Annotated in this window: 52 protein-coding genes and 1 riboswitch (1 of these 53 running past the window's edge); of the genes, 31 read left to right on the forward strand and 21 right to left on the reverse strand. The window is 71.0% G+C overall.

Annotated features, from left to right (window positions below; genetic code table 11):
• Window positions 1–310: 310 nt before the first annotated feature.
• Together ACIA8R_RS50740 and mgrA are read left to right on the forward strand one after the other, a co-directional pair.
• Complete coding sequence (locus ACIA8R_RS50740; protein ID WP_397045232.1) at window positions 311–2401, forward strand: S9 family peptidase; 2091 nt, start codon at window positions 311–313, stop codon at window positions 2399–2401.
• Window positions 2398–3396: an L-glyceraldehyde 3-phosphate reductase gene (mgrA, locus tag ACIA8R_RS50745; protein ID WP_357708100.1), complete on the forward strand. Its 999-nt coding sequence runs from the start codon at window positions 2398–2400 to the stop codon at window positions 3394–3396. The genes ACIA8R_RS50740 and mgrA overlap by 4 nt, the downstream gene beginning before the upstream one ends.
• Before the next feature lie 41 nt (window positions 3397–3437).
• Here the strand turns inward: mgrA and ACIA8R_RS50750 are convergent, their stop codons facing one another.
• Entirely contained in the window at window positions 3438–5813 is a 2376-nt protein-coding gene (locus tag ACIA8R_RS50750; RefSeq protein ID WP_357708098.1) for a lysylphosphatidylglycerol synthase transmembrane domain-containing protein, read from the reverse strand.
• A 459-nt stretch (window positions 5814–6272) separates the two neighbouring features.
• On the opposite strand from ACIA8R_RS50750, the gene ACIA8R_RS50755 reads away from it, so the two are divergent.
• Window positions 6273–8285 (forward strand): molybdopterin-dependent oxidoreductase, encoded by a 2013-nt coding sequence (locus tag ACIA8R_RS50755; RefSeq protein WP_397045234.1) that lies wholly within the window; start codon window positions 6273–6275, stop codon window positions 8283–8285.
• On the opposite strand, the gene ACIA8R_RS50760 is transcribed toward ACIA8R_RS50755, so the two are convergent.
• Complete coding sequence (locus ACIA8R_RS50760) at window positions 8263–9015, reverse strand: hypothetical protein (protein WP_357708094.1); 753 nt, start codon at window positions 9013–9015, stop codon at window positions 8263–8265. The genes ACIA8R_RS50755 and ACIA8R_RS50760 overlap by 23 nt on opposite strands.
• Before the next feature lie 93 nt (window positions 9016–9108).
• On the opposite strand from ACIA8R_RS50760, the gene ACIA8R_RS50765 reads away from it, so the two are divergent.
• Window positions 9109–9651, forward strand: coding sequence for a PadR family transcriptional regulator (locus ACIA8R_RS50765; RefSeq protein WP_397045236.1), 543 nt, complete (start codon window positions 9109–9111; stop codon window positions 9649–9651).
• A gap of 16 nt (window positions 9652–9667) precedes the next feature.
• Here ACIA8R_RS50765 and ACIA8R_RS50770 read toward each other — a convergent pair whose 3' ends face one another.
• Window positions 9668–10594, reverse strand: a complete 927-nt coding sequence (locus tag ACIA8R_RS50770; protein ID WP_397045239.1) for a GNAT family N-acetyltransferase — start codon at window positions 10592–10594, stop codon at window positions 9668–9670.
• 75 nt (window positions 10595–10669) lie between these two features.
• Between ACIA8R_RS50770 and ACIA8R_RS50775 the strand changes: the two genes are divergently transcribed.
• Complete coding sequence (locus ACIA8R_RS50775; protein WP_357708089.1) at window positions 10670–11119, forward strand: hypothetical protein; 450 nt, start codon at window positions 10670–10672, stop codon at window positions 11117–11119.
• Here ACIA8R_RS50775 and ACIA8R_RS50780 read toward each other — a convergent pair.
• The 4 genes from ACIA8R_RS50780 to ACIA8R_RS50795 form a co-directional block, all read right to left on the reverse strand.
• Complete coding sequence (locus tag ACIA8R_RS50780) at window positions 11085–12008, reverse strand: zinc-binding dehydrogenase (protein ID WP_364101163.1); 924 nt, start codon at window positions 12006–12008, stop codon at window positions 11085–11087. The genes ACIA8R_RS50775 and ACIA8R_RS50780 overlap by 35 nt on opposite strands.
• 24 nt (window positions 12009–12032) lie before the next feature.
• Complete coding sequence (locus ACIA8R_RS50785) at window positions 12033–12416, reverse strand: VOC family protein (RefSeq protein WP_357708087.1); 384 nt, start codon at window positions 12414–12416, stop codon at window positions 12033–12035.
• A gap of 4 nt (window positions 12417–12420) precedes the next feature.
• The gene (locus tag ACIA8R_RS50790) at window positions 12421–12741 is read right to left on the reverse strand and encodes a multidrug efflux SMR transporter (protein ID WP_364101167.1); all 321 of its coding nucleotides are present in this window, start codon (window positions 12739–12741) and stop codon (window positions 12421–12423) included.
• Between the two features lie 33 nt (window positions 12742–12774).
• Window positions 12775–12833, reverse strand: a riboswitch (guanidine-III (ykkC-III) riboswitch).
• A 25-nt stretch (window positions 12834–12858) separates the two neighbouring features.
• A complete protein-coding gene (locus tag ACIA8R_RS50795) occupies window positions 12859–13656 on the reverse strand; it encodes a class I SAM-dependent methyltransferase (RefSeq protein WP_397045242.1) in 798 nt (265 codons plus the stop codon).
• 103 nt (window positions 13657–13759) lie between these two features.
• Between ACIA8R_RS50795 and ACIA8R_RS50800 the strand changes: the two genes are divergently transcribed.
• The 3 genes from ACIA8R_RS50800 (at window position 13760) to ACIA8R_RS50810 (ending at window position 16866) form a co-directional block, all read left to right on the forward strand.
• Entirely contained in the window at window positions 13760–15565 is a 1806-nt protein-coding gene (locus ACIA8R_RS50800; protein ID WP_397045244.1) for an acyl-CoA dehydrogenase, read from the forward strand.
• A 66-nt stretch (window positions 15566–15631) separates the two neighbouring features.
• Window positions 15632–16570 carry an MBL fold metallo-hydrolase gene (locus ACIA8R_RS50805; RefSeq protein WP_397045246.1) on the forward strand — a complete coding sequence of 313 codons (939 nt, stop codon included), beginning with the start codon at window positions 15632–15634 and terminating at the stop codon, window positions 16568–16570.
• A 71-nt stretch (window positions 16571–16641) separates the two neighbouring features.
• Window positions 16642–16866 (forward strand): hypothetical protein, encoded by a 225-nt coding sequence (locus ACIA8R_RS50810; protein ID WP_364101178.1) that lies wholly within the window; start codon window positions 16642–16644, stop codon window positions 16864–16866.
• Here the strand turns inward: ACIA8R_RS50810 and ACIA8R_RS50815 are convergent.
• A complete protein-coding gene (locus tag ACIA8R_RS50815) occupies window positions 16863–17156 on the reverse strand; it encodes a Dabb family protein (protein ID WP_357708081.1) in 294 nt (97 codons plus the stop codon). The genes ACIA8R_RS50810 and ACIA8R_RS50815 overlap by 4 nt on opposite strands.
• A 73-nt stretch (window positions 17157–17229) precedes the next feature.
• Between ACIA8R_RS50815 and ACIA8R_RS50820 the strand changes: the two genes are divergently transcribed.
• The 4 genes from ACIA8R_RS50820 to ACIA8R_RS50835 are packed head-to-tail and all read left to right on the forward strand — an operon-like array spanning window position 17230 to window position 20934.
• The gene (locus ACIA8R_RS50820; RefSeq protein WP_397045355.1) at window positions 17230–17967 is read left to right on the forward strand and encodes an NUDIX domain-containing protein; all 738 of its coding nucleotides are present in this window, start codon (window positions 17230–17232) and stop codon (window positions 17965–17967) included.
• Window positions 17964–18818: a molecular chaperone DnaJ gene (locus ACIA8R_RS50825; protein WP_397045248.1), complete on the forward strand. Its 855-nt coding sequence runs from the start codon at window positions 17964–17966 to the stop codon at window positions 18816–18818. The genes ACIA8R_RS50820 and ACIA8R_RS50825 overlap by 4 nt, the downstream gene beginning before the upstream one ends.
• Window positions 18819–18829: 11 nt before the next feature.
• A complete protein-coding gene (locus ACIA8R_RS50830; protein WP_397045250.1) occupies window positions 18830–19765 on the forward strand; it encodes a hypothetical protein in 936 nt (311 codons plus the stop codon).
• Window positions 19762–20934, forward strand: coding sequence for an adenylosuccinate synthetase (locus ACIA8R_RS50835; protein ID WP_397045252.1), 1173 nt, complete (start codon window positions 19762–19764; stop codon window positions 20932–20934). Before ACIA8R_RS50830 ends, ACIA8R_RS50835 begins: the two co-directional genes overlap by 4 nt.
• Before the next feature lie 41 nt (window positions 20935–20975).
• Here the strand turns inward: ACIA8R_RS50835 and ACIA8R_RS50840 are convergent, their stop codons facing one another.
• From ACIA8R_RS50840 to pdhA, 3 genes are read right to left on the reverse strand one after another with little or no spacing between them, the layout of a single operon-like run.
• Window positions 20976–22421 (reverse strand): dihydrolipoamide acetyltransferase family protein, encoded by a 1446-nt coding sequence (locus tag ACIA8R_RS50840; protein ID WP_364101193.1) that lies wholly within the window; start codon window positions 22419–22421, stop codon window positions 20976–20978.
• A gap of 17 nt (window positions 22422–22438) precedes the next feature.
• On the reverse strand, window positions 22439–23419 hold the full coding sequence (locus ACIA8R_RS50845) for an alpha-ketoacid dehydrogenase subunit beta (RefSeq protein WP_357708074.1): 981 nt from the start codon (window positions 23417–23419) through the stop codon (window positions 22439–22441).
• On the reverse strand, window positions 23416–24507 hold the full coding sequence (gene pdhA, locus ACIA8R_RS50850; RefSeq protein ID WP_364101196.1) for a pyruvate dehydrogenase (acetyl-transferring) E1 component subunit alpha: 1092 nt from the start codon (window positions 24505–24507) through the stop codon (window positions 23416–23418). Before pdhA ends, ACIA8R_RS50845 begins: the two co-directional genes overlap by 4 nt.
• 228 nt (window positions 24508–24735) lie before the next feature.
• On the opposite strand from pdhA, the gene purS reads away from it, so the two are divergent.
• The 4 genes from purS (at window position 24736) to purL (ending at window position 28664) form a co-directional block, all read left to right on the forward strand.
• On the forward strand, window positions 24736–24981 hold the full coding sequence (gene purS / locus ACIA8R_RS50855; RefSeq protein WP_357708072.1) for a phosphoribosylformylglycinamidine synthase subunit PurS: 246 nt from the start codon (window positions 24736–24738) through the stop codon (window positions 24979–24981).
• A gap of 221 nt (window positions 24982–25202) precedes the next feature.
• Complete coding sequence (locus ACIA8R_RS50860; protein ID WP_352320494.1) at window positions 25203–25592, forward strand: ATP-binding protein; 390 nt, start codon at window positions 25203–25205, stop codon at window positions 25590–25592.
• A gap of 139 nt (window positions 25593–25731) precedes the next feature.
• Window positions 25732–26415 (forward strand): phosphoribosylformylglycinamidine synthase subunit PurQ, encoded by a 684-nt coding sequence (purQ, locus tag ACIA8R_RS50865; RefSeq protein WP_357708071.1) that lies wholly within the window; start codon window positions 25732–25734, stop codon window positions 26413–26415.
• Window positions 26412–28664, forward strand: coding sequence for a phosphoribosylformylglycinamidine synthase subunit PurL (gene purL, locus ACIA8R_RS50870; protein WP_357708069.1), 2253 nt, complete (start codon window positions 26412–26414; stop codon window positions 28662–28664). The genes purQ and purL overlap by 4 nt, the downstream gene beginning before the upstream one ends.
• Before the next feature lie 56 nt (window positions 28665–28720).
• Here purL and ACIA8R_RS50875 read toward each other — a convergent pair whose 3' ends face one another.
• On the reverse strand, window positions 28721–29578 hold the full coding sequence (locus ACIA8R_RS50875) for a hypothetical protein (RefSeq protein WP_397045256.1): 858 nt from the start codon (window positions 29576–29578) through the stop codon (window positions 28721–28723).
• Window positions 29579–29774: 196 nt separating this feature from the next.
• Between ACIA8R_RS50875 and ACIA8R_RS50880 the strand changes: the two genes are divergently transcribed.
• From ACIA8R_RS50880 to ACIA8R_RS50890, 3 genes are read left to right on the forward strand one after another with little or no spacing between them, the layout of a single operon-like run.
• The gene (locus tag ACIA8R_RS50880; RefSeq protein ID WP_397045258.1) at window positions 29775–31787 is read left to right on the forward strand and encodes an adenylate/guanylate cyclase domain-containing protein; all 2013 of its coding nucleotides are present in this window, start codon (window positions 29775–29777) and stop codon (window positions 31785–31787) included.
• A gap of 32 nt (window positions 31788–31819) precedes the next feature.
• Window positions 31820–32482, forward strand: a complete 663-nt coding sequence (locus ACIA8R_RS50885; RefSeq protein ID WP_397045259.1) for a Crp/Fnr family transcriptional regulator — start codon at window positions 31820–31822, stop codon at window positions 32480–32482.
• A 45-nt stretch (window positions 32483–32527) separates the two neighbouring features.
• Window positions 32528–33997 carry an MFS transporter gene (locus ACIA8R_RS50890; protein WP_397045260.1) on the forward strand — a complete coding sequence of 490 codons (1470 nt, stop codon included), beginning with the start codon at window positions 32528–32530 and terminating at the stop codon, window positions 33995–33997.
• Here ACIA8R_RS50890 and ACIA8R_RS50895 read toward each other — a convergent pair.
• The gene (locus tag ACIA8R_RS50895; RefSeq protein WP_357708063.1) at window positions 33958–34704 is read right to left on the reverse strand and encodes a methylenetetrahydrofolate reductase; all 747 of its coding nucleotides are present in this window, start codon (window positions 34702–34704) and stop codon (window positions 33958–33960) included. The genes ACIA8R_RS50890 and ACIA8R_RS50895 overlap by 40 nt on opposite strands.
• Window positions 34705–34714: 10 nt before the next feature.
• Window positions 34715–35368: a TetR family transcriptional regulator gene (locus tag ACIA8R_RS50900; RefSeq protein WP_364101299.1), complete on the reverse strand. Its 654-nt coding sequence runs from the start codon at window positions 35366–35368 to the stop codon at window positions 34715–34717.
• 72 nt (window positions 35369–35440) lie between these two features.
• On the opposite strand from ACIA8R_RS50900, the gene ACIA8R_RS50905 reads away from it, so the two are divergent.
• Complete coding sequence (locus tag ACIA8R_RS50905; RefSeq protein ID WP_397045262.1) at window positions 35441–36862, forward strand: MFS transporter; 1422 nt, start codon at window positions 35441–35443, stop codon at window positions 36860–36862.
• On the opposite strand, the gene ACIA8R_RS50910 is transcribed toward ACIA8R_RS50905, so the two are convergent.
• Both ACIA8R_RS50910 and ACIA8R_RS50915 read right to left on the reverse strand, forming a co-directional pair.
• Entirely contained in the window at window positions 36823–38703 is a 1881-nt protein-coding gene (locus tag ACIA8R_RS50910; RefSeq protein WP_357708061.1) for an ABC transporter ATP-binding protein, read from the reverse strand. The genes ACIA8R_RS50905 and ACIA8R_RS50910 overlap by 40 nt on opposite strands.
• 34 nt (window positions 38704–38737) lie before the next feature.
• On the reverse strand, window positions 38738–40816 hold the full coding sequence (locus ACIA8R_RS50915; RefSeq protein WP_397045264.1) for a PhoX family protein: 2079 nt from the start codon (window positions 40814–40816) through the stop codon (window positions 38738–38740).
• A 129-nt stretch (window positions 40817–40945) separates the two neighbouring features.
• On the opposite strand from ACIA8R_RS50915, the gene ACIA8R_RS50920 reads away from it, so the two are divergent.
• Window positions 40946–41368, forward strand: coding sequence for a sterol carrier family protein (locus ACIA8R_RS50920; protein WP_364101302.1), 423 nt, complete (start codon window positions 40946–40948; stop codon window positions 41366–41368).
• Here ACIA8R_RS50920 and ACIA8R_RS50925 read toward each other — a convergent pair.
• Window positions 41365–42795 carry a hypothetical protein gene (locus ACIA8R_RS50925; RefSeq protein WP_397045266.1) on the reverse strand — a complete coding sequence of 477 codons (1431 nt, stop codon included), beginning with the start codon at window positions 42793–42795 and terminating at the stop codon, window positions 41365–41367. The genes ACIA8R_RS50920 and ACIA8R_RS50925 overlap by 4 nt on opposite strands.
• Before the next feature lie 142 nt (window positions 42796–42937).
• Between ACIA8R_RS50925 and ACIA8R_RS50930 the strand changes: the two genes are divergently transcribed.
• From ACIA8R_RS50930 to purM, 4 genes are all read left to right on the forward strand, one after another.
• The gene (locus ACIA8R_RS50930) at window positions 42938–43345 is read left to right on the forward strand and encodes a MarR family winged helix-turn-helix transcriptional regulator (RefSeq protein WP_397045268.1); all 408 of its coding nucleotides are present in this window, start codon (window positions 42938–42940) and stop codon (window positions 43343–43345) included.
• Between the two features lie 92 nt (window positions 43346–43437).
• The gene (locus ACIA8R_RS50935) at window positions 43438–44184 is read left to right on the forward strand and encodes an SDR family oxidoreductase (RefSeq protein WP_364101219.1); all 747 of its coding nucleotides are present in this window, start codon (window positions 43438–43440) and stop codon (window positions 44182–44184) included.
• A gap of 51 nt (window positions 44185–44235) precedes the next feature.
• A complete protein-coding gene (gene purF, locus ACIA8R_RS50940) occupies window positions 44236–45672 on the forward strand; it encodes an amidophosphoribosyltransferase (protein WP_357708055.1) in 1437 nt (478 codons plus the stop codon).
• Complete coding sequence (purM, locus tag ACIA8R_RS50945; protein ID WP_397045271.1) at window positions 45669–46694, forward strand: phosphoribosylformylglycinamidine cyclo-ligase; 1026 nt, start codon at window positions 45669–45671, stop codon at window positions 46692–46694. Before purF ends, purM begins: the two co-directional genes overlap by 4 nt.
• 47 nt (window positions 46695–46741) lie before the next feature.
• Here the strand turns inward: purM and ACIA8R_RS50950 are convergent, their stop codons facing one another.
• From ACIA8R_RS50950 to ACIA8R_RS50960, 3 genes are all read right to left on the reverse strand, one after another.
• Window positions 46742–47287: a CGNR zinc finger domain-containing protein gene (locus tag ACIA8R_RS50950; protein ID WP_397045273.1), complete on the reverse strand. Its 546-nt coding sequence runs from the start codon at window positions 47285–47287 to the stop codon at window positions 46742–46744.
• Window positions 47288–47656: 369 nt separating this feature from the next.
• Window positions 47657–47884 (reverse strand): DUF3073 domain-containing protein, encoded by a 228-nt coding sequence (locus ACIA8R_RS50955; protein WP_357708052.1) that lies wholly within the window; start codon window positions 47882–47884, stop codon window positions 47657–47659.
• A gap of 151 nt (window positions 47885–48035) precedes the next feature.
• On the reverse strand, window positions 48036–49115 hold the full coding sequence (locus ACIA8R_RS50960; protein WP_364101230.1) for a Glu/Leu/Phe/Val dehydrogenase dimerization domain-containing protein: 1080 nt from the start codon (window positions 49113–49115) through the stop codon (window positions 48036–48038).
• 106 nt (window positions 49116–49221) lie between these two features.
• Between ACIA8R_RS50960 and ACIA8R_RS50965 the strand changes: the two genes are divergently transcribed.
• A complete protein-coding gene (locus ACIA8R_RS50965) occupies window positions 49222–50085 on the forward strand; it encodes a hypothetical protein (protein WP_357708050.1) in 864 nt (287 codons plus the stop codon).
• Between the two features lie 322 nt (window positions 50086–50407).
• A complete protein-coding gene (gene bldC, locus ACIA8R_RS50970) occupies window positions 50408–50611 on the forward strand; it encodes a developmental transcriptional regulator BldC (protein WP_013133571.1) in 204 nt (67 codons plus the stop codon).
• Window positions 50612–50732: 121 nt separating this feature from the next.
• Here bldC and ACIA8R_RS50975 read toward each other — a convergent pair whose 3' ends face one another.
• On the reverse strand, window positions 50733–51320 hold the full coding sequence (locus ACIA8R_RS50975; protein WP_357708049.1) for a TetR/AcrR family transcriptional regulator: 588 nt from the start codon (window positions 51318–51320) through the stop codon (window positions 50733–50735).
• A gap of 281 nt (window positions 51321–51601) precedes the next feature.
• Between ACIA8R_RS50975 and ACIA8R_RS50980 the strand changes: the two genes are divergently transcribed.
• From ACIA8R_RS50980 to ACIA8R_RS50995, 4 genes are all read left to right on the forward strand, one after another.
• Window positions 51602–52594: a LacI family DNA-binding transcriptional regulator gene (locus ACIA8R_RS50980; RefSeq protein WP_364101235.1), complete on the forward strand. Its 993-nt coding sequence runs from the start codon at window positions 51602–51604 to the stop codon at window positions 52592–52594.
• A gap of 208 nt (window positions 52595–52802) precedes the next feature.
• Window positions 52803–53051: a hypothetical protein gene (locus ACIA8R_RS50985; RefSeq protein WP_357708046.1), complete on the forward strand. Its 249-nt coding sequence runs from the start codon at window positions 52803–52805 to the stop codon at window positions 53049–53051.
• Between the two features lie 131 nt (window positions 53052–53182).
• A complete protein-coding gene (locus tag ACIA8R_RS50990) occupies window positions 53183–54028 on the forward strand; it encodes an N-acetylmuramoyl-L-alanine amidase (protein WP_397045277.1) in 846 nt (281 codons plus the stop codon).
• A protein-coding gene (locus tag ACIA8R_RS50995) for a beta-N-acetylhexosaminidase (RefSeq protein WP_397045279.1) crosses the window boundary here: on the forward strand, window positions 54025–55358 show its 5' portion. The gene runs 259 nt beyond the window's last position; only the first 1334 of its 1593 coding nucleotides appear in the window; its start codon is at window positions 54025–54027; its stop codon lies off the right edge, out of view. Before ACIA8R_RS50990 ends, ACIA8R_RS50995 begins: the two co-directional genes overlap by 4 nt.

The raw sequence follows: 55358 nt of genomic DNA on the forward strand, positions 1-55358 counted from the left end.
AGCCGTTCAAGTCTCTGTCAAATTGACCGGACTTGCTCGACCTGCGGTAATTAAGTCGCGCCCCGCTTCCGGGACAACCCCTCTAACTTACCAGCCTGTCGCTCGGTTAGCGAACCGATCTTCAAACCCGCGAGCCAGAAGGGATTGCCTTCGTGGGACGTCGCAACGCACCAAAGTCACCGGAGTGAAGGGAGTGGGTTGCGCCGCACCTCGTCGGCTCCTAAAGATTAGCAGCGCTCCTGAGCGCTCGGGACGCGTTCGTCATGTCTCCCGGCCACAGAACGATCACGGCCGAACATAGACTCCCCCCGTGAGCAGCAACACGCCGCCAGTGGCGAAGAAGGTACCGACTGAGCGCAACCATCACGGCGACACGTTCATCGACGAGTACGCCTGGCTAAGCAACAAGGACGACCCGGACACAACGGCGTACTTGGAGGCAGAGAACGACTTTCTCAAAGAGCACACCGCGCATCTCGCCGAGCTCCAGGAGCAGGTCTTCCAGGAGATCAAGGGACGCACGCAGGAGACCGACCTGTCGGTGCCGAGCCGCAAGGGGGCGTGGTGGTACTTCACGCGTACCGAGGAAGGCAAGCAGTACGCGGTGTCCTGCCGGGTGCCGGCCGACAGTGACGCGCCGCCGCAGATCACCCCGGGCGAGCGCCTTGAGCGCGAGCAGGTCGTGCTCGACGGCAACGAGCTGGCGGGCGACAGCGCGTTCTTCTCCGTCGGCACCAGCGCCGTCACGCCCGACGGGACGATGCTGGCCTACTCGACCGACTACAAGGGCGACGAGCGCTTCACGCTGCGGTTCAGGAACCTTGAGACGGGCGAGGTGCTGCCGGACGAGATCGAGGACATCTTCTATGGCGGCGCGTGGTCGGCCGACGGCTCGGCGTTCTTCTACACGCGGGTGGACGACGCCTGGCGTCCCTACCAGGTGTACCGCCACACCCTCGGCACGGAAGAGGACGTCCTGGTCTACGAGGAGACCGACGAGCGCTACTGGGTGGGCATCGGGCTGACCCGCAGCGAGCGGTACCTCGTGCTGGGCGCGGGTAGCAAGATCACGAGTGAGGTGCGCATCCTCGACGCCTCCGACCCCACCGGCGAGTTCCAGGTCGTCAGGCCCAGGAAGACCGGCGTGGAGTACGGCGTCGAGCACGCGGGCGACTTCTTCTACGTCCTGCACAACGAGAACGCCGAGAACTTCGAGCTGGCCACGGCCCCGATCGACGAGCCCGCCACCTGGACCCCGCTGATCGGGCACCGCGAGGACACCCGGCTGCTGGAGATCGACGCGTTCTCCGACCACGCCGTGGTGCACTTCCGCCGCGACGGGCTGACCGGCCTGCGGGTGCTGCCCTACAGCGCAGCCGGCGCCGGCTGGCGCGAGCGGATCGAGGCGGCCGAGCGCAACGCGTACGAGATCGACTTCCCCGAGCCCCTGTACGACGTCGGCCCGGCGGGCAACCCCGAGTTCACGACGACGCGGCTCAGGCTGGCGTACACGAGCATGGTGACGCCGCCGAGCGTCTACGACTACGAGCTGGACTCGCACGAGCTGATCCTGCTCAAGCAGCGTCCGGTGCTCGGCGGCTACGACGCGGGCGACTACGAGCAGTTCCGGGAGTGGGCGACGGCCGAGGACGGCACCCGCGTGCCGATCTCGATCGTCAAGCGCAAGGACACCACGACGCCGGCCCCGACGCTGCTCTACGGCTACGGCAGCTACGAGACCTCGATCGACCCGGGCTTCTCGGTCCCCCGGCTGTCGCTGCTCGACCGCGGGTTCGTCTTCGCCATCGCGCACGTCAGGGGCGGTGGCGAGATGGGCCGTCACTGGTACGAGGACGGCAAGCTGACCAGGAAGCGGAACACGTTCTCCGACTTCGTGGCCGTGGCGCGGCACCTGAAGGAGAGCGGCTGGAGCGGGCGGGTCGTCGCGCGCGGCGGTTCGGCGGGCGGGCTGCTGATGGGCGCGGTGACGAACCTGGCTCCCGAGCAGTTCGCGGGGGTGGTGGCCGAGGTGCCGTTCGTGGACGCGCTCAACACGATCCTCGACCCGTCGTTGCCGCTGACGGTGATCGAGTGGGACGAGTGGGGCGATCCGCTGCACAACCCGGACGTCTATGCGTACATGAAGAGCTATTCGCCGTACGAGAACGTGGACGGGAGGGCGTACCCGCCGATTCTGGCGATCACCAGCCTGAACGACACGCGGGTGCTGTACCACGAGCCGGCCAAGTGGATCGCGCGGCTGCGCGCGACCGCGTCCGGCGGGCCGTTCCTGCTCAAGACTGAGATGGGCGCGGGGCACGGCGGGCGCAGCGGGCGGTACGACGCCTGGCGCGAGGAGGCGTTCGCGCTGTCCTGGATCATCGAGAGGGGAACGGCGTGAGCTACCGGGCCGACGAGCGGCGTTACGAGCGCCAGCCGTACAACCGCAGCGGGCGCAGCGGGCTGAGGCTGCCGGCGGTGTCGCTGGGGTTGTGGCACAACTTCGGCGACAACCGTCCGATCGAGAACTCGCGGGCGGTGCTGCGGCGCGCGTTCGACCTCGGGGTGACGCATTTCGACCTGGCCAACAACTACGGCGTGCCGTACGGGTCGGCGGAGCGGAACTTCGGGCGGATCCTCCGGGAGGACTTCGCGGCGTACCGGGACGAGCTGGTCATCTCCACCAAGGCCGGGTACGACATGTGGCCGGGGCCGTACGGGGAGTGGGGGTCGCGCAAGTACGTGCTGGCCAGCCTCGACCAGTCGCTGACCCGCATGGGCCTGGAGTACGTGGACGTGTTCTACAGCCACCGTCCCGACCCGGAGACGCCGCTGGAGGAGACGATGGGTGCGCTGGACCGGGCGGTGCGCTCGGGCAAGGCGCTCTATGCGGGCATCTCCAACTACTCGGCCGAGCAGACCGCGCAGGCCGCGCGGATCATGCGCGAGCTGGGCACGCCGCTGCTCATCCACCAGCCGTCGTACTCGATGATCAACCGCTGGATCGAGGACGACGGGCTGCTCGACGTGCTGGAGGAGGCGGGCATGGGCTGCATCGTGTACTCGCCGCTGGCACAGGGGCTGCTCACCGACCGCTACCTGGAGGGCGTGCCCGAGGGGTCGCGGGCGGCGACGAGCCGGTTCCTGAGCGCCGACCAGATCGACCGGGACCTGGCACGCGACCTCAACGAGATCGCCAGGGGCCGCGGGCAGACGCTGGCCCAGATGGCGCTGTCGTGGACGCTGCGGGACCCGCGGGTGACCAGCGTGCTGATCGGCGCGAGCAGCGTCGGGCAGCTTGAGGACAACGTGGCGTGCGTGGACGGCCCGGTGTTCACCGAGGACGAGCTGGCGGCGATCGACAAGATCACCGCAACGGTCGCGTCGGGACGCTGATCAGCCGTGGCGCGTGGGGCCCTGTGCCGCCCGAGGGCGGTTCACAGGGCCTCGTGCCGCTGGAGGTAGGTGAAGGCGGCCCAGCCGGGCAGCACCGGCAGCCAGAACGTGAGCAGCCGGTGCAGCAGCACGGCCGAGGCGGCCAGGTCCCATTCGAGGCCGGCCGCGACCAGGCCGAGGGTGAGCGCGTACTCGACGGCGCCGAGGCCGCCCGGCGTGGGGGCGGCCGAGCCGATGGCGTTGGCCGTGAGGTAGACGACGGCGACGGCGGTGAAGCTCAGCTGGCCGCCGAAGGCCGCGACGCAGGCGTCGAGACAGGCCACGAACGCGATCGTGATCATGAGTGTGCCGAAGGCGGCCTCGATCATCTTGGCCGGCGACTGGAGCACGTCGAGCAGGCGGGGCAGCACGTTCGAGAACAGCCTGCGCATCCGCACGGTCACCATCCGGCGCAGCGGCGGCACGCCGAGCACCACCGCGACCAGCAGCGCGATGGCGAGCATCGCCACGACCAGGCCGCGCGAGGGGGTGAACGAGGTGGCCGCGTCGGAGCCGGTGATGTAGGCGAACAGCAGCAGCAGGGCGATGTGGAAGACCAGCATGATGAGCTGCGAGGCGCCCACGCTGGCCACCGCGAGCGCCGGCGCGATGCCGCGCTTCTGCAGGTAGCGGGTGTTGATCGCGACGCCGCCGACCGCGGCGGGCGCGACCAGCTTGACGAACGACGACGCGAACTGCACCAGGACGGTACGCCAGAGCGGCAGGCGTTCGGGCACGAAACCGCGCAGCATGAGGGCGGCGGCGACGAAGCTGGTGAACGAGGCGATCAGCGCCAGGCCGGACCAGGCCCAGTTGGCGGTGGTCGCCACCTTGTAGAGGTCGACCTTGCTGAGCTGGGACAGCACGACGTAGGCGGCGACCGTGCTGGCGATGATCGTGATCAGGGTGCGCGGCCGGAAGCGCTCCAGGCGCACCTCTTCGACCTTGCCCTGGGGCTTGAGCGCCACGATGTGGTCGCGCAGGCCCGTGAGCACGTTCTTGGCCTTGGACAGGGCCGAGCGGGTCTCCCTGGTCAGGGCGATGCGCTGGAGCAGCGGCATGGCCGCGGCCAGGGCGTCGGGGCCCATCACGGCGGCGGCGGCCCGGACCGAGCGCTCGGCGCCGACGCGCAGCGCCAGATAGGTGAGGAGCTGGGCGATGTCGAGCCGGAGCAGCAGGTCGCCGGCGGCGATCTCGCCGCTGCGGGCGTCGGTCAGCACGACCCGGCCCGCGCGGTCGAGGTGGATGCTGTCGCCGGTGAGCCGCCGGTGCGCGAGCCGCTGGATCTGCAGCAGTTCGACCTGCTCCCAGATCTGGGCGAGCAGGGCGTCGTCGATCTCGGCGTCGGGCACCTCGTCGAGCGGGCGGGTCTCGATGTGCTCGTAGGCGAGCAGGGCGGCCTCGGTGCCGATCTCGCTGGTGCCGAGCAGGCGCGGCGTGCTGGCGCCGGCGGCCTGGGCCGCGTACGCCATCAGCGCCTCGCGTTCCAGTTCGGCCCGCAGCGAGCGGATGGCCCTGCGCCTGGTCTCGGAGTTGAGCCTGATGCGCCGCCACAGCCGGTACGGCAGCCCGGCCACCTGGCGGTCGCGGTCGAGGACGGTGACGTCGAGGCTGGTGCCGTCCTTGAGGCCGATGGCGTAGCGGCGGCTGCCCTGGTGGTCGTCCTCGATGCGGCGGGCGGAGACGGGTGAGAACGACAGCTTGCGCAGCGCGGCGACCACGGCGCTGCCGGGCGGGCGGGTGTTGGGGCTGCCGACGCCGTAGAGGGTGGCGTAGCCGATGGCCATGCCGACCAGGACGGTCACGATGGCGCTGGGCAGGGTGATCTGCCTGCCGGAGAAGTAGGTGAGGATGTAGAGGGCGATCGAGGTCCACATGAGCATGCGCCACGTGGGGCGGCGGGCGATGCGGACCGCGGTGGTGTAGGCGATGACCGAGGTGAGCAGCGTGTTCAGCGGCTCGATCTCGCGGTCGCCGGTGAGCAGGATGCGCAGGTCGGTCAGGCTGCTCGCCTCGATCCACTGCCCGAGCAGGAACGACCCGGCCATGCCGATGATGGCCGCGATCAGCCCTTCGGCGACGCGCAGGCCGTCGCGGTGGAAGACCCGCTCCACGGCGAACGCGGCGGGCACGATCAGCACGGCCGCGCTGCCGATGAAGGCGGCGACCCGGCTGAGCAGCGGCACCATCTCGGCGCCCACTTTGACGTCCTGCTCCAGGCCGTTGAGCGTCTGCTTGGCGACGAGGGCGAGCAGGATCACCGCCGCGAGCACCGCCAGCGTCGCGAAGAAGCGCAGCAGGTCGGACGGCCGCCGCAACCGCTGGGGAAGGAGCGGCTCGACTACGTAGACGCCGCCGTCGGCGCGTGGCTCGGCCACGGCTGGATCCCCCTCCGCGAGGTCCTCCGTGTCATCATCTCGTTCCCTGATTTCGGCCACCGACAGTGATTCTGCACCTTCCCGGCCGGACCGTACGATCTCTGTTCTCCAGTGTCCTCGTTCCTGGTCCCGGCGAGCGCACCGGGTGAGGATTCGACCAGCATTGACCTGCCCGCGGGTGGAGGCCGTGAAGCCCTGGGACGTTCATGGCATGTTCACTCTCGCGATGCCGCCGTCGGCCCCCGTGGCCCCCGACGCCTGGGCGGCCCGGTCGTGACGTGTCGGCCGAGTACGTCGTGTCCAGGCTGCGCGAGGCAGGGTACACGGTGGAACTCCAACCCTTCACCTTTGCGTTCTTTCCCGAGGTCGGATCGGCGGTGTCGCGGGGGCGGGCCGTTCACCGGCGCGTCGGCGCGGGCGGTCGCCCGTCACGCCCGGCCCTCGACGTAGGCTGTCCGCATGTCGGGTGATTTGAGGGTTTTGGGGGCATGTCCGCTTGACTGCCCGGACACCTGCTCGTGGGTCGTCACCGTCCGGGACGGGCAGGCGGTCAAGATGCGCGGCAACCCCGACCATCCCTACACCCGCGGCGCGCTGTGCGTGAAGGTCAACCGGTACCTGGAGCACACGCAGGCGGACGACCGCATCCTGTACCCGATGCGGCGTACCGGGCCGAAGGGTTCGGGGCAGTTCGAGCGGATCACCTGGGACGAGGCGCTCGACGAGATCTCGACGCGGCTGCGCGCCATCGTGGACGAGCACGGCGGCGAGGCGATCTGGCCCTATCTGGGCACCGGCTCGCTGGGCTACCTCCAGGGGTGCGAGGGCGTGGCCGGGCGCCGGTTCTGGAACGTGCTGGGGGCGTCCAAGCACTGGCTGAACATCTGCTCGGCGGCCGGGAGCAGCGGGCTGATGAAGGCCAACGGCACCGCGGGCGGCATGGACCCGGAGAACTTCGCCCAGGCCAGACTGATCCTGCTCTGGGGCACCAACACGCTGACCAGCGGCCACCACCTGTGGAAGTTCATCCAGGACGCCCGGGCTGACGGCGCGTACGTGGTCGCCATCGACCCCATCCGCACCAGGACCGCCGACCAGGCCGACCAGCACCTGGCGATCAGGCCGGGCACGGACGCCGCGCTCGCGCTCGGGCTGCTCAACGTCGTGCTCGCGGAGAACGCCCAGGACGAGGAGTTCCTGGCCGAGCACACCGAGGGCTGGGAGGACTTCCGCAAGGAGATCCTGGAGCACCCGGTGGAGCGGGTGGCGGAGATCACCGGCATCCCCGCCGAGGACGTCCACAGCCTGGGGATGCGCCTGGCCCACACCCGGCCGACCGCGATCCGCGCCACCATGGGCATCCAGCGGCACGCGGGCGGCGGCGCCGCGATGCGGACGATCGCCGCGATCCCCGGCGTGACCGGCGACTGGCGGCATCCGGGCGGCGGCGTGGCGTACTCGACGACCGGTCACGTGCGGGTGAACGTCGACACCCGGAACGACCTGCTGGCCAAGCCCGTGCGCACGCTGGTCATGACCAAGCTGGGCTCCCAGCTCGACGACGTCAAATGCCTGTGGGTGTACGCCGCCAACCCGCTCGGCTCGACCCCCGACGCCAACACGATCAGGCGGCAGCTCGCCCGCGAGGACCTGTTCACGGTCGTCATGGAGCAGTTCCCGACCGACACCGTGGACTACGCCGACATCGTGCTGCCGGCGACCATGCAGACCGAGCACATGGACCTGCACGCCGGTTACGGCCACATGTACCTGCTGTGGAACGAGCCCGCCGTGCCGCCGCCCGGCGAGTGCCTGTCCACGACCGAGACCTTCCGCCGGCTGGCCGCGCACATGGGGCTGACCGAGCCGTCCCTGTACGACTCCGACCTGGAGCTGGCCGAGTCGCTGCTGGCGAGCGGGCATCCGTCGCTCGAAGGCGTGACGCTGAACCGGCTGCGCAAGGAGGGGTGGGTGCGGATGAACTACCCCAAGCCGTTCGCGCCGTTCGCCGAGGGCTTCCCGACGCCTTCCGGGCGGCTGCGCTTCCCGCCCTCGGGGAAGGCGTACGTGCCGCCGCACACGGCGGGCGCCGAGCGGTCGGCGTACCCGCTGACGCTGGTCACGCCGGCCTCGCACACGTTCCTCAACACGATCTTCGCCAACAACCCGGAGCTGCGGCGGCGGGCCAAGGAGCCGGCGGTGCTGGTGAACCCGGCCGACGCTGCGGCCCGCGGGCTGACGTCCGGGCAGCGCGTACGGGTGCACAACGACGGCGGCGAGTTCCTGGCCGACGTGGAGATCAGCGACCGGGTCGCGCCCGGCGTGGTGGCGACCCCCAAGGGCCGGTGGCCGAAGCTCAGCCCGGGCGGCGCGAACGCGAACGCGGTCGTGGCCGAGCGGGACGCCGACATGGGCAAGGGGCCCGCCTTCCACGACAACCTGGTCGAGGTCAGCCCTTGTGCCGGTCCATGAACGCCACGACCGTGTCGAGCACCTTGGTGGCGTGAGGGCTGCCGAACAGGGCCGAGGCGTGCAGCGACTCGCCGGGGATGACCATCACCTGGTTGTCCGGGGCCTTGGTCGCGGCGGCCTCGGCCGCGCGCATCGACTCGGCGCCGCCGTAGGAGTCGTGCTCGGAGCCGATCTGCAGCAGCGGCACGGTGAGCGCGGCGGCGTCGCCCTGGTCGATCTCGCCTGACAGGGCGACGACGCCGGCCACCTTCACGCCCGCCTTCCCGGCCAGCCTCTCGGCCGCCGGGACCGAGGCTGTGGCGCCGATCGAGCCGCCGACCAGGAACAGCCGTTCGACGCCCTTCTCCTTGGCCAGGCGCCTGCCCATGGCGACCGCGCCGTCCTCGGGCAGGAGGCCGGCGTCCCTGGCGTAGAGCAGGACGCGGTAGCCGGCGGCGACCAGGCGGTCGGACAGCGGGCGCCAGGAGCACACGGTGCCGCGGCGCTCGTAGCTGATCACCACGCCCACCGGGCCGTCGCCGGTGATCACGCCGGGCAGGCCGCGGACGTGGGTGAAGATCTTGCCGTCCTGCTCGGTGAAGCAGCCCGAGACGTTGGGGCCGGTGGGCGGCGGGCTCGGGGTGGGGGTCGGGTCAGGGGAAGGGGCCTCGGCGGCCGTGGTGCGGACGGCGGTCGCGCCGGTGCCGACCGTGCCCCCGCAGCCGGTCAACCCCAGTGTGAGGAGTGCCATCCATCCGATGATCTTCCGCATGGCCGCCGCGCCCTTCTTCTGACTATGTCTGAACTGACATAGTGCCGCAAGCACCATATCCTTGGACCCACCATGACCTCAACGCTCGGATACGCGATCCTGGCCGTGCTGGCGCGCGGCGACCGCACCGGATACGACCTGGCGGCGGCCATGCGGCGGCCGGTCGGCTACTTCTGGACGGCCGGGCACAGCCAGATCCACGCCGAGCTGCAGAAACTCCGGGCGGCCGAGCTGGTCGGGTTCGAGAGCGCGCACGGGCCGGGGCCGCAGGCCAAGAAGGTCTACCACCTGACCGCCGAGGGGCTGGCGGCGTTGCGGGCATGGGTCACCGAGCCGCCGCGCGAGCGGCCGGAGCGCGACGAGCTGGTGCTGAAGACGTACGCGGCGTGGCTGGCCGAGCCGGAGCTGCTGCGGCGGCTGTTCGCCGAGCAGCTCGCCGCCCATGAGGAGCGGCTGGCCGACTACGAGCGGCAGGAGGCGTCGTTCGGCGGGCAGCCGGCCTTCGGCGACCCGGGGTTCGGCGGCTACGCGACGCTGCGCTGCGGGCTGAGCTACGAGCGGCACCGGGCCGACTGGTGCCGCTGGATGCTGACCCAGCTCGGCGGCGGCCTTTAGCCGGAGGCCGTTCCGCTCAGCTCAGGGTGAGTTTGTAGCCCTCGTGGGAGGCGGTGAAGCCGAGGGTGTCGTAGAAGCGGTGGGCGTCGGCGCGCGACTTGTCGGAGGTGAGCTGGACGACGGTGCACCCCCTGGCCCGCGCCCGGTCGATCGCCCACTGGATCATCTTCCCGCCCAGCCCCTGGCCGCGCGTCGTGGCCGCCACCCGGACGGCCTCGATCTGGCACCGCTCCGCGCCCAGCCTCGACAGCCCGGCCAGGTACGTGAGCTGCATCGTGCCCACCACCTCGCCCTCCTGCTCGGCCACGATCAGCTCGTCGTACGGGTTGGCCTCGATGCGGTCGAAGGCCATCAGGTAGCGGGTGTCGTCGGGCTCCCCCTCGCGGGCGGCGCCGAGCGGGTCGTCGGCCAGCATCCGCACGATGGCCGGGACGTCCTCCTTGCGCGCCTGGCGGAACAGCAGGGACAACACGTAGTGGGACTCCATGAGGGACGGGTTGGAGGGCAGGGCCATGACCTTGCCGCTGCGGGTGAAGCCCTTGGCCGCGTAGAGCGCGCGGGCGGCGTGGTTGGCGTCGACGGCCCACAGCTGCACCTGCTCGGCCCCGGACGAACGCGCCCACCCGACGGACCGGTCCACCAGCCGGGAGGCGAGGCCGCGTCCCCTGGCCTCGGGGGCGACCCACATGGACAGCAGGTGGGCGCCGGACTCCTCCAGGAGCATGCACACCAGGCCCACATCACCCAGGCCGTCGCCCTCGGCCACCCACCAGCGCGAGTGCGGGTTCTTCAGCCGTTCGGTCCATTCGTCCGCGGAGAACCCGGCCTCCCGCGCGTACGAGGAGCCGAACGCGTCCGGTGACTCCTGGAGCGCCCGCAGCCGGACCTCCTTCAGCCGCTCCCCCTCGTCCGGCCCCAACTGCACAATGGCGATTTCCGTCATATGGGAATCATGTCAGGGACAGGTCAGGGTCGGTCCCCGATGCCTCCAGGGGGGTCGCGGCGGCACCATGAGGACATGAACGAAATCAGTAGACGCGATGAGGTCTCACTGTCCGCGGCGGCCCTGCGGGGCGCCCCTTGGAAGACCGCCGCCATCGGCGGCGTCGTGGTCTCGGCCGCCAGCTTCGGGATGGGCGCGCTCACCGGCACCGGCGACCTGGTCTGGGCCCTGGGGCTCGGCATCAGCCTCTTCGCCCTGATCGCCGCGATCGGCTCGGTCGCCAAGCCGAACGAGGGCGACCGCGTCACCCGCCAGGCCCGGCTCTGGTCGCTGCGGCACCCGTGGAAGTTCGCGCTCCTGCCCGCCGCGATCACGGCGGTGCTCGACTACCCGGTGCAGCTCGTGCTCGACGGCGAGGGCGTGTTCGGCTCGGCCGTGCAGGCGATGTGGCACGGCGCGCTGGTCTACCTGATCGCCGCGATCCTGACCGTCACGATGAAGGGACGAGCACAATCTTCCCGGTGACCCGCCGCTCCAGCAGGTCGTCCATGGCCCGGCCCGCTTCCGCCAGCGGCCTGACCTCCGGCGCCTCCGGAACGATGCCCGGCATCGCCAGCAGACCTTCGAGCAGGGCCCGGTTGTCCGCCGGGTGGCCCAGCGACCACGCACCCCAGTCGACCCCCACCACCGCCCGGTCACGCAGCAGCACCTGGTTGGCGGGCAGCCTCGCGATGCCGCCGGAGGCGAATCCGACGACCAGGAGCCGCCCGCCCTCGCGCAGCCCGCGAAGGGCCTGTTCGGACAGCTCGCCGCCGACCGGGTCGACCGCCACGTCCACGCCCCACGCCCTGGCCGCGTCCTTCAGACCGTCGTAGCCGGTCACGTCGTCGGCTCCCGCCCGCCGGGCGCGCTCCCTCTTGTCACCGGTGGACGCCGCCGCCAGCACGACGGCCCCGAGCGCCTTGGCGACCCGGACCACGGCCAGCCCCACACCGCCGCCCGCGCCGAGCACGAGCACCCGCTCGCCGGGGAGCAGCCGACCGCGCTCCCTGAGCGCGTACATGGCGGTGCAGTGACTCTGCGGGAACGCCGCCGCCGCGAGCACGTCGAAACCCTCGGGCAGCGGTACGGCCTGCGTCCGGTGCACCAGCACCCGTGTGGCGAACCCGCCCAGCCCGGTGATCGCCACGACCCTGCGTCCGTCCGGCAGCCGCCCGGCCACCTCGTAGCCGGGGGTGAAGGGCAACGGCGGCCTGATCTGGTAGCCGCCGCGCACCATCAGCCCGTCCACGAAGTTGACGCCGGCCGCCTCGACCTCGACGACCACCTGGTCGGGACCGGGGATCGGATCGGGCAGCTCGACCAGTTCGACCGGCTTGCCGTATTCGGTGCAGACGACGGCCCTCACGCTCATGGGGCCAGCTTCACCGACAGAACATCATTCCGGCAAGGCCCTCTCGGCCTCGCTCCTGCACACGCAGAACTCGTTCCCCTCGGGGTCGAGCATCGTCACCCAGCCCGAACCGTCGGGCCTGCGCTGGTCCTGGAAGAGGGTCGCGCCGAGGCCGAGCAGCCGCTCGACCTCCTCGTCGCGCGTCCTTCCGTCTGCGTTGTTGACGTCGAAGTGCACGCGGTTCTTGGCGGTCTTGGCCTCGGGCACGCGGATGAACAGCAGGAACGGGTCCTGGGGCGTACGCAGCATGACCTCGTCGGCCCCCGGCTTGTCACCCTCGCCCAACGGCCACCCGGTGGCCTGGCTCCACCAGTTCGCGATCTCATAGGGATCGGCGGCGTCGACGGTGATGGCATGGATCTCAATCATCGCACTAGTGTCCACCAGCCAGATTGAGCCCCACGACACCGGCCAGGATGAGCGCGATCGAGGTCAGGCGCAGCGGCGACACGTCGTCGCCCATGGCGACCATGCCGAGGATCGCGGTGCCGACGGCCCCGATGCCGGTCCACACGGCGTACGCGGTGCCGACCTCCAGGGACTTGAGCGCGTAGGCGAGCAGCCCGAAGCTGAGGGCGGCCGTGGCCAGGAAGGACACGGTCCACCACAGGTTGCTGAGGCCGTTGCTGAGCTTGAGCGACAGTGCCATGGCCACCTCGAACAGGCCGGCCAGCACGATGAGGATCCACGCCATGATCAGTTCTCCTGGGGACGAGACGTACAGGTACGTGCGTCGTCTTGGCGTTCCGGGTACGGCGCGTCTCGTCCGGGAGCAGTCAGCTCAAGTGTTCCAACGACCCAGAGAAGCGGATCATTCCCACCAGACGGTGACCCAGCGGTCGCGTGGCACCGGCCACATCCCCAGCTCGACCGCCGTCTCGGCCACCTCCTCCACCCTGGACGGGTCGAGGCACACCCGGCGGCAGGCGCTCTCGGCCAGCTCCTCGACCGTCGTGAAACGTTCCAGGGGCGCCTCCCGCTCCTCCACGCGCACGGCGAAGCCCAGCGCCGCCGCCAGGGCCACGCAGTCCTCGGCGATGGGACGGACCGGGCGGTCGACGCCGTGGAAGTGCTGCCAGAGCGGCGTCATCCAGCTCATGGGATGGCGATGCGACAGTTCGAGCACCACCCGGCCACGGGTGTGGCGGTCGAGCGCCCGCAGGAACTCCGCCAGGTCGGGCACGTTGTAGACCACGTGCGCGGCGACGGACACGTCGGCCACCGGCACCTGGCCGGCCACGTCGGGCCAGCGTCCCTCGACGGTGGTGGCCGGCACGCCCAGGTCCATCGCCCTGACCTTCAGGTGCTCCAGCATGGGCGCGGAGGTGTCCACCGCGTAGAGGTGGCCGATGCGCTCGCGCAGCGGCAACGACGCGGCGCCGGGGCCCGAGCCGACGTCGAGGAGCGTGCCCTTGTCGGGCAGCGCCTCGGCGAGGCGGGTCATGGTCGGGCCGTCGTCGGGCTCGGCCAGCGCCCGGTCGGTGCGCGTGGCGAACCGGGCCGGTGAATGGCTCCACGGATCGGCCGGAGCCTTGGCCAGGATCTCCTCGGGGATGGCCCAGGATTCCAGTCGCTCCCGCCACCTGGTGGCGAGTTCTTCGGCGTCCATGGAGTCGAGCATGCCATGCATGGCCGGGGTTACTCGCGGGTAGCATTGCAGGTAAGGTTACTGGCCAGTACATGAAGACCTCGGTTCAAGGAGATCTGCACCCATGGGCCACTACAAGAGCAATGTGCGTGACCTGGAATTCAACCTCTTCGAGGTGTTCGGTCGACGCGAGATCCTCGGCACCGGGCCCTTCGGCGAAGTGGACGAGGACGTCGCGCGGAGCATCCTGGACGAGGTCAACAGGCTGGCGACCGGCGTGCTCGCCGACTCCTTCGAGGAGGGCGACCGCACCCCGCCGGTGTTCGACCCCGCGACGAGCACGGTGACCGTCCCGGCGGGCGTCAAGAAGTCGTTCAAGGCGCTCGTGGAGGGCGGCTGGGCGCACCTCGACCTGCCCGCCGAGCTGGGCGGCCCCGGCATCCCGCGCAGCCTCGCCTGGGCGACCGCCGAGATGGTGCTCGGCTCCAACCCGGCCCTGTACATGTACGCCGCCGGCCCCAACTTCGCCTACACCCTGTGGAAGCTGGGCACGCCGGAGCAGAAGCGCTTCGCCGAGCTGGCCATCGAGCACAACTGGGGCGCCACCATGGTGCTCACCGAGCCGGACGCGGGCTCGGACGTCGGCGCCGGCCGGGCCAAGGCCGTCCAGCAGCCCGACGGCACCTGGCACATCGAGGGCGTCAAGCGCTTCATCACCAGCGCCGAGCACGACATGGCCGACAACATCTTCCACCTGGTCCTGGCCCGTCCCGAGGGCCACGGTCCCGGCACCAAGGGCCTGTCGATGTTCCTGGTGCCCAAGTTCCACGTGGACCTGGAGACCGGCGAGCTGGGCGAGCGCAACGGCGCCTACGTCACCAATGTCGAGAAGAAGATGGGCCTGAAGGTCTCCACGACCTGCGAGCTCACCTTCGGCGACAAGCACCCGGCGATCGGCTGGCTGGTCGGCGACGTGCACGAGGGCATCAAGCAGATGTTCATGGTGATCGAGCACGCCCGCATGATGGTCGGCACCAAGGCCATCGCCACGCTCTCCACCGGCTACCTGAACGCCCTCGACTACGCCAAGTCCCGCTACCAGGGCGCGGACCTGACCAAGATGGCCGACAAGTCCGCCCCCCGGGTGACCATCACCCACCACCCGGACGTGCGCCGCGAGCTGATGCTGCAGAAGGCGTACGCCGAGGGCATGCGCGCCCTGGTCCTCTACACGGCCACCTTCCAGGACGCCCTCCTCATCGACCCGGCGGACCGGCACGCGGAGGCCATGAACGACCTGCTGCTGCCCCTGGTCAAGGGCGTCGGCTCCGAGCGCTCGTACGAGCTGCTGGCCCGCTCGCTGCAGACCCTCGGCGGCTCGGGCTACCTGCAGGACTACCCGATCGAGCAGTACATCCGCGACGCCAAGATCGACTCCCTGTACGAGGGCACCACCGCGATCCAGGGCCTCGACCTGTTCTTCAGGAAGATCCTGCGCAACCAGGGCGCCGCGGTCGGCGCGCTGCTCGCCGAGATCAACGAGTTCGCCGCCTCCGAGGCGGGCAACGGCCGGCTCAAGGAGGAGCGCAAGCTGCTCGCCGAGGCCGCCGCCGAGGTCAAGGCCATGGGCGACACCATGGCCGGCTGGGCGCTCGGCTCGCTGGAGAAGCCGGAGGAGGTCTACAAGGTCGGCCTGAACAGCACCCGGTTCCTGCTCTCGCTGGGCGACCTGGTGATCGGCTGGCTGCTGCTGCGCCAGGCCGAGGTGGCCCTGGCCCGGCTGGCCGAGGGCGAGGACCCGTTCTACCAGGGCAAGGTGGCCGCGGCGACGTTCTTCGCCGGGACCGTGCTGCCCAGGCTGACGACCGAGCGGCGCATCCTGGCCGCCACCGGCCAGGAGCTCATGGAACTTCCCGAAGAGGCCTTCTGAGCCTCGGAACCTGACGGCGACGCCCGCTTCCCCTCCGGGAGCGGGCGTCGCTGTTAGGTTCCGGGCATGAGCTCGTCATCTCATGACCATCCCCTGCCCCCGCCGCGCGTCGAAGAGGTCTCCGAGGGCGTCTACGCCTACGTGCAGCCCGACGGGAGCTGGTGGATCAACAACACCGGATTCCTGGCCGGGCGGCGCGGCGTGATCTGCGTCGACGCCTGCTCGACCGAGCGCCGCACCCGCGACCTGCGCGAGGCCGTCGGCAAGGTCAGCGGCAGGCCGATCACCACGCTGGTCAACACCCACCACCACGGCGACCACACCTTCGGCAACTGGCTGTTCCCCGAGGCCACGATCGTCGGGCACGAGGGCGTACGGGCCCAGATCCTGGCCGACGGCGTCCCGGCGTACCGGGGGGCCTGGTCGGCGGAAGTGGTGTGGGGGGCGATGGAGGTCGCGCCGCCGTTCCTGACGTACACCGAGGGGGTCACCCTCTACTCCGACGACCTGCGGTGCGAGGTGCGGCACGTCGGGCCGGCCGCGCACACGACCAGCGACTCGATCGTCTGGATCCCGGAGCGGCGGGTGCTGTTCTCCGGCGACCTGGTCTTCAACGGCGGCACGCCGTTCGTCCTGATGGGCTCGGTGGCCGGGACGATCGCCGGGCTGGACACGCTCAGAGGGCTGGACGCCGAGACGATCGTCCCCGGGCACGGCGAGGTGTGCGGGCCGGAGGTCTACGACCAGGTCGAGGGCTACCTGCGGTTCGTGCAGGAGGCCGCCCGGCACGGCCGTGAGGCGGGCCTGACGCCGCTGGAGGCCGCGCGGGAGACCGACCTCGGCGAGTGGGGCGGGCTGCTCGACCCCGAGCGCATCGTGGGCAACCTCCACCGGGCCTACGCCGAGCTGGACGGACGCCCGCCGGGCGCGCCGATCGACGTCGGCGCGGCCGTGCAGGACATGATCGCCTACAACGGCGGGCGGCCATTGTCCTGTCTCGCCTGACCCGGCGAGGGTGTGATCACCGATACCCGGGTATGACCGTGGGCGTACTTCGCCTTTGCCTGGAGGTCGTCATGGGTGTCGGGGTCAGCATCTTCTTCCTCACGCTCGGCGCCATCCTGAAGTTCGCCATCGAGCCGGACGTGTTCGGCCAGAGCGTGCACATGGACATCATCGGCGTCATCTTCATGATCGTCGGGGGCGTCGGCGTCGTGCTCAGCATCGTGCTCGCGCCCCGGCGCGGGCGCACCTCCGACGACCGGCTGATGCACCGCGAGAACCACCCGCCGGAGCTCTAGAGGCTGAGCTGCACGGCGGCGCGCGTCGCCAGGATCGGCTTGATGTACTGCGCGATCACGGCCTGGTGGCGGGGATGGTCGCGGTAGATCACGAAGTCGTCCACGCTGTCGAGGTCGGCGACCACGGCGAACTCGTGGTTGCCCTCGGTGATGCCGGCGTCGGGCCCCACCGTGTACGCCCGTAGCTGCGGGATCTCGCCCGGCAGCTTGCGCAGCTCGGTCGCGACCGCGGCCTTCTGCTCGTCGGTGGCGTCGTCGGCCCAGGTGAACAGCACAATGTGACGGATCATGCGCCAACCCTATCGACACCCACCCTTCTCGAGCGTTATTCTCATATCGAGATTGACTCAGCTTGAGAAGGACATGGGCATGGACGAGTTCCTGGCCGGCTACAACCCCCGGCTGTACGCGCCGGTCGCGGTCACCGTCGACGTGGTGGCGCTGACCATCCGCGACCGGCGGCTGCACGTCCTGATCGTCGAGCGCGGCGTGGAGCCGTACGCGGGCCGTTGGGCGCTGCCCGGCGGCTTCGTCAGGCCGGACGAGGACCTGCCCGAGGCGGCGGTGCGCGAGCTGGCCGAGGAGACCGGCGTGTCCACCAGGCCGGCGCACATCGAGCAGCTCGCCAGCTACGGCGGCCCCGGCCGCGACCCCCGCATGCGGGTGGTGTCGATCTCCTACCTCGCCTTCGCCCCCGACCTGCCCGACCCCGAGGCCGGCACGGACGCGGCCGCCGCCGTGTGGCACCCGGTCGACGACGTGCCGCCGCTCGCCTTCGACCACGCCCGCATCCTGGCCGACGGCGTCGAGCGGGCCCGGTCGAAGCTGGAGTACACGCCGCTGGCCACGGCCTTCGCCGGCCCCGAGTTCACCGTCTCCGAGCTGCGGCTGATCTACGAGACCGTGTGGGGCACGCCGCTGCACGCGGGCAACTTCCACCGCAAGATCCTGTCCGTCCCCGGGTTCGTCGAGAGCACCGGCCAGACCACCGAGACCGGCGGCCCCAGGGGCGGGCCGCGCGCCAAGCTCTACCGCGCGGGCGACGCCCGGCTGCTCCACCCCGCGCTGCTGCGGCCCGCACGGGAGGAGGAGGTGCGATGAACACGGCGGAGGCGGCGGCGATCGTCGCCGCGGCGCGATCGGCCCAGGAGCTGTTCACGGGCGGCTCTCCGGCCCGCGTCTACCGGCGGCTGGCCAGGGCGTTGCACCCCGACCTCGCGCCGGGCGGCGAGGAGGCGTTCAAGCGGCTGGTCGCGCTCTGGGAGACCTACCACCGGGGGCAGCGGGTCGGCGACTTCCTGGTCGGGCCGCCGCTGCACAAGGGCGGCACCGCCGTGCTCTACCCGGCCGGGCGCGGCGCCGGGCGCGACTCGCTGCTCAAGGTGGCCCGCGACCCGGCCGCCGGCCGGCTGCTGGTCCGCGAGGCCGCCGCGCTGCGGAAGCTCGCCTCGGACGGCGACCCGCGCCTCCTGCCGTACGTCCCCCGCCTGGTCGCGAGCTTCCGCTACCGGAGCGGCGAGGTGGTCCGGCAGGCGAACGTGCTCAGCCGGGCGCCCGACGGGTTCGTCACCCTCGAACGCGTCGGCACCGGCCGCGACCCCCGCGACGTGGCCTGGATCTGGCGGCGGCTGCTCGTGGCCGCCGGGTTCGCCCACCGGGCCGGCGTCGCGCACGGCGCCGTGCTCCCCCGCCACGTCCTCGTCCATCCCCTTGACCACGGGCTCGTGCTGGTCGACTGGTGTCACGGCGACCGGCTCGACGAGCGCGCCGACATCACCGCCCTGACCAGGTGCGTCGAGCGCCTGCTGGGCGAGTGCCCGCGCCGGATGCGCGCCTTCGTCCGCGGCTGCCTGCTGCGCCCGCCGTCCGACGCGTGGGAGCTGCTGCGCGAGCTCGACGACCTGCTCGACGACCTGTACGGACCCCGCACGTACCGTCCGCTCCACCTTTGAGGGAGGCTGCCATGGGCAGCGGAATCTGGTCCACGAACGTCTACGACTCCGCCGCGCGCTACCGCGCGGCCACCGGCTCCAGCGCCTTCGCCTACAGCGACGGCGGAGCCCGGCAGGTCCACCCCGACCTCGACCCCTTCGGCGTGACGCGGGAGAGCCGCGACTCGGCCGAGCACCCCGACTCGCTGGCCATCGCCGTGCTCTTCGACGTGACCGGCTCGATGCGCGCGGTCCCCCGCGGGCTGCAGACCCGGCTGCCCGACCTGCTCGGGCTGCTGCTGCGCAAGGGGTACGCCACCGACCCGCAGATCATGTTCGGCGCGATCGGCGACGCGACCTGCGACCGGGCGCCGCTGCAGGTCGGCCAGTTCGAGTCCGACAACCGCATGGACGACCAGCTCGGCCTGATCCTGCTGGAGGGCGGGGGCGGCGGCCAGAAGCGCGAGTCCTACGAGCTGGCCATGTACTTCATGGCCAGGCACACCTCCATCGACTGCCACGAGAAGCGCGGCAGGCGCGGCTACCTGTTCGTCATCGGCGACGAGATGCCCTACCCGCGGGTGTCCAGGAACCAGGTCAAGGACCTCGTCGGCGACCGCCTGACCGCGCCCCTCGGGGTGGCCGACATCGTCGCCGAGCTGACCCGCAAGTACGACGTCTACTTCATCCTCCCCCAGGGGGCCAGCTACGCCGGCGACCCCGAGGTGCTGGATGCCTGGCGCGACCTGCTCGGCCAGAACGTGCTGGAGCTGGACGACCTCGACGCCGTGTCCGAGACGATCGCGCTCACCGTCGGGCTCGGCGAGGACGCGATCGGCCTGGACGAGGGCCTTGAGGACCTGGCCGAGCTGGGCTCGACGGCCGGCGCGTCCGTGTCGCGGGCCCTGGCCAGGCTCGACCGCGGCACGGTGGTCACCGCCGAGCCGCTCGACGGGCTCCGGCCGTGAACGAACACCTCGTCGTCGTCGACCTCGGGTACGGCGACGCCGGCAAGGGCACGGTCGTGGACTGGGCGTGCGCCACGCTGCCCGTCCACGCCGTGGTCCGGTTCAACGGGGGCGCGCAGGCGGGGCACAACGTCGTCCTGGACGACGGGCGGCATCACACGTTCGCGCAGTTCGGCGCGGGGACGTTCCGAGGGGTTCGTACGCATCTGTCGAGGTTCGTGGTGGTCGATCCGCTGGCCCTGTCGGCCGAGGCGGAGCATCTGGCGCGGCTCGGCGTGCCCGACCCCTTCGGGCTGCTCACGGTGGACCGGGACTGCCTGCTGGCGACGCCGTACCACGTGGTGGCCGGGAGGAGGCGGGAGCTTGCGCGGGGGGCCGCGCGGCACGGGTCGTGCGGGATGGGCGTCGGGGAGGTGATGGCGTACCGGCTGGAGCACGGCGCGCTGGCGCCCCGGGCGGGCGACTCGCCGCGTGAGCTGACACGGAAGCTGACCGTGCTGCGGGAGGCGCTGGGGGGCGAGGGGCCTGCGGTGGCCGACTGCGTGGCCGTCTACCGGGCGTTCGCCGAGCGGGTGCGGCTGGTGGACTCGTCGTACACGGCCGGGCTGGTCAGGCGGGGGCCGGTCGTGTTCGAGGGGGCGCAGGGGGTGCTGCTGGACGAGCGGTGGGGGTTCGACCCGTACACGACGTGGAGCACGACGACCTTCGCCAACGCGCTGGAGCTGCTGGAGGGGGCGGGGGCGGCGCGGCTGGGGGTGCTGCGGACGTACACGACCCGGCACGGCCCCGGCCCGCTGGTGACCGAGGACCCCGCGCTGACGCTGCCCGAGCCGCACAACCCGGCCGGGCCGTGGCAGGGAGCCTTCCGGCTCGGGCACTTCGACGCGGTCGCCCACCGGTACGCGGCCGAGGCGGCGGGCGGCGTGGACGGCCTCGCCCTCACCCACCTGGACGCGGACGTCTCGCGCATGTGCGTGCGCTACGACCGGCCCGTCACGTTCGCCGAGCCGGACCGCACGTCCCGGCTGCTGCGGGCCGCCCCCGTGTACGAGGAGGGTGTATCAGACTGGCCCGCGGCGGTCTCTCATGTCGTGGGCGCGCCCGTGTGGCTGGAGTCGTACGGCCCCCGCGCGAGTGACAAGAAGGCGCCCTGGCCGAGCCTGCGGTGACCACCGGGGAGAGGGGTCCTCCCGGCGGTCACCGCCTGGCTCTAGCCCCAGGCGAGCATGCGGAGCGGGTCCTCCAGCATGGCGCCGACGTCGCGCAGGAACATCGAGCCCAGCTCGCCGTCGACGATCCGGTGGTCGAAGCTGAGCGCGAGCGTGGTCACCTTGCGCACGGCCAGCTCGCCGTCGACCACCCACGGCATGTCCCTGACCTGGCCGAAGGCCAGAATGGCCGACTCGCCCCGGTTGAGGATGGGAGTGCCGGCGTCGACGCCGAACACGCCCACGTTGGTGATCGTGATCGTGCCGCCCGACATCTCGGCCGGCTGGGTGCGGCCCGCCCTGGCCGTCTCCGCCAACGCGCCCAGTTGCCTGGCCAGCTCGGGGAGGGAGAGGGCGTGGGCGTCCTTGACGTTGGGCACCACGAGGCCGCGCGGGGTGGCGGCGGCGATGCCCAGGTTCACGTAGTGCTTGACCACGATCTCCTGGGCCGCCTCGTCCCACGACGAGTTGATCATCGGGTAGCGCCTGACCCCGGTGAGCAGGGCCCGGCAGACCAGCAGGAGCGGGGAGACCTTGACCTCGGCGAAGTCGGGCAGGGCACGCAGGCGCCTGACCGCCTCCATGGTCTCCGTCACGTCCACCTGGAGGAACTCGGTGACGTGGGGGGCCGTGAACGCGCTGGCCACCATGGCCTGGGCGGTCATCTTGCGCACGCCCTTGACGGGGACGCGCTCCTCCCGCTGCTGGGGCTGAGCCTGCCGGACGGGCTCGGGCGCCGCCTGGGGGCCGCCCTCGGCGGCGGCGTGCACGTCGTCGCGGGTGATGGACCCCTGGGGGCCGGTGCCGGTGAGCGTGGTGAGGTCGACGCCCAGGTCCTTGGCCAGCTTGCGGACCGGCGGCTTGGCCAGCACGGCCACGCGGCCCGGACCGACGGGCGCGACGACGGGCGGGTGCCCGGCCGGCTCGACCGGGCGGGCCGTCGGGGCCGGGCCGGGGACCTCCACGCGGGCCGGATTGGCCACGGGCGCGGCCGCGATCGGCTCCGCCGGCTGCTTGCGGGGACGGCGCTTGGAGGCGCCGGTCTTGACGCCGTAGCCCACCAGGACCGCCTGCCGCTCCTCCTTGGGCGCGGGGCTGCCGTGGGCGCCGGGCTCGACGGCGCCCTCCTCCGGGGGCTTGGGGACCATGTCGTCGGCCAGCGCCTTGAGCCCCTGGTCGCCGCCGCCTCCCTCACCGGCCATCTCGCCGCCGCCGGTGTCCACGGAGACGATCGGCGTGCCGACGTCGACCGTGACGCCCTCCTCGACCAGCACCCCCGCGACCACGCCGTCCCAGGGGATCGGCAGCTCGACGATGGACTTGGCGGTCTCGATCTCCACCACGATCTGGTTGACCTTGACCTCGTCGCCCGGCCGCACGTGCCAGCGGACGATCTCGGCCTCGGTCAGCCCCTCCCCGACGTCGGGGAGCTTGAACTCGCGTCGCATGGAAGCACGTCCCCCTTTCAGAACCCGAAGGCGCGGTCGACGGCGTCGAGCACCCTGTCCAGGTCGGGCAGGTAGTGCTCTTCGAGCTTCGACGGCGGATAGGGGGTGGAGAAGCCGCCGACCCTCAGGACGGGCGACTCCAGGTGGTAGAAGCACCGCTCGGTGATCCGGGCCGCCAGCTCGGCGCCGAACCCGCTGTAGACGGGGGCCTCGTGGACCACGACCGCCCGTCCGGTCCGGCGTACGGACTCCATGACCAGCGGCTCGTCCAGCGGGTTGAGCGAGCGCAGGTCGATCACCTCCAGCGAGCGGCCGTCGTCCTCGGCGGCCGTGGCGGCCTCCAGGCACGTCTTGACCATCGGGCCGTAGGCCAGCAGCGTGACGTCGGACCCCGGCCGGACGACCCTGGCCTTGTCGAACGGCGTCCACCAGTCGGTCGAGGCCGTGTCGATGTCGGCCTTCTCCCAGTAGCGGCGCTTGGGCTCGAAGAAGATGACCGGGTCGTCGCTCCGGATGGCCTGCTGGATCATGGTGTAGGCGTCGGCCGGGTTGGAGCAGGCCACCACGCGCAGGCCGGCCGTGTGCGTGAAGTACGCCTCGGGCGACTCGCTGTGGTGCTCGACCGCGCCGATGCCGCCGCCGCACGGGATGCGGACGACGACGGGCAGCTTGATCGCGCCGAGCGAGCGCATCGGCATCTTGGCGAGCTGCGTGATGATCTGGTCGGCCGCCGGGAAGACGAACCCGTCGAACTGGATCTCGCACACCGGCCGGTAGCCGCGCAGCGCCAGGCCGATCGCGGTGCCGATGATGCCGGACTCGGCGAGCGGCGTGTCGATCACGCGGTCCTCGCCGAAGTCCTTCTGCAGGCCGTCGGTGACGCGGAAGACGCCGCCGAGCTTGCCGACGTCCTCGCCCATGATGAGGACCTTGGGGTCGTCCTCCATGGCCCGGCGCATGCCCTCGTTAAGCGCCTTGGACAGGCTCAACACCGTCATTTCTCGAAGCCCTCCAAGTAGGCGGCGAACTGCGCGCGCTCCCCGTCGATGAGCGCGTGGGGCTCGCGATAGACGTGGTCGAAGATATCGAGCGGCTCGGGGTCGGGCATCGCCAGGCACCGCCTGCGCAGGTCGGCGCCGAGCTGGTCGGCCTCCGCGGTGACGGAGTCGAAGAACGCCTGGTCGGCCAGCTCGTTGCGGAACAGGTACGCCTTGACCCGCTCGATCGGGTCCTTCAGCTTCCACGCCTCCAGCTCGCTGGCCACCCGGTAGCGGGTCGGGTCGTCGGTCGTGGTGTGGGCGCCCATCCGGTACGTGAACGCCTCGATCAGCGTCGGCCCCTGGCCCGTACGGGCGGCGTCGAGCGCCTTCCTGGTCACCGCGAGGCAGGCGAACACGTCGTTGCCGTCGACCCTGACGCCCGGGAAGCCGAAGCCCGAGGCCCGGCGGTAGAGCGGGATGCGGCTCTGCTTCTCCAGCGGCTCGGAGATGGCCCACTGGTTGTTCTGGCAGAAGAAGACGATCGGCGCGTTGAACACGCCGGCCCAGATGAACGACTCGTTCACGTCGCCCTGGCTGGTGGCGCCGTCGCCGAAGTAGGCGATCGCGGCGGCGGAGGCGTCGTCGCGCTGGATGCCCATCGCGTAGCCGACCGCGTGCAGGGTCTGGCTGCCGATCACGATCGTGTACAGGTGGAAGTTGTGCTCCTCGGGGTCCCAGCCCCCGTGGTTGACGCCCCTGAACAGGCCCAGCAGCTTCACCGGGTCGACGTCGCGGCACCAGGCGACGCCGTGCTCGCGGTAGGTGGGGAAGGCCATGTCGGTGTCGGTGAGCGCGCGGCCCGAGCCGATCTGGGCGGCCTCCTGGCCGAGCAGCGAGGCCCAGATGCCCAGCTCGCCCTGCCGCTGGAGCGCCACGGCCTCCAGGTCGATGCGCCGGACGAGCACCAGGTCGCGGTAGAGCGACCTGACCTCTTCGGGCGTCAGGTCTATGTCGTAGTCGGGGTGCTCGACCCGTACTCCTTCGGGGGTGAGCAACTGCACGAGCTCAGGGGGTGCTTCGGCACCACGAGAGGCGTCGACTGTCACGTGCCGCTCCTGTGCGATCGGGGCCGGTGTCGATGGGGTCGCCACCGGGGGCCAGCCGTGGGTGCGTGCGAACCATGTGGTGGTGGTTCGTACGCGTTTGGGGACATCGTGGCAGACGTCACAGCCCTCCGCGCAAGCCCCATGTCCTCCCCGTTCCCGTTGTGTCGACGGGCATGCACGCCGGTAGGCTTGCTTTCCCAAGCACCCACTCCACCCAGGAGGAACGCAGTGGCGCGCGTCATCGTAGACGTCATGCTGAAGCCCGAGATCCTCGACCCGCAGGGCCAGGCCATCGCCAGGGCGCTGCCCAGGCTCGGTTTCGCCGGCGTCTCGGCCGTCCGTCAGGGCAAGCGGTTCGAGGTCGAGCTGGAGGGCCCGGCCGACGAGGCGGCTCTCGACGAGGTACGGAAGATGGCCGAGACACTGCTGGCCAACACCGTGATTGAGGACTACAGCGTCCGAGTTGAGGGGTAGAAGGCACATTTGATGCCTGGTTTTACCCCTGGTGGGTTAAAGTCGCGTTCGGGCATGCCACAATGCCACGGGCGTGCCAACACTAAATAACAACAACGTGATTTTGCGGTTAGCCCCGATTTCACAGGGAAACCTACTCCAGGTGACATTCCGGAGCCCGGAGGAGTCCGGTGGATATTGAGTTCTCGTTGGCGCTGCCTCGGGATGCGATCGGCATACCGATGGTCAGGCGGGTGCTTGGCGATGCGATGCGTTCACTCAACGTGAGCGAGACCTGCATCGCCGACATGCTGCTCGCCGTCTCCGAGGCGTGCTCCAACGCGGTGCGACACGGCGGCCCGGCCAATCGTTACGAGGTCTCTGCGTCGATCGGCTACGGCCGCTGCGACGTGCGTGTCGCCGACAGCGGCGACGGCCTCCCGTCGATGCCGCTGCACTTTCCTCCGCCCGACACCGAGAACGGCCGCGGCCTGCTGATCATGCGGTCCGTGGTGGACGAGATCTCCTTCGGCACCACCCCGGGCCGCGGCACGACGGTCCACCTGCGCAAGATGCTCGCCTGGGACGACGAGGCCGAGGGCGCCCGTCACCGCGAGCTGGCCGCTGTCTGAGCGCTGTCCGGGCGCGGTCCGACCCGCTGCCCGGAACACAGCCGCGCACCCGATAATCTGAGTACACCGCCGTAGACCGCCGTCCGCCCCTAAGAGACGGTGGCACGCGCGTGCGCATTCCTCGGAGGGGACGACTGTCATGAGCGCTGCCCGTGTGGGCGTAGTCACGTTTCCAGGAACTCTCGACGACCAGGACGCCGCCAGAGCCGTGCGCCTCGTGGGCGCGCAGGCGGTCCCGCTGTGGCACGCCGACCACGACCTGAAGGGAGTCGACGCCGTCTTCCTGCCCGGCGGCTTCTCCTACGGCGACTACCTGCGCTGCGGCGCGATCTCCAGGTTCGCCCCGCTGATGGACGAGCTCATCCCGGCCGCCAAGGCCGGCCTGCCGGTGATCGGCACGTGCAACGGCTTCCAGATCCTCTGCGAGGCCCACCTGCTGCCCGGCGCGCTCACCCGCAACGCCTCGCTCCACTACGTCTGCCGCGACCAGCGGCTCACGGTCGAGCAGCCCGCCACCGCCTGGACCGGCTCCTTCGAGCAGGGCCAGGAGATCGTGCTGCCGGTCAAGCACGGCGAGGGCCGCTACGTCGCCTCCGAGGAGACGCTGGCCGCGCTCGAGTCCGGCGGCCACGTCGTCGTGCGCTACGCCGGGGGCAACCCCAACGGCTCGCTCAACGACATCGCCGGCATCCGCAACGAGGCGGGCAACGTGGTCGGCCTCATGCCGCACCCCGAGCACGCCGTGGAGGAGCTGGTCGGGGCGCCGAGCACCGACGGGCTCGGCTTCTTCACGTCCATCCTGAAGAATCTGGTGAACGCATGAGCACCGACAACGTCAAGCGGGCCGCCGAGACCCCCGACGAGCCGATGCCCTTCGCCGAGCTGGGCATGAAGCAGGACGAGTACGACCGGGTCAAAGAGATCCTGGGCCGCCGTCCCACCGGGTCCGAGCTGGCCATCTACAGCGTCATGTGGTCCGAGCACTGCTCGTACAAGTCGTCCAAGGTGCATCTGAGGCAGTTCGCCACCAAGGCGCCCAAGTCCGAGGCGCTGCTCGTGGGCATGGGCGAGAACGCGGGCGTCGTCGACATCGGCGACGGCTGGGCGGCCACGTTCAAGATCGAGTCGCACAACCACCCGTCCTACGTCGAGCCGCACCAGGGCGCGGCCACCGGCGTCGGCGGGATCGTGCGCGACATCATGTCGATGGGCGCCCGCCCGATCGCCGTCATGGACGCGCTGCGCTTCGGCGGCGCCGACGCCGTCGACACCCGGCGGGTGCTGCCCGGCGTGGTCGAGGGCATCAGCCACTACGGCAACTGCCTGGGCCTGCCCAACATCGGCGGCGAGGTCGTCTTCGACCCCTGCTACATCGGCAACCCGCTGGTCAACGCGCTCTGCGTCGGCCTGCTGCGCAAGGACCAGATCAAGCTGGCCACCGCGCCCGGCCCGGGCAACCAGGTCGTGCTGTTCGGCGCGTCCACGGGCCCCGACGGCATCGGCGGCGCGTCCGTGCTGGCCTCGGCGACGTTCGAGGACGAGTCGCAGGCCAAGCGGCCCGCCGTGCAGGTGGGCGACCCGTTCATGGAGAAGCTGCTCATCGAGTGCTGCCTGGAGCTCTACGCGGCCGACGTCGTCGTCGGCATCCAGGACCTCGGCGCGGCCGGCGTCTCCTGCGCCACCACCGAGCTGGCCGCCAAGGGCACCGGCGGCATGAAGGTCGACCTCAACCTGGTCCCGCTCCGCGACCCCTCGCTCAGGCCCGAGGAGATCCTGATGAGCGAGTCCCAGGAGCGGATGATGGCCGTGGTCCGGCCCGACGACATCCCCGCGTTCCTGGCGATCTGCGCCAAGTGGGACGTCCCGGCCACCGTCATCGGCGAGGTCACCGACACCGGTCGCCTGATCATGACGTGGGACGGCGAGGTCATCGTCGACATCCCGCCGGGCACCGCCGCCGACGACGGCCCGGTCTACGAGCGTCCCTTCCACGAGCCGTCCGGGCAGGGCGCGCTCAACTCCGACACCCCCGACCGGCTGGCCCGTCCCGACGACCTGCGGGCCACCCTGCTGCAGCTCCTCGGCTCGCCCAACCTGGCCTCCAAGGAGTGGGTGACCTCCCAGTACGACCGGTACGTCCGTGCCAACACCGTGCTGGCCCAGCCCGCCGACGCGGGGATGCTGCGCATCTCCGAGGTCATGGCCGGGGCCGAGCCGACCACCCGGGGCATCGCGCTGTCCACCGACGGCAACGGGCGTTACGCCAAGCTCGACCCCTACGCGGGGGCGCAGCTCGCGCTGGCCGAGGCGTACCGGAACGTGGCCGTGACCGGCGCCAAGCCGCTGGCCGTCACCAACTGCCTCAACTTCGGCTCGCCCGAGGACCCCGAGGTCATGTGGCAGTTCGCCGAGGCCGTACGCGGGCTCGCCGACGCCTGCCGCACCCTCGGCGTGCCGGTGACCGGCGGGAACGTCTCCTTCTACAACCAGACCGGCTCGACCGCCATCAACCCCACGCCGGTCGTGGGCGTGCTCGGCGTCATCGACGACGTGGCCAAGCGGGTGCCGTCCGGGTTCACCGCCGAGGGGCTGCGGGTCGTGCTGCTCGGTGACACCGGCGAGGAGTTCGGCGGCTCGGAGTGGGCCCACGTCGCCCACCGCCACCTGGGCGGCCTGCCGCCGAACGCGGACCTGGAGGCCGAGCAGGCGCTGGCGACCGTGCTGGTCGAGGCGGCGGCGCGCGGGTTGCTCGAGGGGTCGCACGACCTGTCCGACGGCGGCCTGGCCGTGGCGCTGGCCGAGTCCTGCCTGGCGCGCGGAGTCGGGGCCACGGTGGCGCTGAGCGGCGAGCCGTTCACCGACCTGTTCAGCGAGTCGGCCGCGCGGGCCCTGGTCGTGGTGCGGCCGGAGGCGTTCGACGAGTTCGCGGCGCTGTGCGGGCGGCACGAGGTGCCGTGTTACGGGCTCGGGGTCACCGGCGGGGAGTCGCTGGTGGTCGAGGGCGTGTTCGAGGTGGGGATCGAGGAGATCCGCGAGACCCACTCGGCGACGCTGCCCGCGCTGTTCGGCTGAGATCCAACGAGAAGGGCCGGTGCGGGGTGACCCCGCACCGGCCCTTTCATGTGTCGTCAGACCTTCTTGATGCAGACGACGTAGACCTTGCCGGAGACGCTGGTGCCGTTGTTGCCACCGCCGCTGGTGTAGTTGTTGCCGCCGCCGTTGTCGTCCTTGGCGACGGTCACCGTCCAGCCGGAGGCGCCGGGGTAGCTGCCCATGACGACGGCGTTCTTCAGGGTGCCGAAGGAGAAGCCGCCGCCGGTGGGGGTGCCGCCGTTGTTGCAGGTGGCGGTCACCGAGCCGAGGCTGCTGATGGTCGCGTCGTTGGTGTAGGTGCCGTAGGCGGCGCCGCCGCCGTCCTTGCCGGGCTCACCCTTGGGGCCCTGGGGACCCTGCGGGCCCGTGTCACCCTTCGGTCCCGTGTCGCCCTTCGGACCCTTTTCGCCCTGCTTGCCGTCCTGGCCGTTCTTGCCGTCGTCGCCCTTGGGGCCCTGAGGACCGGTGTCGCCCTTGGGGCCCTGGGGACCGGTGTCGCCCTTGGGGCCCTGCGGGCCGTCCTGGCCGTTCTTGCCGGGGAGGCCCTGCTTGCCCTGGGGGCCCACCGGCCCGGTCTCGCCCTTCGGGCCCTGGGGGCCCTGCGGGCCGGCGACGCCCTGCTTGCCCTGCGGGCCCGTGTCGCCCTTGGGGCCGGACGTGGCGCCGTTCAGCTCCGTCGTGCTGCCGCCGATCACGACGCGCTCTTCGGTCTTCCGGCACGGCGTGGTCGGGTTGACGATGCGGACGTACCGCGTCTTCTTGTGCACGCAGGCGTAGACCTCGCTCGCCGCCGACGAGGCGGTGGCCACGCCACCGACGGCGAGGAGCGAGGCGGCGAGCGCTCCGACAGTGGCGAGGGTGAGCGTACGCCCACCGCGAACCTTGATAGCCACGGCTTTCCTTCCAAGGGACAAGTGATGCTCAGGTTGTGCATGAGATTCACGTTTCGACCGTTCCAAAGGTTGGCAAGAACTACATAACGTGTATGTCACGAAACGGAGGGTTACTGACCAGATTGACCGACTGTCGCGCTGCCAGTGGGTAAAAGGACGCATTGGCGGCGGCGATCCCGCGTGGATAATCGGGTCTGTGCCCAGCCCCTACCTGCCGCCGGCCACGCAGCCCGTCCGAGGCGTGGTCTGGGGCATCCACCTCGTTCTTCCCCTACTGGGGCTCTGGTTGCTGCTCGCGCAGCAGCACCTCAACGTCGTCTGGCAGCACAACGCGAGCCACTTCTGGATGATCCTCGCGGTGGCCGGGATCAACGTGGCGCTCGGCGGCCTGATCACCGAGGCCGCGCGCCGCCGTCAGGACGCCCGGCTGTTCCTGGTGTCCATGGTGTTCCTCAGCAGCGCGGGCTTCTTCCTGCTGCACGGCCTGGCCACGCCCGGCGTCATCCTGCCGACCGGCTCGCTGGGCTTCGACCTGGGCCAGCAGGTGGGGCTCACGATCGCGTCGATGTTCGCGTTCGCCTCGGCCCTGCCGCTGGGCGAGCGGGCGGCCAGGGCCGTCCTTGACGCGCAGCACTTCGTCCGGGCGATGCTGTTCGGCTTCCTGCTGCTGTGGGGGCTGGTCTCGCTGGTGCCCGAGCTGACCGCGCTCAGCGATCCGCCCCTGGTCGCGCCGGTGAGCTGGCTGGGCCTGGCGTCCGTCCCCGGCGTCCTGCTGTACGGCGCGGCCGGCGTGATGATGTTCCTGCTCCACCGCCGCCGCCCCTCGGCCATGCTGGTCAGCCTGATCACCGCGTACGCGCTGCTGGCCGAGGCGATGGTCGCCGGGATGTCGCAGCTCAACTGGCACCTGTCGTGGTGGGAGTGGCACGTGCTGCTCACCCTCGCCTTCGTGTTCGTAGCCTACAGCGCCTACCTGCAGTTCAGGCGCGAGGGGTCGAGCGCCGGCCTGTTCGACTCGGTGACGCTGGCGGCGACGGTCGCGCGCCTCCAGCAGGACTACGACCAGGCGCTGGAGGAGCTGGTCGAGCACGTACGAAGGGGCGAGCCGCTGGCCGCGACCCGGCTGTCGGGCAAGTTCCGGCTGAACGAGAGCCAGGCCGCCGTGCTCGACCGGGCCGGGGAGGCGCTGGCCCACGAGCGGGAGCTGTCGGAGCGGCTGGCCGCGCTGGTGGCGGTGAGCGCGCAGACCCGCGTGGGCCTGCCGGAGGGCGAGCTGCTGACCACCGCGCTCGACCGGGTCAGGCAGGCGTACGGCGACGTCAAGATCGCGCTGGTGTCGGAGGGCCGGACGCAGATCGGCTCCCGCGCGTACGAGTTCGACGGCGACGGGCCGATCCGCCGCGACCAGCGGCTGGCCTACCCGCTCACGGTCAGGGGCCACCTGGCCGGCGTGCTGGAGGTGCCGGTGGGCCGCACCGGCCAGGACGAGGCGCTGGCCGCCACCCTGGCCGGCCAGCTGTCCATCTCGCTGGAGAACGCCCGCCTCTACCAGGAGCTGGACACCCTCTTCCGCCAGTACATGTCGCCCGACGTGGCCAACGCCCTGCTCGCCGACCCCGCCCGGGCCGCGCTCGGCGGCGAGCTGAAGGAGCTGACCGCGCTCTTCGCCGACCTCAAGGGCTTCACCTCCTTCTCCGAGCAGGTCACGCCCGGCGAGATCGTCGAGATGCTCAACCGCTACCACACGGCCGCCGTGCCCTGCGTGCTGAACAACGGCGGCACGATCGTGCAGTTCGTCGGCGACGCGATGCTGGCCCTGTTCAACGCGCCGGCCACGCAGGCGGGGCATGCCAGGGCGGCCTGCCGGGCCGCGCTGGCGATGCAGCGGGCCGCGGCCGAGGTGGCCGAGGAGATGGCCTGGAAACGCGCGGACGACGTGGAGTGGCCGACCTTCCGGGTGGGCGTCAACACCGGTCCCGCGCTGGTCGGCAACATCGGCAGCCCCGAGTTACGCGGCTTCAACGCGATGGGCGACTGCGTCAACGTGGCCGCCAGGCTGCAGGCCCTGGCCGAGCCGGGGACGGTGGTGATCGGCGAGACGACGCTGCGGCAACTCGGCCGCGACGTCTCGGTGGACGCCCTGGGACGGCTCACCCTGAAGGGCAAGGAAGAACCCGTGGCCGCGTACGTTCTGACTGGAATGCCATAGAACGGCAATAGCCGTCCGTACATAATCGGCGCATGACTCCAGAGCCCGGCGAATTTCTTTCCATGCTCACCGCCGAGGAGATCGACACCCTGCGAGCCGCCGGGCGCCCGCGGCAGTGGGATCGCGGCACGACGGTGATCGGCGAGGGCGACTCGGCCGACTGGGTGGTCGTGCTGACGCGGGGCCGGGTCAAGGTGTCCTCGCACACGAGCGGCGGCACCGAGGTGGTCCTGGCGGTACGCGGCCCCGGGGCGCTGCTGGGCGACATGTCGGCCGTGGACGGCTCGCCGCGCTCGGCCACCGTCACCGCGCTGGAGCCCGTCCAGGGCATCGTGATCGGGGACTTCAGCGGCTTCCTGGCCGCGCACGGCCGCATCGCCGTCCTGCTCCTGCAGCTCGTCGTCGGCCGGCTGCGCGACGCGGACCGCAAGCGCGTCGAGTACGGCGCGTTCGACACCACCGGCCGGGTGGCGACCCGGCTGCTCGAACTGGCCGACCGGTACGGCGAGCCGACCACCGCCGGCGTGCGCGTGGCCCTTCCGCTCAGCCAGGACGAGCTGGCCGGCTGGACCGGCTCCTCCCGCGAGGCGGTCAGCAAGGCGCTGCGCAGCCTGCGCGACCGCGGGCTCATCGAGACGGGCAGGCGGCGGGTGGTCATCCACGACGTCGAGGGGTTACGCAGGCGAGCCAGATAACCCCTGCCACAAAACGGACGTACGACGTACGTCATAGTGGGAGTCATGGTCGCGGTCACCCCCGAAACCGGCACCTCCATGCGTTACGCGTGGCGCGTCTGCTCGGTCACCAGCCTGGGCCTCGTCCTCATCGGCATCGCGGGCAGCACGCTCAACGTCGCCCTGCCGACCGTGGTGCGGCACTTCCACGCCGACGCGACGCAGTCGGGATGGATCCTGCTGGCGTTCCTGCTGGTCAACACCGCGAGCCTGGTGTTCTTCGGCCGGGTCGCCGACCTGCTCGGCAGGCGCGAGGTGTATCTGGCGGGGTTCGCCCTGTTCACCGCGGCCTCGCTGCTGGCCGGGCTGTCACCGGACGTCTGGTTCCTGGTCGGCATGCGCGTGGTGCAGGCGATCGGCTCGGCGATGATCCTGGCCAACGGCACGGTGATCATCACCGACGCGTTCCCGCCCGAACGGCTCAGCCAGGGCATGGGCGTCTACATCGGCACGCTGTCGGTGGCCCAGCTCGCCGGTCCGACGCTCGGCGGCCTGATCGCCGAGACCGCAGGCTGGCAGTGGATCTTCTGGGTGAACGTGCCCGCCGGGCTGGTCGCGCTCGGCTGGGGTGCGGTGATCTTACGCAAGATGCCCCGGAGGCCGAAGCAACCGGTGGACGCGCTCGGCAACGTGCTGGTGTTCGCCGCGCTGTCGGCGGTGCTGCTGGCGGTCAACGAGGCCGGGTCGGGTGGCCTGACCAGCCCCGTCGTCCTGACCGGGGCGGCGCTGTTCGTGCTGCTGCTGCCGCTGATCGTGCTGGCCGAGCGGCGTTCGGCGAACCCGGTGCTGGACCTGCGGTTGTTCGGCGGCCGGCTGCTGGCCTATGCGAACCTGGCCTCCTTCTGCAACGCGCTTGCCCGTTCGGCGCTGATCCTGGTGGTCGCGCTCTACTTCCAGGCGGCGCGCGGGCTCGACGCGTTCTCGGCCGGGCTGAGCGTGCTGCCGGTGCCGGTGGGCATCGGGCTGGCCTCGCCGATCGCGGGCCTGCTCGGGCCCCGGGTCTCGCCGTACGGGCTGTCGATCGGCGGCGCGGCGATGAGCGCGCTCGGGCTCGGCACGCTGATGCTCACGGCCGACCCGGCGACGCCGTACTGGGTGACCGGGATCGCCCTGTTCGTGGCCGGGTGCGGCAGCGGGACGTTCCTGACCGGCAACACCACCCAGGTCATGGCCGCCCTGCCCACCGGCAGCCTGGGCGTGGTCAACGGCTTCCGCGTCATGATCATGAACGTCGGCATCGTGATCAGCGTCGGCCTGTCGCTCAGCGTCGTGACCAGCTCCGTGGGCCCGGCGCTGCGCGCCCAGGTGTACGCGGGCACGCTGTCCACGCTCTCCCCGGTGGCCGTCGGGCAGCTCATGGACGGCTTCCAGCGCGCGTACGCGGTGCTGTTCGCGGTGGCGCTGGCCGGCGCGCTGCTGGCCGCGCTCGCCAGGTCTCAGAGGGCGCCGGCGAGCCTGGACTCCACGTCGCGGTAGCGGGAGACCGGGATGAGGTGCACGCCGTCGAACGCGCCGGACTCGCGCAGCGCGAGCACCTGCTCGCAGGCCGCCTCGACGCCCGCCATGCGGTCGGCGGCCACCCGTTCGACCAGCTCGGCGGGCAGGGCGATGTCGGGGATGGCGGCGGCCAGCGTACGGGCGTGGCGCTCGCTGGCCAGCACCATGACGCCCGCGTAGACCGGCACGTCGATCGGGTTGGCCTCGCGCCAGCGCACCTGCGCCTCGACCGAGAAGCTGACCTGCGAGAACAGGAAGTCGGCCGCGCGCTTCCAGTCGGGCAGCGGGCGCAACCCGGCCGCCGCGCCGACGCGGACGGCCGCCGAGAAGCCCCTGGCCTCCTCGATCATCGAGCGGACCGTCAGGTCGCCGGTACGGCTGCCGCCGGCGGGCTTGTCGCCGTGGACGAACAGGAACTGGTCGACGCCGTACGCCGCGGCCGTCAGCAGGTCGCGGTGGAAGCCGAGCAGGTTGCGGTCGCGGGAGTTCAGGCAGGCGATGCTGCGCCCGCCCATCGCCTCGACCTCGTGGGCCACGGCCACGCTCGACACGGTGGCTCGGCCGATGTGGTTGTCGGGGATGAGGAAGGAATGGGCGACCTGGCTGAGCGTGCCGATCTGGTGGCGTACGCGCTTCAGGTCGGGCTTGGTGGGAGGTTCGATCTCGCAGACCAGCTCGAAGGGCATGATCCCGACCCTAACGTCCGGCGGCCAGCGCCTCGATGCCGCGCAGCACGAGATCGACGCCGAAGGAGTCGTAGAAGTCCGGGTCGGCCCCCGCCACCAGCGGTGAGGCCATCTCGACCAGGTACGGGTACTTCTCCGGCGACAGCGACTGGAGGCCGGCCCGCTTGACCCGGACGGCCTCCGCGATCTCCTCGCCGGTCCGGCCGGCCTTGAAGTGCACGGGCGCGTCGGCGATCGACAGCGCGCTCTGCAGCAGGTACTTGGTGATCAGGCAGCTCTCCTCGACGCCGAACCCCGCCGTACGGGCCAGGCCCAGGGCCTTGTCCCAGACGACCAGGAAGTTCGGGACGGAGATCGGGTCGATCTGCTCGATGACGTTCTTGGCGCAGGGATGGGCGCGCAGGGTGCTGATGAGCCCCTGGGTCAGGTCGCGGAGCTGCTGCTGCCAGGGCCGCTCGTCGGCCGGCGCGGGCACGAACCCGCCGATCAGGTGGTCGGCCATGCCGAACAGGAGCTGGTCCTTGTTCTTGTAGTGCCAGTACAGGGCCATCGGCGTCACGCCCAGGTCGGTCGCCAGCCGCCGGATCGTCACGGCGTCGAGCCCCTCGGTGTCGCCGATCTCCAGCGCTCGCTCGGCGATGGCCTGCGCGGTCAGTTTTCCCATCACGGTTGACAACTATACGTCGTACAAGTTGAACTGTACGACGTACAAGTACGGCGTATAGGAGGTTGTTCCATGCGATGGTGGGCGCTGGGTGCCGTGACGTTGGGCACCTTCATGACCTATCTCGACAACAACGTGGGAAATGTCGCGTTGCCGACGATCCAGCGGGAGCTCGGGCTGACGATCTCCGGGCTGGAGTGGATCGTGAGCTCGTACATCCTGGTCTTCGCCGGGCTCATGCTGGTCGGCGGCCGGCTCGCGGACCTGTTCGGCGCCCGCAGGGTGTTCCTGGCCGGGCTCGCCGTCTTCACCGTGGCCTCGCTGGGCGCCGGGCTCGCCACCTCGGGCGGCATGCTGATCGCGGCACGGGCCGTCCAGGGCGTGGGGGCGGCGCTGCTCACGCCCACGTCGCTCACCCTGATCAGCCAGATCTTCCCCGACCCCGGCGAGCGCGGCAGGGCCGTGGGCATCTGGAGCGCGTCCGGGGCGCTGTCCATGGCGCTCGGCCCGGCGGCCGGCGGATTCATCAGCGAGAACCTGCACTGGGGCTGGATCTACCTGATCAACGTGCCGATCGGCGTCGCCACCTTCGGCCTGGGGCTGTGGGCGGTCCGGCCCGCGTTCACCCGCCTGCGGCACCGGCTCGACCTGCCCGGCCTGGCCACCTCGGCGCTCGCGCTGGTCTCCCTCACCTACGCGCTCATCGAGGGCGACCGCGCCGGATGGACGTCGGCCGAGATCCTGGCCGCGTTCGGTCTCGCGGCGGCGGCGGCCGTGGCGTTCGCGCTGGTCGAGACGCGGGCCGAGCGCCCGATGATCGACCTGTCGCTCTTCCGCGCCCGCGTGTTCAGCGGCGGCGCGCTGACCATGGGCATCTGGTCGTTCGGCGTGTTCGGCATCTACTTCTTCAGCGCCCTGTGGCTGCAGAACGTGCTCGGCTTCTCCCCCACCCAGGCCGGCCTGGCGTTCGTGCCGATGGCCCTGGTCATGGCGGTCGTCGCCATCCTGTCGCAGCGGATCTCCGCGCGGCTCGGCACCGGCCCGACGGTGGCGCTCGGCATGGCGCTCATGGGCGCGGCGATCTACCTGATCTCCGGCGTCGGCGCCGACGGCGACTACGCCGACGTCGCGCCCTGGTTCCTGCTCTACGGCCTCGGCGGCGGCATGCTGGTGCCGCTCACCTCGGCGATCCTCGGCGGCCTGCCCAAGGAGCGGACCGGCGTGGCCTCGGGCGTGCTGAACGTCTCACGCGAGGTGTTCGGCCTGCTCGGCATCACCGTGCTGGGCGCGATCCTCAGCTCCAGCCAGAGCGGCAGCGACCGGCCGCCGCTGGCCGCCTTCCTCGACGCCTACCAGTTCACGCTGGTCATCGCGGCGGTGATCGTGCTGGCGGCCATCCCGCTCAGCCTGTACGCCCTGCGCCCGCCCCGCCGCCCGTCGGAGGCGGACGGTCCTCAGGCCACCGCCTCCGCCACCGTCGGCTCGTCGAACTGAGTGCGGTACAGCTCCTCGTAGCGGCCGCCCATGGCCAGCAGCTCGGCGTGCGTGCCGCGCTCGGCTATGCGGCCGTCCTCGATCACCAGGATCTGGTCGGCCGCCCGCACGGTGGACAGCCGGTGGGCGATCACCACGGCGGTCCGGCCCGCCAGCGCCTCCCCCAGGGCCGCCTGCACGGCCGCCTCGGAGGTGGAGTCGAGGGCCGCGGTGGCCTCGTCCAGGATCACCACGCGCGGCCTGGCCAGCAGGAGCCGGGCGATCGTGAGCCGCTGGCGCTCGCCGCCGGACAGGCGGTAGCCGCGCTCGCCGACCACAGTGTCGAGCCCGTCGGGCAGCGACTCGATCAGCGTCCGCAGGCGGGCCCTGGTGAGGGCGTCCCAGATCTCCTCCTCGCTCGCCGTGGGCCTGGCCAGCAGCAGGTTCTCCCTGATCGTCTCGTGGAAGAGGTGGCCGTCCTGGGTGACCATGCCGAGGGTGTCGCGGACGGCGTCGAAGGTCAGGTCCCGTACGTCCACGCCGCCGAGGCGGACGGCGCCTGAGTCGACGTCGTACAGCCTGGGCAGGAGCTGGGCGATCGTGGACTTGCCGGCCCCCGACGAGCCCACCAGCGCCACCATCTGGCCCGGCAGGGCCGTGAACGAGATCCCGTGCAGCACCTCCTCGCCGCCCCGCGAGTCCAGCGTGGCGACCTCCTCCAGCGAGGCCAGCGACACCTTGTCGGCCGCGGGGTAGGCGAAGCGCACGTCGTCGAACTCGACGGAGACCGGGCCGTCGGGGACCTCGCGGGCCTCCGGACGTTCCTGGATGAGCGGCTTGAGGTCGAGCACCTCGAAGACGCGCTCGAAGCTGACCAGAGCGCTCATCACGTCCACGCGGGCGCTGGCCAGGGCGGTCAGGGGCGCGTACAGGCGGGTCAGCAGGAGGGCCAGCGACACGACCGCGCCGGGTTCGAGCTGGTCGCGCAGGGCGTAGAAGCCGCCGAGGCCGTAGACGAGGGCCAGCGCGAGCGCCGAGACCAGGGTCAGGGCCGTGACGAACACCGACTGGTTCATGGCCGAGCGCACGCCGATGTCGCGCACCCGCCGCGCCCGCGCGGCGAACTCGGCCGACTCGCGCGCCGGCCGGCCGAACAGCTTCACCAGCGTCGCGCCCGGCGCGGAGAACCGCTCGGTCATCTGGGTGCCCATGGCCGCGTTGTGGTCGGCGGCCTCGCGCCGCAGCCGCGCGATCCTGACGCCCATCCGCCGCGCGGGCAGCACGAACACCGGCAGGAGCAGCAGCGCGAGCAGGGTGATCTGCCACGAGATGCCGATCATCACGCTGAGCGTCAGCACGAGCTGCACCACGTTGCCCGCCACGCTGGACAAGGTGTCGGTGAAGGCCCGCTGCGCCCCGATCACGTCGTTGTTCAACCGGCTCACCAGCGCCCCGGTACGGGTCCGCATGAAGAACGCGACCGGCATCCGCTGCACGTGGTCGAAGACGGCCGTGCGCAGGTCGAGGATCAGGCCCTCGCCGATGGTGGCCGACTGCCAGCGGTTCAGCAGGCCGAGCCCGGCCTCGGCGAGCGCCAGGCCCGCGATCAGCACCGCGACCACCACGACCACGTCGAGCGGCTCGGCGTTGAAGATCGCATCGACCACCCGCCCGGCGAGCAGCGGCGACACCACGGCCAACCCCGCCAGCACCACGCTGAGCACGAGGAACAGCACGATCCTGCGGCGGTGAGGGCGGGCGAACCCGCCGATACGCCGGAGCGTCGCCCTGTTCAGCGGGCGACGCTCCGGACGGTTGTTCATCGAGTAAAGCTGATGCCAGGCGGTCACTTCCATGCTCATGGCATGGAGACTATTTCCTCAAGTTAACTTGAGGTCAACTGCCGATCTTCTTGCCCCTGCCGTGCCAGACCACCGCGACCGACGGGCGCGGCTGGTCACCGTCGGGCCAGCGGCTGGCCGGGTTGTCCGGGGTTGCGCCGTCCAGCTCGCCCGGGTGCTGCACGGCCACGAACACGCTCTTCTGGTCCGCGGTGACCAGCGGCCCGCAGGTCTCCGCGCCCAGCGGGACCGTGAGAAACTGGCGCAGGTGGCCGCGGTCGGAGCCGCGTACCGGCATGACGAACAGGCCGTCGTTGCTGCCGAGCTGGTTGCCGTCGGTGGAGATCCACAGGTTGCCGTCGGCGTCGAACGTCACGTTGTCCGGGCACGAGATCGGCGAGACCTTGGTCTTGTCGAAGCCGGCGAAGTAGGTCGCGGGGTCGTTCGGGTCGCCGCAGATCAGCGGGAGCGACCAGGCGAAGGTGGTCTCGCCGGCGTCGTCGCGCCGCTCGGCGATCTCCAGGATGTGGCCGTGCTTGTTGGACGCGCGCGGGTTGGCCTCGTCCACCTGGGCGGCGGTGCGGTTGGAGTTGTTGGTCAGGGCCACGTAGACGCCGCCGGTGACCGGGTTGCGCTCCATGTCCTCGGGACGGTCCATCTTGGTCGCCCCGACCTTGTCGGCCGCCGTACGCGTGTAGATCAGCACCTCGGCGGCGGTCATGCCGTCCACGTACGACCTGTCGCCCGACACCAGCGGGATCCACTGGCCCGAGCCGTCGAACAGCCCGTCGGAGGGCGGCTTGCCGGACCCGTCGATCTCGGCGGCCGGGCTGTCGCCGGTGAACTTGGCGACGTACAGGGTGCCCTCGTCCAGCAGGGCGCGGTTGTGCCGGTCGAAGCCGGGGATGTACCGGTTCTTCGAGACGAACTTGTAGATGTACTCGAAGCGCGAGTCGTCACCCATGTAGACGACCAGGCGGCCGTCCCTGGCCAGGGTGGTGTTGGCGGCCTCGTGCTTGAACCGGCCGAGCGCGGTGCGCTTGATCGGCGTGGAGTCGGGGTCGAACGGGTCGATCTCCACGATCCACCCGAACCTGTTGGCCTCGTTCGGGTGCTTGGCCAGGTCGAAGCGCTCCTCGATCCGGTCGAACCGGCGACTGCTCGCCGGGGTGCCCGTGGTGATCGTGTAACGCGAGATGTACGGCCGCTGCGCCTCGGGCACCTTGTCGCCGTTGACGAAGTACTGGTCGAAGTTCTCCTCGGCGGTCAGGACCGTGCCCCAGGGGGTGGAACCGCCCGAGCAGTTGTTCAGCATGCCGACCGGCGCCAGGCCCTTGGGGTCGGCGGCCGTCCTGAGCAGGTCGGAACCGGCGGCGGGGCCGGAGAAGCGCATCGGCGTCTGCGCCGTGACGCGCCGGTTGTAGCGGCGGCGGCCCTTGGTGGTGAGCTTCCACTCGCCGGTGCCGTGCGCCCGCTCGATCTCCACGACCGAACCGCCGTGCGCGGCCAGCGCGATCCTGATCTGCTCCTCGGTCGCGGCCGCGCCGCCCGTGTAGCCGCGGAACATCAGGTTCTCGTCGGTGTACTCGTGGTTCACCCACAGCAGGCCGCGGTTGTTGCCCATGGGGAAGAACGTCACGTAGTCACAGTTGTAGCCGAACTGCTTGTTCTGGGCGTCGGCCGTCTGGTTGTCGAAGTCGAAGGCCGGCGCGCCGGGCAGCACCGGGTCGCCCCAGCGCACGACCACGGAGGAGTTGTAGCCGTCGGGGATGCGCAGCGCGTCGTCCTTGTTCGGCGGCACGGAGGTGAAGGCGATCCCGCCACGGCCGCGCAGGCTCTCGGCGGCAGGCGCGGCCGCGGTCTCGGCCTCCGCCCCCGGCTCGTCGGCGAACGCCGGAACCGCGCCCGCCACGCCGACGCCCGCCACCAGCGCGCCGAGCGCGCCCGCGCGCAGCATGCCGCGGCGCGACAGCGCCTCCTTCACCACGTCGCCGAAGTAGGCGTTGCCCGTCGTGTTGGCCACGTCGTGCGCGCACGCGTTCCCGCAACGGAACTGACAGGTCAGAGCGGATCGGCCACCTTTGTGCGGGGTGGAAAGCAGCGGCAGCAGCCGCCCCGCCTCAGGGTTCGCCACAGGTCCTCCAGATATGTGCGCAGTTGTACGGCGGGGACGTTACGGTCGCCGACGAAACCCGAGGTGAACGACGACCTCCGTCCCGGTGAACGCTTCCCGCGAGACAATGGACCCGTGCCACCACGCAAGATGGACCCGGAGAAGCTGCGCGCGGCCCTCGACGGCCAGCTCGTCGCCCTCGACCAGCCGCCCTACGACGGCCCCGCGTCGGCCCTGCCCGACGCCCTGGTCGCGGCGGTGCTCACCGCCTACGACCGCGGGCTCGTCCCCGAGCGCGACGCGGCCAGGCAGGCGGTGCGCCACCTGCTGGAGAAGCTGGCCGCCGCGGCTCCCGGCCGCACGGTCGAGGTGCGCGTGCCGCCTTACGCCGCCGTCCAGGCCATCCCGGGCCCCCGCCACACCCGCGGCACGCCGCCGAACGTGGTGGAGACCGACGCCCGTACCTGGCTGGAGCTGGCGCTCGGCCGGCTGACCTGGGACGAGGCCATGGCCAGGGGCTCGGTCGCGGCGAGCGGTTCCCGCGCCGACCTGTCAGCCCACCTGCCGCTCTAGCGTCCCCTGCCCATCCAGGGGAACTTGCTCTCGAAGCACTGGTCGGCGAGCTGGCCGGGAAGATCGCCACATTCCTGGACCACCTTCCAGAACCAGATCGCGACGATCGCGAACAGCACCAGCGAGAGCACGCTGATCACGATCCCGGCGATGGCCCGGCCCCTGCCCACCCGCTTGGCGAGCGCCACGCAGCCGAAGACGATCGACAGGATCGCGGTGAGCACGCCGGTGAAGCAGACGAACACCAGGAACGGGCTCGCCACGCCCAGCACCAGCGAGGCGGTGGCGAGGCCGCTGCCCGGTGGCGAGGGCGGCTGAGTGCCGTAGGGGCCGTACTGGCCGTACGGAGGGCTTCCCGGGGGCGGGCCGTAGCCGGGCGGGCCACCGTAGGGGCTGGAGGGGGTGGTCCCGGGGACGGACGTGTCCCGTCCGCCTTCGTACGAGCCCGCTGGGCCCTCGTACGGGACCCCCGAGGCGCTGGGCCCCCCGTAGGCGCCCTCTCCCCCGTACGGCGCCCCTGGCCCCGCCCCGCCGCCTGCGCCTGGCGTGCTCGGCGTTCCCGGCGTGCCGGGGGCCTCCGGCGGCCCGCCTTCCTTGCCGGGCTGACCGCGCAAGGGGGTGGTCGTCTCGGAGGGGGTGCCGCCCGGGGCGGGGGGCGGCTCCTCGGGGCCTCCGGCCGCGTGGGTGCCGGCGGGCGGGGGTTCGAAGGTGGGCACATCGCCGTACTCGTAGCGGGACGGCGCGGGCCGGCCCGGTTCCTCATCGGGCTGCGTGCCCCAGCCCGGGTAGGCCGGGGTCGCGCCGGGCATCGGATAGACCTGCGTCTCCTCCGCGTCCCCCCTGCCCCAACGCGCCTCCCCCGTGTCGCCGACGGCCGGCGCCGGCGTCTCGGGCGAGGTGGGCAGGTCGGGATGGTGGGGCTGTCCCATGGGCCTGGGCTCGTGCGTCGGCGGCACGTCGGGCGGCGGCACCACGGGCGGCGCGGGCGCGATCGGCTCCTCGCCCTGCGGCTCCTCGCCCTGCCGTTCCCCACCCTGTCGCTGCTCGCCCTGTCGCTGCTCGCCCTGCCGTTCGTCCTCGAACGGCCACTCGTCCGCCCACCGGCCGCCACCGGCCTGCTCCCCGGCCCCTTCGCCCTCATGCCGCCCGCCGCCGGGCCGGCTCCCCTCTCCGGGGCCGGCTCCGTGGCCGGCTCCTTCGCCGGGGGGCCCGCCCCGAGGATCGCCCGCCTGTCCAGGCGCCGGCTCGTATCCAGGGACATGGTCGGGGTCGGCGGCGGTCTCCGCCTCGTCGGCCGTCCCCTCTCGCCACCATTCGGGTGTGTGCTGCGGCGGAGCGTGTTCGGGCCGGCCCTCTTGGGGGTGGCCTTCGCGGTGCTGCGGGTCCTGCCCCTCGCGGGGCTCGTTGGGGTCCCCAGGTGTGGTCACGTCTGCGTCTCCCGACGGGTCTGCATGCCGGATACTTCACCCTTTCGCGGAGGGCATCGGCTAAAGCGCACGACACGGTAAGACGGGTGCCATCCTTGGGTCACCATGCGCCAAAGCGGCAGGCGGCGGGCAAGATGAGTGCATGCTGGACGAGACCCTGACGTACGCCCTGATCATGGTCATGAAGACCCATCGCAACCGGATGGCCGCCGCCCTGGCGCCACTGGGCCTGCACGTGGGCCAGGAGCTCCTGCTCAACCAGCTGTGGCGGCAGGACGGCCTCACCCAGAGCGAGCTGATCGCCCGTCTGGGCGTGGAGCCGCCGACCGTCACCAAGACCCTCCAGCGCCTCGAACGCGTGGGCCTCGTCTACCGCTCCCCCGACCCCGACCGCCCCCGGGTGGGCCGCGTCCACCTGACGGAGGCGGGCAAGGCGCTGCGCGAGCCGGTCGAGGAGATCTGGGCCAGGACCGACGAGGACCTCCAGCAGGGCCTGAACGACGCCGAACGCCACCTCCTGGCCCGCCTCGTACGCGCGATCCCCCAGTAGCCCGCTTCACCAAGAGCGAAACCCCCTTGCTGGAAGGGATCAAAAGCGACTTAGCTGGCTAATTAGTCGGCTAATCAGAAAGAGGCATCCCTATGCACGCGTTCATCACCGGCGGCTCCTCCGGCATCGGCGCCGCCACCGCGCTCGCCTACGCCAGGGCCGGCGCGCGGGTCACCATCACCTACAACACCGGTCCCGGCCGCGCCGCCGAGGTCGTCAAGCGCATCGAGGAGGTGGGCGGCGAGGCGACGGCCGTCCACCTGGACCTGGAGGACCACGCCACCATCGCGCCCGCCGCCGCCCAGGCGGGCCCGGTGGACGCCCTCGTGCTCAACGCCGTCCGCTGGGGCACGATCATGCCCAACAGCATGGACTTCGAGGACGTCCCCGCCGCCGAATGGACGGCCGCCCTGCACGCGAACGTCGTCGGCAACGCCCTGCTGGTCCAGGCCGTACTGCCCGGGATGAGAAGGAACGGCTTCGGCCGGATCGTCTTCGTCTCCTCGGGCGCCGCCGAGGAGGGCCGGCCGGGCCCGGGCCCGTACGGCACCGCCAAGATGGCCCTGCACGGCATGGCCCGAGCCCTGGCCTGGGAGGCCGGCGGCGACGGCATCCTGGTCAACGTGGCCGTGGCCGGGCTCACGATCACCGAGGCCGAACGCCCGGTCACCCAGGAGGCCCTCGACCGCATCGCCGCCCGTACGCCGAGCCGCAGGCTCTCGACCGCCGACGACATGGCGGCACTGATCCACTTCCTCGGATCGGCGGCCAACCGCAACGTCACCGGAGAGTTCGTCCGCGACGGTTCCAACGCCGGCAGATCGTCCCACGCCGGCTGATGGAGCACCCGGGTGTGCGAGCACGGAAGCCCGCAACCTAAACTGAGGCATGTGCTGAAGGGCGACGGCCGGCTCGGCCATGACCTGGACCCCCACGACCGCGCTCCCAAAGACGCCTGTGGCGTCTTCGGCGTATGGGCACCAGGCGAGGAAGTTTCCAAACTCACCTACTACGGGCTGTACGCGTTGCAGCACCGCGGCCAGGAGTCCGCGGGCATCGCGGTCAGTGAAGGCAGCCGCATCCTCGTCTACAAGGACATGGGCCTGGTGGCCCAGGTCTTCGACGAGTCGGTGCTCGGCACCCTCCGCGGCCACCTGGCCATCGGTCACTGCCGTTACTCCACCACCGGTTCCAGCGTGTGGGAGAACGCCCAGCCGACCCTCAGCTCCACCGAGGTCGGCGGGCTCGCGCTCGCGCACAACGGCAACCTGATCAACACGCCGGAGCTGGCCGAGCGCCTGGCTCCCGGCTCCACGAGGGCGACCACCGACACCGAGGTCCTGACCTCGCTGCTCGCGCAGGACCGCACGCGTTCCATCGAGGACTCGGCGGCCGAGCTGCTGCCGCAGGTCAAGGGCGCGTACTCGCTCGTGTTCATGGACGAGAAGACCCTCTACGCGGCCCGCGACCCGCAGGGCATCCGCCCGCTGGTCCTGGGCCGCCTGGAGCGCGGCTGGGTGGTGGCCTCGGAGACGGCGGCCCTCGACATCGTGGGCGCCACGTTCGTCCGCGAGATCGAGCCGGGCGAGCTGCTCACCATCGACGAGGACGGCGTCAGGTCGCGCCGCTTCGCCCTGCCCGACCCCAAGGGCTGCCTGTTCGAGTACGTCTACCTCGCCCGCCCCGACACCACGATCGCGGGCCGCGGCGTGCAGGTCACCCGGGTCGAGGTCGGCCGCGTGCTGGCCCGCGAGCACCCGGTCGAGGCCGACCTGGTCATCCCCACGCCCGAGTCCGGCACCCCCGCCGCCGTCGGCTACGCCGAGGAGAGCGGCATCCCCTACGGCCAGGGCCTGGTGAAGAACTCCTACGTGGGCCGCACGTTCATCCAGCCCTCGCAGACCATCCGCCAGCTCGGCATCCGGCTCAAGCTCAACCCGCTGCGCGAGGTCGTCGAGGGCAAGCGCCTGGTGGTCGTCGACGACTCGATCGTGCGCGGCAACACCCAGCGCGCCATCGTGAAGATGCTGCGCGAGGCGGGGGCGCGCGAGGTGCACGTCCGCATCTCCTCGCCGCCCGTGAGCTGGCCCTGCTTCTACGGCATCGACTTCGCGACCAGGGCCGAGCTGATCGCCGGTTCGCTGTCGGTCGAGGAGATCCGGGCCTCGCTGGGCGCCGACTCGCTGGGGTACATCTCCCTGGAGGGCCTGACCAAGGCCACCACCATCCCCGCCGAGCGGCTCTGCCGGGCCTGCTTCGACGGCTCGTACCCGATCCCGATCGACCAGGACAACGTGGGCAAGTTCGTGTTGGAGAGCAAAGCGTGAGCACATACGAGGCCGCCGGCGTCGACATCGAGGCGGGCGAGCGCGCCGTCACCCTGATGAAGGACAAGGTGGCGCGGGCCCGCCGGCCGGAGGTGGTCGACGACGCCAGCGGCTTCGCCGGGCTCTTCGACGCCTCGGCGCTGCTGCGTTACCGGCGTCCGCTGCTGGCCTCCTCCACCGACGGCGTGGGCACGAAGGTCATGATCGCCCAGCGCTACGGCAAGCACGACACGATCGGCATCGACCTGGTCGGCATGGTCCTCGACGACCTGGTGGTCTGCGGGGCCGAGCCGCTGTTCATGACCGACTACATCGCCGTCGGCAAGGTCGTGCCCGAGCGCGTCGCCGAGATCGTCGGCGGCGTGGCCGAGGGTTGCCGTCTGGCCGGCGCGGCGCTGGTCGGCGGCGAGACCGCCGAACACCCCGGCGCCATGGGCCCCGACGAGTACGACCTGGCCGGAGCCGGCACCGGCGTGGTCGAGGCCGACGCCATGCTGGGCCCCGACCGGGTCCGCGAGGGCGACGTGGTCCTCGGGCTCGCCTCCTCCGGCATCCACTCCAACGGCTACTCGCTGGTACGGCACGTGCTGCGCGAGACGTCGCTCTCGCTCGACGCGGTGCTGCCCGAGCTGGGCCGCCCGCTGGGCGAGGAACTGCTGGAGCCCACCCGCGTCTACTCGCTCGACTGCCTCGACCTGGCCCGCAGGTCCGAGGTGCACGCCTTCTCCCACATCACGGGCGGCGGCCTGGAGGCCAACCTGTCGCGGTCACTTCCCGGCCACCTCGACGCGCTGCTCGACCGCTCGTCCTGGACCCCGCCCGCGATCTTCGGCGTGCTGGCAGGGCACGGGCGGATCGCCCAGAAGGACATGGACCGCACGTTCAACCTCGGCGTGGGCATGGCGGCCGTCGTGCCCTCCGGCTCGGTCGACGAGGCGATCCGCCTGCTCGGCGAGCGTGGGCTCGACGCATGGGTGCTGGGCGAGATCGTCCAGGGCTCGGGCCAGGCCCGCTACCGCTGACCCCCATGGGGGCCGGACCTGGTTCGGTCCCCAAGTCCGGTTCCCGCTCAGGCCGGCTTGTGGCGCTGGTAGTGGCGGGCGACGCGCACCCGGTTGCCGCACAGCTCGGGTGAGCACCAGCGGCGCCGGGGGTGGGCGGGCAGGAAGATCATGCGGCACCGGGGGCCCTCGCAGGCCCGGATCCGGCTCGCCGCCGGATCGGTGAGCAGGTCGGCCGCGGCCTCGGCGAGCTGTGCGAGCAGGCGGGCGAGCCGGTCGCCGTCCCTGCGCGTGCCCTTGGCCGGCCCGGCGTCCGTCACGTCCAGATGCCCGTACGCGGGCGCGGCGCGCATCGCGTCGTTGATCGCCCCGACCGCCTCGCCGGACGGCCCCTCACCCCGGCGTACGGCGTCGACCGCCGCCTCCACGTGTGCCCGCAGTTCCCGGACCGCCCCCAGCTCCTCCGCCGCGAACGGCCCCTCGACCGCCGCGAGCCGGCCCGCCTGACGATCGATCCAGTTCGCGAACCCCTCGGGCGTGTCGAGAACGTCGAAGTCCTGGGCACGGGTGTTCACCAGGTCCAGCGCGAGCGGCTCACCAGTCAGGAACTCCATGGTCCCTAATGGTACATCCAGCCCCATGACGCGTTAGAAATGCGATGGGAGAACCCGACACTCAGACTCCATGCCGACCGGCGGGCATGACTGCGCACCACCGGCCACCCACGCTGATCGAGCGGGACGACGCCTTCTCCCCGGAGCCGGGCACGCACGCCTACCCGCGGAACCCGCCGGACACGCTCGACACCGGGCACTCAGCGCCAGAAACCACTCAGCGCCGGAAGAGAGGATCGCCAAGATCGCGGGCCCTCTCGACCACACGTAAGCGTGACGAAAGCCTCACGGTTGCCCGTGAGGCCCGACGATCATGAACGAGGATCCGGCAGCACGCCGGACCCTCGGCCACGTCACTCTGAAGAACGGCTATCGGCGACCGGAAGGACGGTCGTCCTCGTCGTCCCCGGAGCCGTAGTCATCGGCGTAATCGGCATAGCGATCCGCCAGCTCATCGTTGAGGTCGTCGGCGTCGTCATTGCTGGAGTCGCCGACCCCGAGTTCGTCGCGAAGTCGGTCAAGATCCGTGCCACCGCTGTTGTACTTCAGCTGGCGAGCAACCTTGACCTGCTTGGCCTTTGCTCGGCCGCGCCCCATTGGCTCGACCCCCTCGTGTGGGATCGTCCCCGACCCCTCGTCGCTAACGCACCACACACTGACGCCGCCTGACTTTGGACGTCAGCCTATCGTTCGCCTATTACCGTACCTGTTTTGTGCCCAGCTCGGTACGTCGTATGGGCGTGGGGCGTCAGTGGCCCAGCCAAATGGCCCTAATACGCCCGACTTCCGACATTCTGCGCTCGGCTAGCCTATCCGCTGCCACAGCCGGAGGAACGCCCTCGTCCGCCGCGATCCCGAAGATCTTCAGGGTCGTGTCGTAGATCTGGGTCGCCTTCGCCCTGGCACGATCCATGCTGAAGCCCTCGATCTCGTCGGCGACCTGGATGACGCCGCCGGAGTTGACCACGTAGTCGGGCGCGTACAGGATCCCGCGGTCGGCCAGCTGCTTCTCGACCCCGGGGTGGGCGAGCTGGTTGTTGGCCGCGCCGCAGACGATCTTCGCCCGCAGTCCGGCCACCGTGGCGTCGTCGAGCGCGCCGCCCAGCGCGCAGGGCGCGAAGACGTCGATGTCGGACGTCGTCAGCGCCTGGGCGTCGGCGACCACCTCGACCTCGGGGTACCGCTGGCGCACCCGCTCGACGGCCCGCGGGTCGACGTCGCAGATCACGACCTCGGCCCCGTCCTCGCGCAGGAGCTCGACCAGGCGGTGGCCCACCTTCCCGACCCCTTCGACGCCGACCCGCCTGCCGTGCAGCGACGGCGTGCCGAAGACCCGTTCGGCCGAGGCGCGCATGCCCTGGAAGACGCCGAACGAGGTGAGGACGGAGGAGTCGCCGGCGCCGCCGTGGGCCAGGGTGCGGCCGGTGACGTGGCGGGACTCCCGGGCGACGATGTCCATGTCCTCGCTGAAGGTGCCGACGTCGCAGGCGGTGATGTAGCGCCCGCCGAGCGACTCGACGAATCTGCCGTAGGCGCGCAGCAGCGCCTCGCTCTTCTGCCTGGCCGGGTCGCCGATGATGACGGCCTTGCCGCCACCGAGGTCGAGACCGGCCAAGGCGTTCTTGTAGGACATGCCCCTGGCCAGGTTGAGCACGTCGGCCAGGGCCGCCTGCTCGCTCTCGTACGGATAGAACCTGGTGCCCCCGAGCGCGGGGCCGAGGGCCGTGTTGTGGACGGCGATGATGGCACGCAGGCCGCTCTGCTCGTCTGCGCAGAAGACGACCTGCTCGTGGACGTCCTTGTGGGACGTGCCGAAGACGTCGGTCACGGTAGTGACTCCCTGTCCGGCCCGCCGCACCTTCGCGGCGGGGATCACTCTCAGACTAGTAAGCCTCAACGGTGCACGCAGGTGCTCTTCGTGACACGATGCCTCCGTGCTGCCCTATGCCGCCTACCTCCGCGTCTATGAGCCACTGACCGCGTTCGCCGAGTCCGAGCGCAAGCTGTGGGCCGACTACGCCGACTCACGTGACCGTCCGCGCCGGGCGAACGCGCTCAACGCGGAGCACGGCGAGTCGGTCATGCGCCTGCTCGGCATGCCCCCTGAGCCCGTTCCCGCCCAGGAGAGCCCCAATGCCTATCTGCGGCGCGTTGAGGACCGTTTGTACGTGTGTCCCTGGCAGACCCGGTTGCGGTCCTGGCTGGCCTTCTCACGGCTTCGTGGGGCCACTCCTGTGAAGCTGATGGACCGGCTCGTGCCCAAGGCCATCGCCGAGCAGACGGCCGACGACTTCGACCGGTTCAAGCGCCGGGCCGGTTCGTCCGCCTTGCGTACGCACATTCGCACCACGGCGTGGCATGTGCCGCCATCGTGGTTCGTACCGTTTGATGGGAACGAGCGCTGGCTGGTGCTCGGCTCCTCCACCCCGGGACAGGACGTGACGACCGCTACGGGCCGTAACCTCATCTACGTCACCTCCATGGCACAGGCCAGAAGGCGGGCCGCCCGCGCCCTCAACGTGATGCGCCGGCACCTCGGCGACACGTCGTCCAACCTCGACGTGGAGGACATCGCGCGCTGGCTGGAGGAGTTCCACCCGCACTCGCTGGTCGAGCTCGACTACGGCGGTCTGGTCCGTCTGATGAACGACGACGCGCTTCAGGCCGACCAGTCGGTTGCTGAGCTTTCGGCCGCTTTGACCGGTCTGGACACGGGTCAAGAAGAACTTGCCTATGCCATGTACCAGCGCGTCATCCTTCGGTGGAAGTCAATGCAACAGCTGGAATCAGCCAACTGAGCCCCAAAACAACCGTCTGACCTGCATGAGTAGGTCACGTCTCGCGGCTGCTCTCTTCTGCGAACTGAGTAGTTTGCCGTTTTCACTGCGATACCACGAACCGTGTCGCTAGAATCACCGAGCGTGACATCGCCATGGGGGCGGGCAGTTGGGTCAAAGAAGGGCTCGCCAATCGCTCTGCGTGGCGGTATGGTCACATCGGGTGATGCCGCATATGGCTCAGAAAAGCCGCACGCTCTGCGCCATAGGGGGACATCCGTGACACGCGCAAAGGCAGTCACAGGATCGCTAAGCCGGTCCACACGGAGGAGAGGCCGCACAAATGTCAGCTCGTACACCCGAGGCCGAGCCGCTGCTCACGCCCGCTGAGGTCGCGACCATGTTCAGGGTCGACCCCAAGACCGTTACGCGGTGGGCCAAGGCGGGCAAGTTGACGTCGATTCGCACCCTCGGTGGTCATCGGCGTTACCGGGAGACCGAGGTTCGCGCACTGCTGGCGGGCATTCCGCAGCAGCGTTCCGAGTAGTCGCAAGGGTCGTCACGAACCTCAGGGGGGTTGAGGGTGGACCAGGTACGCATGCCCGGTCCACCGACGTGACGTCGCACGGGGAAGTTGGCGTCGCCCGCCCGGCGCCACTCTTCCCCCGCTACGCCAGTTGCTCGCCGGTCAGCACGTCGAGCAGCTCGCCGACCCCGCCGTCGTAGGCGGCGGCGACGCCCAGCAGGGCCACCATGTGATCGACGAGCATCTTCTCCAGGATCGGCCGCTCGACGTCGCGATGCTCCAGCCAGTCGAGACCGGCCGTCTCCACGGAGGCGATCCACGAGCGCAGCGTGGTGCGCAGCACCGGGCTCGGCTCCTCGACGCGCATCTGCTTCTGGATGAGGCGGAACAGCCTCCGGCGCACGCCGTCGACGATCTCCCCCACTTCGCCCGCCCGGTTGGCGGGCCCACCGCGCAGCAGCGCGGCGAAGCCGGCGGCGTGCTCCTCGACGAAGTCGAAGTAACGCCCGAGGCCCGCGGCCAGCTCGTCGAGCGGCCTGCCGCCCTCGGCCGGGCGCAGCCGCGACTCCAGCTGCTCCGCCGCGCTCCTCAGCGCGGCCACGTAGAGCTCCTGCTTGCCGCCGAAGTAGTGGTAGACGAGCGCTCGTGAGGCGCCTGCCGCCGAGGCGACGTCGTCGATCGAGACGGCCTCCGCGTCACGGGTGCTGAACAGCTCCAGCGCAGCCGCCATGAGCTCTTCGCGACGGCGGTCCACACTCAGCCTTCGGCGTGCGGGCCGTGCCGTCTCGGCCGACTTCCCGGGTGTCACACCTGCACAGTATCCGACGACGTGCCCAATAGCGGACGTGTGGCGAATGGGTCAATATCAGGCTTCCCTAACCCGAAGCCGTACCCTGCGGCTTACTCGATCGTTTGGTGAGACAGGTGCCCATATCCGCATCGCGGGGGAGACACATGTCAGGACCGCCCGTCAACACTTCAACCATCGCCGAGCTCCGCGAGGTAGAGCCATTGCCTCGGCCACGACCCACCATCCGCAACGTCGCCGAGCGAGCCGGCGTCTCGAAGTCGCTGGTCTCACTCGTGCTGCGCGGATCCCCGCACGTGAGCGAGCATCGGCGGCAGGCAGTGCTCCAGGCGGCGCGCGAGCTCGGCTATCGGCCGAACGCGGTCGCGCGCAGCCTGGTGGAAGGACGTACCCATCTGGTCGGGGCGCTCGTCGCCGACCTGCACAACCCGTTCTACGCCGAGTTCCTCGACGGCCTGCAGGAGAGCCTGCACGGCGACGGGCTGCGCATGCTGATCGGGAACAGCCAGTGGGACCCGGCGTTCGAGGACGAGGCCGTGGAGGCCTTCCTGGAGCTCCGGGTCGACGGGCTGGTGCTCTTAGGCATCGCGCCGACCAGCGAGACGCTGATCGAGGCCACCGCCTACACCCCGACCGTCGTCGTAGGGGAACGTGACATCGAGCTCGACGGCGTCGACATCGTGGTCGACGACGACCAGCTCGGCGCCCGTCTGGCCATCGACCACCTGGTGAACCTCGGGCACAAGCGGATCGCGCACATCGAGGGCCCCCGGTCCTCGCGCTGCGAGGGCTACCTCGTGGCGATGCGCAGGCATTCGCTGGCGCCGTACATCATGGTCGAGGCGGCGGACGCGACCGAGGAGGGCGGCCGGGAGGCGGCGATCGCCCTGCTGACCCGCGACCCGCGGCCGACGGCCGTGTTCGCGGCCAACGACGTGGTGGCGCTCGGGGTGCTGGCCGCCGCGGCCGAGCTGGGGCTGCGGGTGCCGGACGACCTGTCCGTCATCGGCTACGACAACACCCACCTGTCGGCCTCGCGGCACATCTCGCTCACCTCGGTCGACCAGCCGCGCCGCGCCATGGGCAGGTCGGCGGCCGCGCTGCTGAGCGACAGGATAGGCGAGCCGGCCAAGGGCGCCCGGCTGCGCGAGATCCAACCCGAGCTGATCGTGCGCCGCAGCACGGGACCTGCCTGAGGGATATCTGCCGGTTGCGCTGCCGTTGCGGGCCTTCGCCGGGCGCCGCAATGGCACGGCGGGCCCATGCGCAGGTCTCTCGTCAGCAAGGCCGCCCAAAGCCTGGGTCAAGCCGTACGGCAGCGTCGCCGCACGGCGGTTTACTCGTCAGGGTCATGCTAATTGTGGCCGAATCTGGTTCGGTCACGATCTGATCCGGGGGACAGTCATGCGTGATCCAGAACTGGTGTCCTGCGCCCAGCGCGCGGCGGCCGAGCTCGAACGCGCCTGGGGGCACTGGCGCGCCGGCAGGGGGCGGGGCGCCGACGTCGGCGCCGAGTCCGTCGCCAGCTACGTGGCGCACTCCCTCGACCATCCGTGGGGCCGCCCCCGCGTCGTCCTCGGCCTCGACGCCGAGGACGCGCGGGAGCTGGCCGCCCTGCTCGAACGGCAGGAGGTCGGCGAGCACGTGTGGTGAAGCGGACGGCGAAACCGCCAGGCGGACCGCCCCAGCGGTCCCGACCGGACGCTTCGGTGGGGCGGCAGGCCGACTCGCAGGATTCCTGTTGATACGGGCCTGAACGCGGGGCTTCACGTAAGTTGGAGCTCATGCGTGCTCTACCAGCCACCGTCCTCGCCGTCTGCGGCCTGATCGCCTCCGCGTGCGGCGGCACCGAGCCCGGTGGCGTCGCGGCAGGTCAGGCCGCCTCCTCCGCCGAGGCGCCGGCCCAGCCACCCGCCCAGGACGGGCCCACCCAGGGGACGCCCGCGCAGCAGGCACCACCCGACGCCAAGCCGCTCAACGGCAAGGTCGTCGTCATCGACCCGGGGCACAACGGCGGCAACTTCCGCGACCCGAAGGCCATCAACCGCAAGGTCAACGTGCTGACGCAGTGGAAGCCCTGCGACACGACCGGCACCGAGACCAACAACCACTACACCGAGGCCGCCTTCACCTGGGACGTCTCCAACCGCATGGCCAAGATCCTCAGGGGCCGCGGCGCGACCGTCAAGCTGACCAGGTCCGACAACGACGGCGTCGGGCCGTGCATCACCCAGCGGGCCGCGATCGGCAACAAGGCCAAGGCCGACGCCGCGATCTCGGTGCACGCCGACGGCGCCGCCGCCGCGGGCCACGGGTTCCACGTGATCATCCCGAAGAAGATCAACGGGCCGGTGGACAAGGTCGTGGCGCCCTCCACCAGGCTGGGGGTGGACGTGCGCGACGCCTTCGCCAGGGGCACGGGCCTGCCGTACTCCACCTACGTCGGCAGCAAGGCGCTCAGCTTCCGCAACGACCTCGGCGGACTCAACCTCTCGACGGTGCCGAAGATCTTCGTCGAGTGCGGCAACATGCGCAACGCGGGCGACGCGGCCAAGTTCCAGGATCCGAAGTTCAGACAGCGGATCGCCTTGGCACTCGCGAACGGGATGCAGCACTATCTCGAAGCATGATTCCTCGCCCAGAGCTGCTCAATGATCTTTCCGGATCCTTCGAACTGACCTCGGGCGCGACCGTCGCCGGTCCCTTCGCGGACGCGGTACGTCGCGCGCTCCCCCTCCTCGACCTCCGTCCGGGAGACTCGGGCGACATCGAGGTACGTCAGGATCCCGCGCTCGGCGAGGAGGCCTACCGGCTGACCACCGGGTCGCGCGGGGTCGAGATCGTCGCGGGCGGGGCGGCGGGCGCGTTCTACGCCGCGCAGACGTTGCACCAGTTGCTGCCGGACGCCTCCTACCGGTTCGCCGTGGGCGCGTCGTGGCCCGTGCCCGGGGTGCGGGTCGAGGACGCGCCGCGGTTCGCCTGGCGGGGGCTGCACCTCGACGTGGCCCGGCATTTCTCCCCCAAGCGGGAGGTGCTCCGGCTGATCGACCTGATGGCCGTGCACAAGCTGAACCGGTTGCACCTCCACCTGGTCGACGACCAGGGCTGGCGGGTGGAGAGCAGGGCGTACCCGCTGCTGCACGAGGTCTCCTCGCACCGGCCGCGCACGGCCAGCAACTACTACCGGGAGCCGGAGGCGTACGACGACGTCCCGCACGGCGGCTACTACTCGCTGGACGACCTGGCCGAGATCGGCGCGTACGCGCGGTCCAGGTTCGTCACGGTGGTGCCCGAGATCGACGTGCCGGGGCACGCCTCGGCGATCCTGGCCGCCTACCCGTCGCTCGGCGCCACCGGCGAGCGCTACGACGTGCTCGACCGGTGGGGCATCTCGCCGGCGATCCTGTCGCCGCTGCCGCCGACCGTCGAGTTCCTGACCACGATCTTCGACGAGATCATCGGCGCGCTGGGCGAGGTGCCCTTCTTCCACATCGGCGGGGACGAGGTCGTCCTCGACCACTGGGCGCAGTCGGCGGAGATCACGGCCTACCGCGACTCGCTGGGCCTGTCCACGGTGATCGACCTTCAGTCGTGGTTCCTGCGCGCGCTGGCCGACGCCCTGGCCGAGCGCGGCTCGCGCGCGGTGGTGTGGGACGAGGCGTTCGTCAGCGGCGGGCTGCGCCAGGACACCGTGGTCATGCCGTGGCGCGGCATGGGCGTCGGGCGGCGCGCCGCCGCGGCGGGTCACGACGTGGTCGCCACTCCGGTGTTCCCGCTCTACTTCGACTACGCCGAGGCCGCCTCGGCCGACGAGCCGATGGCCATCGGCGACGCCACCACGGTGGCCGACGTGGCCGCGTTCGCCCCGGCCCCCGCCGACTGGACGGACGAGGAGCAGGCGCGGGTCATGGGCGTGCAGGCCCAGCTCTGGACCGAGCGGGTGCCCGACCCGAGGACCGT

The organism is Nonomuraea sp. NPDC051191, from assembly GCF_044455665.1.
Classification (GTDB): Bacteria; Actinomycetota; Actinomycetes; order Streptosporangiales; family Streptosporangiaceae; genus Nonomuraea.

Bases quoted from the DNA above. Each gene is read 5' to 3' on its own strand.
- ACIA8R_RS50820 (WP_397045355.1), top strand. From the start codon at position 17,230: ATGGGCATGGACGAGTTCCTGGCCGGCTACAACCCCCGGCTGTACGCG.
- ACIA8R_RS50760 (WP_357708094.1), bottom strand. From the start codon at position 9,015: ATGGCACTCCTCACACTGGGGTTGACCGGCTGCGGGGGCACGGTCGGC.
- ACIA8R_RS50830 (WP_397045250.1), top strand. From the start codon at position 18,830: ATGGGCAGCGGAATCTGGTCCACGAACGTCTACGACTCCGCCGCGCGC.
- ACIA8R_RS50890 (WP_397045260.1), top strand. From the start codon at position 32,528: ATGGTCGCGGTCACCCCCGAAACCGGCACCTCCATGCGTTACGCGTGG.
- ACIA8R_RS50840 (WP_364101193.1), bottom strand. From the start codon at position 22,421: ATGCGACGCGAGTTCAAGCTCCCCGACGTCGGGGAGGGGCTGACCGAG.
- ACIA8R_RS50775 (WP_357708089.1), top strand. From the start codon at position 10,670: ATGAACGAAATCAGTAGACGCGATGAGGTCTCACTGTCCGCGGCGGCC.
- ACIA8R_RS50815 (WP_357708081.1), bottom strand. From the start codon at position 17,156: ATGATCCGTCACATTGTGCTGTTCACCTGGGCCGACGACGCCACCGAC.
- ACIA8R_RS50805 (WP_397045246.1), top strand. From the start codon at position 15,632: ATGAGCTCGTCATCTCATGACCATCCCCTGCCCCCGCCGCGCGTCGAA.
- ACIA8R_RS50755 (WP_397045234.1), top strand. From the start codon at position 6,273: ATGTCGGGTGATTTGAGGGTTTTGGGGGCATGTCCGCTTGACTGCCCG.
- ACIA8R_RS50790 (WP_364101167.1), bottom strand. From the start codon at position 12,741: ATGGCGTGGATCCTCATCGTGCTGGCCGGCCTGTTCGAGGTGGCCATG.
- ACIA8R_RS50810 (WP_364101178.1), top strand. From the start codon at position 16,642: ATGGGTGTCGGGGTCAGCATCTTCTTCCTCACGCTCGGCGCCATCCTG.
- ACIA8R_RS50900 (WP_364101299.1), bottom strand. From the start codon at position 35,368: ATGGGAAAACTGACCGCGCAGGCCATCGCCGAGCGAGCGCTGGAGATC.
- ACIA8R_RS50895 (WP_357708063.1), bottom strand. From the start codon at position 34,704: ATGCCCTTCGAGCTGGTCTGCGAGATCGAACCTCCCACCAAGCCCGAC.
- ACIA8R_RS50780 (WP_364101163.1), bottom strand. From the start codon at position 12,008: ATGAGCGTGAGGGCCGTCGTCTGCACCGAATACGGCAAGCCGGTCGAA.
- ACIA8R_RS50795 (WP_397045242.1), bottom strand. From the start codon at position 13,656: ATGGACGCCGAAGAACTCGCCACCAGGTGGCGGGAGCGACTGGAATCC.
- ACIA8R_RS50935 (WP_364101219.1), top strand. From the start codon at position 43,438: ATGCACGCGTTCATCACCGGCGGCTCCTCCGGCATCGGCGCCGCCACC.
- purQ (WP_357708071.1), top strand. From the start codon at position 25,732: ATGAGCGCTGCCCGTGTGGGCGTAGTCACGTTTCCAGGAACTCTCGAC.
- ACIA8R_RS50920 (WP_364101302.1), top strand. From the start codon at position 40,946: ATGGACCCGGAGAAGCTGCGCGCGGCCCTCGACGGCCAGCTCGTCGCC.
- ACIA8R_RS50950 (WP_397045273.1), bottom strand. From the start codon at position 47,287: ATGGAGTTCCTGACTGGTGAGCCGCTCGCGCTGGACCTGGTGAACACC.
- ACIA8R_RS50990 (WP_397045277.1), top strand. From the start codon at position 53,183: ATGCGTGCTCTACCAGCCACCGTCCTCGCCGTCTGCGGCCTGATCGCC.
- ACIA8R_RS50975 (WP_357708049.1), bottom strand. From the start codon at position 51,320: ATGGCGGCTGCGCTGGAGCTGTTCAGCACCCGTGACGCGGAGGCCGTC.
- ACIA8R_RS50905 (WP_397045262.1), top strand. From the start codon at position 35,441: ATGCGATGGTGGGCGCTGGGTGCCGTGACGTTGGGCACCTTCATGACC.
- ACIA8R_RS50800 (WP_397045244.1), top strand. From the start codon at position 13,760: ATGGGCCACTACAAGAGCAATGTGCGTGACCTGGAATTCAACCTCTTC.
- ACIA8R_RS50860 (WP_352320494.1), top strand. From the start codon at position 25,203: ATGGTCAGGCGGGTGCTTGGCGATGCGATGCGTTCACTCAACGTGAGC.
- ACIA8R_RS50825 (WP_397045248.1), top strand. From the start codon at position 17,964: ATGAACACGGCGGAGGCGGCGGCGATCGTCGCCGCGGCGCGATCGGCC.
- ACIA8R_RS50910 (WP_357708061.1), bottom strand. From the start codon at position 38,703: ATGAGCATGGAAGTGACCGCCTGGCATCAGCTTTACTCGATGAACAAC.
- ACIA8R_RS50845 (WP_357708074.1), bottom strand. From the start codon at position 23,419: ATGACGGTGTTGAGCCTGTCCAAGGCGCTTAACGAGGGCATGCGCCGG.
- ACIA8R_RS50955 (WP_357708052.1), bottom strand. From the start codon at position 47,884: ATGGGGCGCGGCCGAGCAAAGGCCAAGCAGGTCAAGGTTGCTCGCCAG.
- purL (WP_357708069.1), top strand. From the start codon at position 26,412: ATGAGCACCGACAACGTCAAGCGGGCCGCCGAGACCCCCGACGAGCCG.
- ACIA8R_RS50885 (WP_397045259.1), top strand. From the start codon at position 31,820: ATGACTCCAGAGCCCGGCGAATTTCTTTCCATGCTCACCGCCGAGGAG.
- ACIA8R_RS50930 (WP_397045268.1), top strand. From the start codon at position 42,938: ATGCTGGACGAGACCCTGACGTACGCCCTGATCATGGTCATGAAGACC.
- ACIA8R_RS50770 (WP_397045239.1), bottom strand. From the start codon at position 10,594: ATGACGGAAATCGCCATTGTGCAGTTGGGGCCGGACGAGGGGGAGCGG.
- ACIA8R_RS50765 (WP_397045236.1), top strand. From the start codon at position 9,109: ATGACCTCAACGCTCGGATACGCGATCCTGGCCGTGCTGGCGCGCGGC.
- ACIA8R_RS50785 (WP_357708087.1), bottom strand. From the start codon at position 12,416: ATGATTGAGATCCATGCCATCACCGTCGACGCCGCCGATCCCTATGAG.
- bldC (WP_013133571.1), top strand. From the start codon at position 50,408: ATGTCAGCTCGTACACCCGAGGCCGAGCCGCTGCTCACGCCCGCTGAG.
- ACIA8R_RS50985 (WP_357708046.1), top strand. From the start codon at position 52,803: ATGCGTGATCCAGAACTGGTGTCCTGCGCCCAGCGCGCGGCGGCCGAG.